The following is a 56880-nucleotide window of genomic DNA, read 5'->3' on the forward strand; positions in this document are numbered from 1 at the left end:
GGAGCAGATCCGCCGTCAGCAACCTGTGCTGGCACAACAGGGGATCGGCTTGCGAGTCGTCGGGCTGGCAAATTCGCGTAAGCTGGCGCTTAGTCGTGATGGTCTTGATCTGGCTAATTGGCAGGCGTTGCTAGCTGAAGCGCAGCAGGGATTCTCGTTACAGGCGGTCAAGAAGCTGGTGGATGATAGCCACCTGATCAATCCGGTGATTGTGGATTGTACCTCGGATGAGAATGTGGCGAGCCAATATGCCGATTTCCTGGCCGCGGGTTTCCACGTCGTCACGCCGAACAAAAAAGCCAATACCAGCTCCATCGCCTACTATCGAGAACTGCGCAAGACCGCATTACTGACTCGCCGCAAGTTCTTGTATGAGACTAACGTTGGCGCGGGTCTACCTGTCATCGAAAATCTGCAGAATTTGATCAAAGCTGGCGACAAGTTGCAGGCGTTTAATGGCATCTTATCCGGCTCGCTCTCCTTTATTTTTGGTAAATTGGACGAAGGCATGTCGTTCTCTGAAGCGACGTTGACGGCCAAGGGCAAGGGATTCACCGAGCCCGATCCCCGCGATGATCTCAGTGGGATGGATGTAGCCCGCAAGCTGCTGATTCTGGCACGCGAGGCTGGTCTGCCGCTCGAGCTCGATGATGTTGAGGTAGAGCAGGCGTTGCCGCCAGGATTTGATTGCAGTGGTGATACCGACACCTTTATTCGGCGTTTGCCAGAAGCGGATGCCTGGTTCGCGGCCGAAGTCAGCAAGGCTAAGGCGGCAGGTCAAGTGCTACGTTATGTTGGCTCCATTGAGCAAGGCAAGTGCAAGGTGGCGATTAAAGCGGTTGATGAGAATGATCCGCTGTTCAAGGTCAAGGATGGCGAAAACGCCTTGGCGTTTTTCTCTACCTATTATCAACCGATTCCTCTGGTACTGCGCGGATATGGTGCGGGTACCGAGGTCACCGCGGCCGGGGTATTCGCCGACCTGCTGCGCACCCTTAACTGGAAGCAGGAGGTTTAACATGGCTGTTGTTGCATATGCGCCAGCTTCAATTGGGAATGTTAGTGTGGGTTTTGATGTACTCGGCGCGGCGTTAGCCCCTATCGATGGGGCTTTGCTGGGGGATCGTGTCGAAGTGCATGAGGCGGAGCAGGCTTTTTCGTTAAGCTGCCGCGGCCGCTTTGCCCACAAGCTTCCGGCAGAGGCTGAGAAGAACATCGTATATGACTGCTATCTGGGATACGCCGCGGCACTCCAGCTGCGCGGTCGTACCGTTCGCCCCCTGCATATGGTCCTGGAAAAGAATCTGCCGATAGGGTCCGGGCTGGGCTCTAGCGCTTCCAGCATTGTTGCTGCGCTTGAAGCGTTGAATGCGTTTCATGATTATGCGCTTAGCAAGGATGAGCAGTTGCTCTTGATGGGGGAGCTGGAAGGGAAAATCTCCGGCTCGGTCCATTATGACAACGTAGCGCCCTGCTATCTTGGTGGCATTCAGCTGATGATCGAAGAAGAGGGGGTCATCAGTCAGGCAGTACCAGACGTGGAGTCTTGGTATTGGGTCTCCTGTTACCCTGGAATCAGTATCAGCACTGCTGAGGCGCGGGCAATTTTACCGGCACAGTACCGGCGTAGTGATTGTTTGACGTACGGGCGCCGTTTGGCGGCATTTATCCATGCCAGCCATACCGGCCAGGCGGAGCTGGCGGCAGCTGTGTTGAAGGATGTGATTGCTGAACCGTATCGACAGGCACTGATTCCCGGCTTTAACGAGGCGCGTCAGCACGCCGCAATTTCCGGTGCATTGGCAACCGGCATTTCCGGCTCCGGCCCCAGCATTTTTGTTGTCATGACGGACAAGCAGCAAGCCTTGCGTATGAAGGAGTGGCTGGAGGCGAACTTTATCCAGAACCAGGACGGGTTCTGTCACGTATGCCGTATTGATCGTCAGGGAACGACGGTTACTTCTATCTGAATTAAGGATGTCAGCATCATGAAGTTGTACAACATCAAGGATCACAGTGAGCAGGTCGACTTTGCGCAAGCGGTCAAGCAAGGTCTGGGTCGTGAACAAGGTCTGTTCTTTCCGGAGCAGATAGCCCCATTGGCAGATGTCGATGGGCTGTTGGCAAAGCCACTGGTGGAGCGTTCGGCTATCATTTTACGTCACTTGCTCGGTGATGAGTTGCCTGAGCTGGCGCAGTTGATTGCCAATGCATTCACTTTCCCGGCACCTTTGGTGCAAGTGGCGGAGAATCAGTATGCGCTGGAGCTGTTTCATGGCCCGACACTGGCCTTCAAAGATTTTGGCGGGCGCTTTATGGCGCAATGCCTGACTGCGGTGTCGGATGGCAAGAAAATCACCATCCTGACCGCCACGTCCGGGGATACCGGTGCCGCTGTGGCGCATGCTTTCTATGGTCTGCCGAATATCGAAGTGGTGATCCTGTACCCCAAAGGCAAGATCAGCCCACTACAAGAAAAACTGTTCTGTACCCTGGGTGGCAACATCCGTACCGTCGCGGTGAATGGCGCGTTCGACGATTGCCAGGCGTTGGTAAAGCAAGCGTTCGATGATGAAGAATTGAAACTGGCGATAGGTCTTAATTCGGCGAACTCTATCAACATCAGCCGCTTGTTGGCTCAGGTCTGCTACTACTTTGAAGCGATAGCGCAACTACCAGTGACGAAGCGGGCTGAAGCGGTTATTGCCGTGCCATCCGGCAACTTCGGTAATTTAACCGCAGGTTTGATCGCCAAGGCACTTGGACTGCCGGTGAAGCGCTTTATCGTGGCTACCAATGCCAATGATACGGTTCCTCGCTATCTGCAAGAGGGCCACTGGGATCCCCAGGCGACAGTGGCCACACTGTCAAATGCGATGGATGTCAGTCGCCCCAACAACTGGCCGCGCGTCGAGGAGCTGTTCCGCGTCAAGGGGTGGTCGTTGAAGGCACTGGGCGCAGCCTCGCGTGATGATGAACAGACTCGTGATGCCTTGCAGCGTCTTTATCAACAGGGCTATCTGTGCGAGCCTCATGGCGCTATTGCCTGGGACGTCATGCAGTCGTCACTGTGCGATCAGGAGTGTGGTGTGTTCCTGTGTACCGCACATCCAGCCAAGTTTAAGGAAAGCGTCGATAGTATTCTTGGCATTGATGTCGAGTTGCCAGCTCCATTGGCAGAGCGTGCCGACCTGGCTCTGCTGTCTGAAGAGATGGATGTCGACTTTTCGGCATTACGGGATTATCTGCTTAGAGCCTGATAACACTCATTTTAAAGAAAGCCGGGCATGCCCCGGCTTTTGTTTTTTAACCGGGAATGATCTGTTAGCCTTGCTCCGTCGATTACAGTTGGAGCTGTTTTTCTATGACCGTATTGAACGATTTACTCTCTTTGCTGGCACTTGAGCGCATAGAGGCTGGCCACTTTCGCGGACAGAGCCAGGATTTAGGCTTTGGTGCCGTATTTGGTGGCCAGGTGATGGGGCAGGCTCTTTCAGCGGCATATCAGACGGTGGCACCCGAGCGCATGGTGCATTCATTACACTGTTACTTTCTGCGGCCCGGGGATGTTAACCATCCGATTTTATATGAGGTTGAGCATATACGAGATGGCAACACCGTCTCGACCCGCAGAGTACAGGCCATTCAGCATGGCAAGAGCATTTTCTACTTGAATGCGTCGTTCCAAATTGAAGAGCCTGGCTGGGAGCATCATGATGTAATGCCTGAGGTCGAAGGACCAGATGGACTGCGTAGCGAGCAGGAGTGGGCGGAGCAACTTAAAGCATTTATCCCGCCATTCTTGCATGACAAACTGCTGAGCGAGAAACCCATCGAGATGCGTCCGGTGACGTTTGTCAATCCACTGCAGGCGGCACCTTGCGACGCCAGGCGTTATGTCTGGTTCAAGGCGAATGGCCAGATGCCCGATGATCCTGCAATTCACCGATACCTGCTGGCCTACGCGTCCGATTTCAATTTCTTGCCGACGGCGCTACAACCGCATGGGATTGCCTTCTTCGATCGAAATTTACAAGTTGCGACCATTGATCACGCCATGTGGTTCCATCGTGATTTTCGATTTGATGACTGGTTGTTGTATGCCGTCGATAGCCCAAGCGCCTCCGGTGGTCGAGGTTTGGTGCGTGGACAGTTTTTCACCCGGGATGGGAAATTGGTTGCCAGCTCGATTCAGGAAGGGGTGATTCGCCGTCGGGTCAAGGAGTAGGCGAGGAAGTGGCTTTGCAGCGCCTCGCGCATAAAAAAGCCAGCCGTGAGGCTGGCTTTTTAGTGACGCAACAGCTTACTTTTTGATGCGCATAACCGGGGTTTCACCCAGAGTTACGGCACCGTTCAGCTTCGTCAGCTCCTTGATGTCATCCATGTTGGAAATGACAACAGGGGTCAGGGTCGACTTTGCCTTAGCCTCAAGAACAGCCAGGTCAAACTCGATGATGGTGTCACCCTTCTTCACCTGCTGACCTTCAGCGGCGATACGGGTAAAGCCTTCACCCTTCAGCTCAACGGTGTCGATACCAAAGTGCACGAACAGCTCGATACCGCTATCGGATTCAATCGAAAATGCATGGTTGGTTTCGAAGATCTTGCCAATGGTGCCGTCACAAGGAGCAACCATCTTGTTACCAGCCGGCTTGATAGCAATGCCATCACCTACGATCTTCTCAGCAAAAACCACATCCGGCACATCTTCGATCGGAATGATTTCACCTGACAAGGGTGCAAAAATCTCGATACCGCTGTTGTCTGAGCTGTCATCGGATACCAGCTTTCTCAGTTTGTCGAACAAACCCATAGTGTAAGCTCCCAAGAGTTGTTGTTATCTTTCTGCTACTGATTTTAACAGACAGCCTTTTGCTTCACAAAGTTATCCAGCACGGCTTCTACTTCAGCAATCGTAGCACATGCCAGCGCTTGATCCGCCATCGCTTTGACCGCAGCGAAGTTCGCGCCACGAATCAGCTGTTTTACGCGTGGAATCGAGATGGCACTCATCGAGAACTCATCCAATCCCATACCCAACAGCAGCAGGGAGGCTCGATCATCACCAGCAAGCTCACCACACATACCGGTCCACTTACCTTCGGCATGCGAGGCATCGATGACTTGCTTGATAAGGTTCAGTACAGAGGGAGAGAGCGGGTTGTACAGACCAGAGATCATTTCATTGCCACGATCCACTGCCAGCGTGTACTGGGTCAGATCGTTGGTACCGATAGAGAAGAAATCCGCTTCTTTAGCCAGATGACGTGCAATGATGGCGGCCGCAGGTGTTTCGATCATGACACCGACTTCGATATTTTCATCGAAAGGTTGGCCTTCAGCGCGCAGTTCTTCTTTCAGCTCAGCGATTTCAGCTTTCAGAGCTCGTAACTCTTCTACTGAAATGATCATCGGGAACATGATGCGCAGTTTGCCATAGGCGGAGGCGCGCAGGATGGCGCGCAACTGGGTGTGCATGATGTCCTTGCGGTCGAAGAAAATGCGAACTGCACGCCAACCGAGGAAGGGGTTCATCTCTTTCGGGAACTTCATGTAAGGAAGTTCTTTATCACCACCGATGTCCATGGTACGGACGATGATGGGGTGATCCGGCATGGATTCCGCGACTTCCTTATAAGCACGATATTGTTCGTCCTCGGAAGGCAGAGCGTCACGATCCATAAACAGGAATTCAGTCCGGTACAGACCGACACCTTCTGCGCCGTTGCGATGCGCGCCGTCCATATCCTTGATGGTACCGATATTGGCGCAGACCTCAACGCGGTGACCATCAACGGTTTCGGCTGGCATTTCGCGAAGTTTGGCCAGTTCAGCCTTTTCGGCCAAGAACTTGTTCTGAGCATCACGCAGCTTGGTGACTTGCTCTTCAGCAGGATTGATCAGCACTTCATTATGCAGTGCATCCAGAACCAGAAAATCGCCAGTCTTGACGCGTTGTGTTATGTCATTGGTACCCACAATCGCCGGCAGCTCCAGAGAGCGGGCCATGATTGAGGTGTGTGAGGTACGGCCACCAATGTCGGTGACAAAACCACGGACAAAGTTCAGGTTGATCTGGGCCGTCTCGGAAGGTGTCAGGTCATGAGCGACCAGAATGACTTCCTCATCAATCGTGCTCAGGTTGACGATTTCCATCCCGAGCGCGTTCTTGACCAGGCGCGTACCGATGTCGCGGAAGTCGGTTGCTCGTTCACGCAAATAGGGGTCATCCAGCTCGGCCATCATGGATGCATATTGCTCGATGGCGTGGTGAATGGCCTTTTCGGCAGCAAAGCGCTCATCACGAATCAGAGCAACAATGTCTGACTCCAGCTCTTCATCTTCCAAGAGCATGATATGCCCTTCGAAGATGGCTTCTTTTTCCTCTCCGAACGTCTTGCCAGCCATTACTTTGATGGCTTCAAGTTGTTGTGAGGATTTGCTACGTGCTTCAAAGAAGCGAGCAACTTCGCGCTCGACGTTTTCTTCGGCAACTTGTTCGTTGTTGATGACGATCGGGTCTTCTTTCAGCAGCAACGCTTTAGCGAAAGCGACGCCCGGTGATGCCAGGATTCCAGAGATCATAGCCGTACCTGTATGCAGAGTGTGGATACCAGAAGTATGGGAAGGGGAGCTGGAATTATTCCAGCTCGGCCATCAGGGCAACCAGCTTCTCAACGGCTTTCTGGGCATCCGGACCATCGGCTTGAATGGTAACGGTGGTACCCTTGGTCAGACCCAGAGTTTGCAGTTTGAACAGGCTCTTGGCACTGGCAGACTTGCCACCGCTGATTACATTGATCTCGCTTTGGAACTCTTTGGCTTCCTTGACGAACTGGGCAGCCGGACGAGTGTGGAGACCGTTTTCAGCGGTAATAACTACAGATTTCTCAAACATTTTTCACCCCAATGTTGTTGAAGTTGGACAGAGTGTGGTTACTGTCCAGATGCAAATTCAGCGTGGCGATCACAACAACGGCACAACTGGTAGTCGTTATATTAGTGCTCGGGTTGTGACCGAGCTCGGATTATGCCCTGCTAATAAGGCCTGCAAAAGGCCATAGGGTTAGGATGCAACAAAAAATATCCATGCGTTACTTTTTGATACGTTACGCGTGAAAACCCTTGCGTCAGGTCAATGACGGCACCAAAAACGTTTCCTGGAAAACAGGTTTTTACATCAGCATCACCCATATTTTTCGTCGAAAAATATGAATTCAATCCAGCCTTGATCGGTATATAGCATGAAAAAAAAGCGCCAGCTAAACTGGCGCTTCGATTTAATCGAAAAATCAGGCGTTGATCAGGCTTGCAACTCCTGGTCCCCAAAGAGTCCCTGAAACAGCACGCTGGAGAGATAACGCTCCCCAGAACTGGGCAGGATCACGACGATGGTCTTATCGGCAAATTCGGGCAACTCAGCAATCCGGTTGGCAGCCACGACGGCAGCGCCGGAGCTGATGCCAGCCAGAATGCCTTCTTCTTGCATCAGGCGACGCGCCATTTCGACCGCTTCATCACTGCTGACCAGTTCAACTCGGTCGATCAGGCTCAGATCCAGGTTGCCTGGTATAAATCCAGCGCCAATTCCTTGAATCTTGTGCGGGCCAGGTTTGATCTCTTCACCAGCTAATTTTTGCGTGATAACCGGCGACTCCTTCGGCTCCACGGCAACACTGGTGATGGCTTTGCCCTGGATTTGTTTGATATAGCGGGAGATCCCCGTGATGGTCCCACCGGTACCGACACCGGCGATCACGACATCAACTTCACCGTCCGTGTCTTCCCAGATCTCGGGGCCGGTTGTCTTGACGTGAATTTCAGGGTTGGCCGGGTTATCAAACTGTTGAAGCAGGACATAACGTTCAGGATCCGAATCACGGATTTCGACAGCCTTGGCGACAGCGCCTTTCATGCCGAGCGGTCCTTCGGTCAATACCAGATTGGCTCCGAGTGCCTTGAGCAATTTCCGGCGCTCGAGACTCATGGTGGCAGGCATGGTCAATGTGATGGCATAACCACGCGAAGCAGCGACGAAAGCTAGTGCTATACCGGTGTTACCGCTGGTTGGCTCAATGATCTCCTTGCCTGGTCCAAGCAGCCCCTTTTTTTCTGCGTCCCAAATCATATTGGCACCAATACGGCATTTGACGCTGAAGCTTGGATTGCGGCTTTCGACCTTCGCCAGCACCTTACCTTTGGCAACCCGGTTCAACTTCACCAAAGGGGTGTGACCTATGGTGAGGGAGTTATCTTCATATACCTTGCTCATGTTGGTGTCCCTATAAGTGCGCAGATGGTGTTGTTTTGTAGATTAATCATAAAAAACATAACGTGAAGTGACATTTAGTTATAAAGATATGTTCCAGCTGGATAAAGAAGCGACATCGCCAGATTGCAGCTTGCGACTTTTTATCCTGAGCATGCCGCAGCAGCGATAGACCCATGTGAGGAAGCTCAAAACGCCGCTTGAAAACCGGTGCGGCCATTGACTCCAGGACGATAAATCGAAACACTGCCTCCAGCCTTGGAAGAGGTGACACAGGACGTGAACAGCGCATTCGTGCAAAGAGCGGTTGGGGAGGCGGGATGTTTAAGGATTTAGTGGCAAAGGCAGGTGTTGTTAGCTTGCTCGGGGTTGGATACCTGTGCGGTATGGGGGCAACAGCATGGGCTGCTGAACCCAATCTGACGCCACCGCCGGAAAGTCAACAAACTCAGATGGCCTGGACGCTACCCGCAACGGCTGTCAGAGAGGAGCTGGCGCAGCAACTGATGGAGCTGGCACTGGCTAATGTGCATCCGCGATTCGCCGAGCTTTGGCTGGCGCTGGTCAACCAGCAAGGCGCTGAACCCAAGCCTGAGCTCTATGCTGACATCTATGCTTCCTTGCATCACTTTCGAAAACAGTGGCATCAATTAGGTTGGGATGCACGTGAGCGGTTGCGGCTTCGTGATGCGGATGTGTTGCCGAACCAGGCGGATTATTTGGCGTACCAACAACTGTTAACCGCAGTTGATCCGGTTGCAAACCTGCAACAACTTCAACCGCAGCAAGCGGATTATCTGGCATTGCGTCAGCAACTGATCCAACTGCTTGAGCTCGCACGCCAGGGCGCTTGGCCAACTCTCCCCGATGTTAAATTGCGTCCGGATGATGAAAGTGACGCCGTGATGGCAATAGCCGATATTTTAAGCCGTTGGGGTTTTCTAACCCAACCGGTAGACGGCAATCGTTATGCCGGTGAGCTGGTGGAGGCCGTCAAACACTTCCAGTTGCAACACGGTTTGCTGGACGATGGCATTATCGGACGTCAGACGCTCAGTTGGCTTCGTGTTTCTCCAGAGCAGAAAGTGGTCATTTTAGCGCGCTCCATGCTGCGCCGAGATACCGCACAACAGTTGAATGTTCCTCGTTATGTGCTGGTCAACCTGCCAGAGTATCAACTCAAGCTGGTTGAAGGCGATAAAGCTGTACTGACCAGTCGTGTCATCGTCGGGCAACTGAAGCGACAGACACCTATGATGGCAAGCGAAATTAGCAGCATAGTATTGAACCCTGCCTGGCATGTCCCCACCAAAATACTCCAGCAGGACATAGTACCCAAGTTGGCCAAGGATCCTGGATTACTGGCCAAGGAAGGGTTTGACATCATCGATAGCGATGGGGGCACCGTCGACCCGGCTTCGATCACCCTTGATGATGCGATTTCATCCGGTTTCCCGTACCGTTTGCGGCAACAGCCGGGAACCCATAATGCTCTTGGCCTTTACAAGTTTTATCTGCCGAACGATGAGTCTATTTACCTGCACTCCACGTCACATCCTAATTTGTTCAACAAGGAGCGCCGGGCAATCAGTTCCGGTTGTGTTCGTGTCGAACAGGCGGCAGACCTGGCGGAACGTTTGCTCGAAGGCTCGTCATGGGGGCCGGATCGAGTGCAAAAGGTGTTGGCCAGCAAGACCACAAAATGGGTACCGTTAAAGCAGCCGGTGCCGGTGTATATGGTTTATTGGCGCAGCTGGCTCGATGACGATGGTCATCTACAGTTCCGTGAAGATATCTACGGGTTTGATCGTGGTCATGATGGGGTAAGCCGTCGCGTGATGGATTCATTATTGCAGCATAACAAGGCTTGATAGGGTGGATGGTGAATTGCGGCGTGAGTCAAACAATGGTGAATTTCAAACCAAGATGGATTCCTTATGAATCTGCTGGTGAAAATGCTGTTTGACTCAATTTCCTGTTTATCGTTATCTTCGCTCAAATAGCGATCACGTACGTGAATGACGGAGTGCTAGGGGAATATATGCTGGACATTGAGATCAGTCGTCGCAACCTGCTGGTTGGTGGAGCCTGCCTGATGGCGACATCACTCTTGCCGAACGTTGCGTTGGCAAGCCAGACAGCTCCTGCTCGCATGCTTAAATTTTATAATCCCAACACAGGTGAACGTGTCTCTGCCTACTATTGGGAGAAAGGGCGCTATCTGGCGGACGGTCTGGACGAGTTTAATTGGCTATTCCGCGATTACCGCGCGGATGATGCCAAAATGGCAATCGATCACCGGTTGTTTGATCAATTGTTCGAACTGCAGCGCAGATTAGGCAATCAGCGTGAGATCCATGTGATCTGCGGTTATCGTTCGGCGCAGACGAACGCACATCTGAGAAACAAGAGCCGCGGTGTGGCCAAGAAGAGCCTGCACATGCAAGGACAGGCGGTAGATATCAATATCCCCGGCGTGCCTTTATCAATGTTGCGCAAGGGAGCCGTCTCGCTGAAAGCGGGTGGCGTTGGTTACTATCCGAGATCCAATTTTGTGCACATCGATACCGGGCCTCGTCGACAATGGTGATCATCACTCAACAGTAATGAACAGGGCGCCCAAGGCGCCCTGTTCATTACAAAGCCTTAGTTCTGTATCGGTCAACCCACATGGCCGTGGCACCGCAGATGGCAATCGGCATGATGAAGAGGTTGATGATGGGGATAGTCGTCAGCACAGTGACGATTAAACCAAACGTTAGATTTGTCGTCTTATGGTTGAGAAGTTGGGCTCGCATCTGGTGGAATGGGATTTTGTGGTTATCAAACGGGTAATCACAATATTGGACTGCCGCCATCCAACCGGAAAACAAAAACCAAAGCAAAGGCGCCACTGTCTGTCCGAGGACCGGAATAAAAAACAGCAACAAACAGATCAAGGCTCGTGGAATAAAATAGACCAACTTTTGCCATTCACGGCGAAAGAGGCGAGGGACGTCTTTAATCAGCGCCCAGATACTGACATCAGGTAATTTTTGCCCCGTAAGTCTTTGCTCTACTTGTTCAGCGAGCAGGCCATTGAACGGTGCCGCAATCCAGTTAGCCACCAAACTGAAAATAAACGAGAAAACCAGCAGTATGGTCACTATCGCGATTGGCCATAGCAAATACTGCAGCCAAGACAACCAGTCTGGAACCGCATTCAGCAACCAGTCAGAAAGCGATTCAAGCTTGGAGAACAACCAATAGAAGCATAACGAAAACAGGATCAGGTTAGTCATCAGAGGCATTATTACGAAGCGACGCAATCCCGGCTGGCGGATTAGCGTTACGCCTTGCAATAAATAGCCAATACCGTTGGGTTTTTGAGCTGTTTCATGAACCATGTTCTGTTCCTGTCATCAAAAGTGTTACAGATATTACAAACAGCGTCTTGATTTGGTAAAGTCATGCACTGCTTTCCCCCTCGAAATTTCGCGGCTCCTTTGGGAAAATATCCGTTAGAATGTGAGGGGAGAAAAAGGAGCGACATGAGATCCTGAACTGGGTTGCATGTTACCGACCGGGACACTCTGGATAAAGAATAAAGAGAAGCAGCAATGCAGGATTTGCGAATTATTCTGGTCATCATAGGTGCGTTGGCGATTGCCGCACTGGTCATTCACGGTTTGTGGACGAACAGAAAAAACAAGCGGGTCCCCATCAAGGAAAAACCGCTTGGGCGAGTAAGTGATAGCCGATATGCCACCACTGCGGAACCGGGTGATGGTTTCGATGCCGACGGGATAGGCAAGGTCCGCGTTGTCTCGCGACGCAATGAATCTTCCAAACCCGCCACCAAAGCGCCCAAGCAATGGAATCAGCAGCAGAAAGTTGAGCCTGAGCTGTTGATGCCGCAAATTTCCGCGACAGATGACGAGCCTGCTGTGGTCGAACCTGCCATGGTTGTCGAGACACCAGTCATCACACCTCCAGCCGTGAAGAGTTGGAGTGACTATTATCAGGTCAACATCATGGCGCGGGATGGTTTGCAACTGGATGGCCAGGACCTGTTGTTTATCTTAAAGAAACTGGGCTTTAAATTTGGCGAGATGGATATATTCCACCGTCATCTGGAGACGGATGGCCAGGGGGAAGTACTGTTCAGCGTAGCCAACATGGTCAAACCAGGCACCTTCGATCCGGCACGCATGTCCCATTTCTATACCCCGGGGGTCAGCCTGTTTATGGAACTGCCCCCTCCAGGGCGCGCCGAAGCGCATTTGCGTCTGATGATGCAGGCGGCAGACAAGATGTCAGCCGAGCTAGATGCGCTGGTCATGGATCGTGAACGCAAGCCATTGACCGAGATGGTGTACAACCAGTATTTGAACGAGGTTCGCGCCTACGATCAGCAATAATGCTGTGATCTTTCTATTGGCAAAGTGCGGCTGAGGCCGCATTTTGCATTTCTGAATCGTTTACAGGATGGGCATGATGGACGAAATTCGGCAAAAAATGGTGCAGTTGACGAATACACTGACACGGTATGCCTATGAGTATTATGTACTTGATCAGCCCTCTGTACCTGATGCCGAGTACGATCGTCAGTTCCGTGAATTGCAGGAGTTAGAGCGACAATACCCTGAATGGGTCATTCCCAGCTCTCCCACGCAAAGGGTGGGGGCAGCGCCATTGACCGGTTTCAGTCAGGTACAACACGAAACGTCAATGTTGTCACTGGATAATGTGTTTTCCCATGAAGACTTACTGGCATTTGGCAAGCGAGTCAGTGAGCGTCTGGACAATGCGCCCTCAGTGTTATTTTGCTGTGAACCCAAATTTGATGGCTTGGCTGTCAGCTTGTTGTATCTCCATGGTCAACTGGTGCGTGCCGCCACACGAGGGGATGGTAGCGTCGGAGAGGATGTCACGCATAACATCAGAACCATACGGGTTATTCCGCTGCAGCTGAATCTGGAAAACCCGCCGGCGAGACTTGAGGTGCGCGGTGAAGTGGTGATGCCAAAAGCCGGCTTTGATGCTTGGAATCGTCAGGCGGAGCAGGCTGGTGAAAAAGTGTTTGCCAATCCACGTAATGCTGCGGCAGGAAGTTTGCGGCAGCTAGATCCGCGGGTTACGGCACAGCGACCATTGGCCTTTTTTGCCTATGGCGTAGGTAGTTATGACGGGCCGCCACTGCCTGATTCGCATCATGCACGCTTGTTGTGGTTAAGGCAGGCCGGTTTTCCGGTGTCGCATGAGGTGAGATCCTGTCTCGGCATTGACGCCTGTCAGGCCTATCACGATGAGATATTGGCGCGCCGCAATAGCTTGCCATATGACATTGACGGTATTGTTCTTAAAGTGGATCAACTCGAGTTGCAGGAGCGGCTGGGTTTCATATCCAGGGCACCACGCTGGGCCACCGCCTACAAGTTTCCGGCACAAGAAGAGATCACGCGTGTCCTGGATGTCGAGTTTCAAGTCGGCAGGACCGGGGCGATTACCCCTGTTGCGCGGTTAGAACCTGTGTTTGTCGGTGGAGTGACGGTCTCTAATGCCACCTTGCACAATGCGGACGAGATTGAACGCTTGGGGCTGATGCGGGGGGATTTTGTCGTGGTGCGGCGCGCCGGTGATGTGATTCCGCAAATCACCATGGTGGTAACCGAACGACGCGACCCTCTCCAGGTGTCACCGGTACAGTTTCCTGAAATATGTCCGGTTTGTCAGTCAAGCGTCGAGCGGTTACCCGGTGAGGCGGTGGCGCGCTGTTCTGGTGGTCTGTATTGCGAGGCGCAGCGTAAAGAGTCCATCAAACACTTTGCCGCGCGTCGTGCGATGGATATCGAAGGACTCGGCGACAAGTTAATCGAGCAACTGGTGGATCGCGGATTAGTCAAAACACCAGCGGATTTGTTCCGCTTGACCTCGGCACAATTGGCGGGACTCGAGCGGATGGGCAGCAAGTCAGCAGAGAAATTGGTCGCCGCTATTGCCAATGCACGTGAAACCACGCTACCCCGTTTTCTGTTTGCGCTGGGAATTCGTGAGGTGGGGGAGTCCACTGCGTTGGCGTTGGCGCAGCATTTCTGTTCGCTTGAAAAATTACTCGCAGCAGATATCGATACCTTACAACAGGTGCCGGATGTCGGTGATGTGGTGGCCAAACACCTCTTTTATTTCTTTCGACAACCACACAACCAGGAGGTCTTGCAACAGTTGCTGCATGCTCCCGGTGAGGGTGGCGCAGGCATTCACTGGCCTGAGATAACCCCTTTGGCCGTCGAAGCCCAACCATTGCAGGGTATGACGTTGGTGCTTACCGGGTCATTGAGCCGCCTCTCTCGAGACGACGCGAAGCAGGCGTTGCAGGCACTTGGCGCCAAGGTGGCAGGGTCTGTCTCGGCCAAGACCTCGGCCGTTTTCGCAGGTGAGGCAGCGGGTTCCAAGCTGGCCAAAGCTCAGGAGTTGGGCATTCCCGTTTTTGATGAAACAGCGCTGGAGCAGTTGCTACAACAGCCGGATGCGTTTGACTGGAAGTAGACATAACAAAAAGCCCGGAACAAGGTCCGGGCTTTTTCTATCGCGTCACTTGCTTCAGGCTCCACTGCGCTTGTCATTAATGACCAGCTTTTGACCCGGCTTCAGACTATGGCGGTTTTCCAAGCTATTCCAGCGCACAAGATCATCAACCGAGACTTCAAATTGCTGAGCGATAGAGGAGAGCGAGTCACCGTGCCGAACCTCATAAGCCCGAGCTTTACGGTTTGATGATGACGTTTGTAATTTAAGCACCTGGCCTGGTTTCAATGCCTTGCTGGCATTACGATTCCAGCTCAGTAACTGCTGTTTCGTGACACCGTGAGCCTTGCTGATGCTCCACAGGCTGTCGCCTGGTTTGACCTTATATTCAATCGTGCGCGCCTGACGTTTGCCGGCAACCTTGGTGCGGCGCGTCTCAGCAAGCATCAAATGATCATCTTCACTGGGCAGCGCAAATTGTTCGCCTGGCTTCAGGCGCTGCTGACGCGGTAACTCCGCCAACGCCAGTTCCAGCTCTCGGGCACCCCGTTTAGGAACCAAAAGATGGTGCGGGCCGGAACTTGACGTACTGTTTCGCAAATACCCCGGATTCAGGCGTTTTAATTCATTCGTCGAGATACCGGCCATATCAGCAACCACCGCCAGCGAGACTTGCCCACCGGCGTCGATCAGCTGCCATTGTTGGCGGTTTGGATGGGGCGGTAGTTTAACACCATAACGATCTGCATTTTTGATAATGTCGGCCAGAGCAAGCAGACGTGGCACATATTCAGTGGTTTGACGCGGCAGGTTCAATGACCAAAAATCGCCTTGCTTACCTTGGCGAATGCTTTGATCTACGGCCTTCTGGATGCGGCCTTCGCCCGCATTGTAAGCGGCGATGGCATTAAACCAGTCACCATTGAAGTCACCATGCAACTTTGCGAGGTAATCCAGTGCCGCAATGGTGGAGGCATGTACATCGCGGCGTCCATCATACCAGGCATCACGCTTTAACCCGTAGCGCACCCCTGTACCAGGGGTAAACTGCCAGAGGCCGACTGCATTGCTGGGGGAGCGCGCCAATGGGTTATAGGCACTCTCAACGATAGGTAACAGTGCCAACTCGGCTGGCATATTGCGCTTGTCGAGCTCCTCCATGACCAGAAACAGATAAGGGGCGGCCCGCTCGGTAACTGTATTGAGGTAGCGTGGGTGTTTGAGGTACCAATTGCGGTAGGTGATGACGTCGGCTTGTTGCGGAATGTCCATCTTCATACTCTGGCTGGCGCGTTGCCAAACAGAGAGGGTGCTTAATTCTTCCGATCGATCCCGTGCCGAACGTGCTACCGGGGCTGTCTGCATCGTCGGTTGATCGTCGGTTGCCACCTCATTCTGCGAGGTCAAAGTCTGGCAACCCGCGAGCAACATAGAGGCTAGTACAGCCAGTTGAAGCTTCTTGTTCATCCAGTTTTCATCCTGTGGTTAGGTGGCCGATGGTAAGGGTGATCGAAAACCAGATCAACCAATGCAAGCTTTATGCGCATTTATTGAACCAAACGGTCAAAGATTATTCTTTTTTTCACGCAGGATGGCAAAGACCTGGATCTCATTTTCACAGATTTGGCCACCGTTCATCTCTGCCCAGGCCTGCACATCTGGTGATGCCGTACGCAGAAACACATTGGTTGCCAATTCATCACTCAGTCGGGAGGGGATGGTCGGCAGCCCCTGTTGTATCAATTTCCCCACCTGCTGCATTCTTGTGCGGATTGCTGGGTTTTGAGGCTCTACCTGATAGCAAAAACGCAGATTGGACTGGGTGTATTCATGTGCACAATATACCTGGGTATCGGGAGGGAGAGCGGCCAGTCGGCGCAAGGATGCATACAGTTGCTCTGCCTTTCCACCCAACAGGCGGCCACATCCAGCGGCGAATAGCGTATCACCGCTAAACAGCATCCCTTGACCATAATAGGCGACGTGTTCGCCGGTATGACCCGGGACATGCAATACCTGCAGCGTCAAACCCAGTGCATCGAGATGTAGTTCATCGCCATCTTCAATCCGTTGAACATACAATTGACCCGCTATGTCGCCTGGTGCGAATAATCGCGCCGAAGGCCAGGCTGCCAGCAAGCGGGGGATCCCATCGATATGATCATGGTGCAAGTGGGTAACTAAAATGGCATCCAGTTGCAAGCCCGCCTGTTCCAGCCGTTGTAAAACAGGCTCGGCCTCGCCCGGATCGACGATAACAGCATGATTATCTTTTTTGATCAGCCAGATATAGTTATCTTGGCGAGCGGGTATCGTCATCACCTGCAGCATGAAATATCCTCTTCACTATCAACACGATTGCTTGCTGAGCACTCTAACAGACTGGAGCCGCTGTGAAACCTGCGTTGACACGCCGAGCCATGTGTCCGCCCCTGCATTGGTCTGAACTGCCGATGGGGGAGTGGATCGCAGCCGAAATTCAGGAACGTTTGAATGCCTGGTGTCCTGAGCTATTTGGTTATCATCTACTGAAGCTGGGGGCTTTGAGCAGCGAGCTCTCTTGCTGCTGTTCAACCATCAGGCACCAGAGCGCGTTGGCGCCCGAAGGCCAGCAGATTGGTCTTCGGGGTGAACTGGAAGATTTACCGATCAGAGATGGTGCCATTGATGCGTGTTTGCTGGCCCATGCGCTTGATTACAGCGCTGATCCGCATCAGTTATTACGCGAGGTCGATCGCGTATTGACCGTCGATGGCTGGGTTCTGATCAGCGGCTTTAATCCACACAGTCTGGTGGGGATCGGGCGCTGGTGGCCATCGCTCCGTCGTCGTCAGCCATGGCATGCGCGGATGTTTGCGCCGGAGCGGATTCGTGACTGGCTGGAGCTGTTGGGATTCGAAATGGTGCATTGTGAGCTGTTTGGTTTCAGCAGCTTTTCCAGCAATAGCCGAATTCACTGGTGGCGAGAAAATCTTGGGCGGGACTACGTCCCTTATCTGGCATCGGTCTATGTGCTGGCGGCAAGAAAGCGGACGATTCCGTTAACGCCAGAGCTCAAGCAGCGCTGGCAGCGTAAGCCAATCATCGTACCTGGTATGGCGCGGGTTTAGGGGCGGTAGCCGGTATCATCCAGCAATTCATTACCACTGGCGGCTTCTCGAGCCAATTGATCGCAGCGCTCGTTTTCCGTATGCCCTGAGTGACCTTTTACCCACAGCCAGGTTACATCATGGCGTTGCACCTGTTCATCGAGTTGTTGCCATAAATCGACATTTTTCACCGGCTCCCGTGCTGCGGTCAACCAACCACGACGTTTCCAGTTTTGTATCCATTCGGTAATGCCTTGCCGGACATATTGGCTATCTGTCGTCAGGCTGACGGCACAGCGTTCATGCAGCGTCTTGAGGCCAGCAATGGCAGCCAGCAACTCCATTCTGTTGTTCGTTGTCAGACGATAACCCTGGGCGAGCTCTTTACGATGCTGGCGATAGATCAGTACCACACCATATCCACCGGGGCCGGGATTGCCGAGGCAGGAGCCATCAGTATAAAGAGAGACCTGTTTTAACATGCTTTGTCGGATAGAATAGGGTTTTGGCCCGCAGTCTGACACAAAAGCATCATGAACCCAAACCTAACAACGTCCGCCAGCCGCCAGGTCATCCTGGATACCGAAACCACGGGGATGAACCAGAGTGGCGGAGCGCATTATCTTGGCCACCGGATCATTGAAATTGGTTGCGTCGAGGTTATCAATCGGCGGCTGACGGGCAGGCATTATCATGCCTATCTCAAGCCTGACCGTCTGGTGGATGAAGAGGCGATCCGGGTACACGGGATTACCGATGCGTTCTTGCGAGACAAACCCAGTTTCGCGCAAAAGGCAGATGAGTTCATTGAGTTTATCCGTGGAGCTGAACTGGTCATTCATAACGCGCCGTTTGACGTCGGCTTCATGGATTATGAATTCGAGCTTCTGGGGCGCCCGCTTAAAACCCGGGATATCTGTTCGGTAACAGATACGCTCGTCATGGCGCGGCGTCTATTCCCGGGCAAGCGTAACAGCTTGGATGCCTTGTGTTCGCGCTACGATATTGATAACAGCCACCGTACGCTGCACGGCGCTTTGTTGGACGCTGAAATCCTGGCGGATGTCTACCTGTTGATGACAGGCGGGCAGACACGCCTGGAGCTGGCAATGACTGAGCAGCAATCTGCCGGTGAGCAAGCGGGCACGGATGTCGCAACCGTAAGAGACAATCGCCCGCTGCGGGTCATTCAGGCTTCGGCATCGGAGTTGGCAGCGCATGAAAAACGCCTCGATCTGGTACAGAAGAAAGGAGGCCGCTGTCTGTGGCGAGAGGGGCTGGCCGTGAGCGATTGAGGCGAACCGGCAGGGAGTGCCGATTCGCAACGTCATCTCAGGTTTTTATTCACCCTGGAACTCGTCGCGATAGGTATCGCGGATTGCCAGGAAGTGCTCGAGATTGGCTAACATCAGATCGACCAGATCGGGATCAAAATGGCGGCCTTTCTCCTCGCGGATCAGGGTCAGGATCTTGTCCAGGGGCCATGCGCGCTTATAGCAACGATCCGAGCCTAGCGCATCAAATACATCAACCAGGGCTGTAATACGACCTTCTAGAGGAATGTTGCGCTCGCGCAGTCCTTGCGGATATCCGCTGCCATCCCACTTTTCATGGTGGTTGAGCGCTATCTGTGACGCGACTTGAAACAGCTCGATATCCGAACCACTGAGCATGTCATAACCGATTTGGGCGTGGGTTTTCATGATTTCCCACTCGTCGGCATCAAGTTTTCCAGGCTTATGCAACACAGCATCGGGTATGCCAATCTTGCCGATATCGTGTAAAGGCGAGGCGCGCTTGAGGAGTTCAGCCTTTTCATCGCTGAGGCCAAGCAACTTGGCAAACAGTTCACAATACAATGCAACCCGCTTAACGTGCAGCCCCGACTCTTTGGAGCGGGTTTCGACGATTTCACCGATGCGATAAATAATTTCCCGCTGATTATCGGCCAGCAACTCGTTGAGTCGGATATTCTCCAACGCGATGATAATGTTCTCGGTAAACAGATTCAGCAGATAGGTATCCATCTGGCTGAGCGGCCGCGTCCCCTCAATATGAAAGATCAGACTGTGTCTGGGGTTATTACAGAAAATGACCAGTTCGTTATCGCGATACAGGTTCTGGCGTTGTCGCATCGCTTCGAGGACCACATCACTAGGATTGGCCTTGTCGTCGCCGACCAGCAACACAGTGTTGCTCAACAGGGTTTCCAGCGTGCTATTGCGTAATTCATAGGCATTGTGACGCAAGGTATAGAGACTGCTCTCTTCAAGCGCAAGCAGCGCCGAAAGCTGCTCAAGTGTGCCTTCAGCAAATTGTTTGAGGGCCTGCTTTTCGAAAATGCCTTTTGACGCGGCAATGACTTTTTCCAGGCCGCGCCTGTGGTGTTCCAGGGTCCGAATATCACGATAGGAGCGCAGACTGGCGCGGATCAGAGTCCTGAGCTTCTGTGATGTCAGCTCAGTTTTGTCCTTGTAGTCGTTGATGTCATAGTTGGCGACGACATCATCTTCAGGTGCTTGTCCGGGCTGGCCTGTGCGTAACACGATCCGGACGTGGGGATTTTGCAGGACATCGCGGACATGTTTGACAACATTCAACCCTGCGTTGTCGGTTTCCATCACTACATCCAGCAGAATCAAGGCAATGTCCGATTCGTTCGCCATGATGGCGATGGCTTCATCCCCGGTATAGGCGTGTAAAAACTCGATGGGCCGAGCGTCAAATATAAATTGCGCCAGCGTCATCTTGGTGATGCGATGAACTTCGGGTTCATCATCAACGATCAGCACTTTCCAGCCTTCACGCACATGACAGGCTGTCTCATGCTCATCATCGACAATCAGTATTTCATCATCCATTTGCACCGTATCACCTGACATCTCGCTGTATGACCTCCTAATCATATAAAAAGATTTTAATAAAAAAAGCGAACAAAACCTGCAAGCGAGCAATCTGTGCGTAAGCGCAATCAAAAGCCTGAATCTGGTGAGGATGACGACATTGCCCCCCTGTGTCAGAATGCGGGCTTAGTCATGCTAGGGGGTTATATGTACCAGGAACTGATTCAATCTGAACTGTCAGATGCCGCGACCGTGTTGAATGCGTTTATGTCGGACCCTGCCAACCTGCAGAAAATTGAACAAGCAGCGACCTTGATGGCTCATACTTTGCGTCAGGACGGCAAGATTCTCTCCTGTGGCAATGGTGGTTCGCATTGTGATGCCATGCACTTTGCCGAGGAGTTAACAGGACGTTACCGTGAGAACCGCCCGGGCTATGCGGGGATTGCTATCTCCGACCCCAGTCATCTCTCCTGCGTCAGTAATGATTTTGGGTATGAATTTGTTTTTTCCCGGTATGTCGAGGCGGTCGGCCGTCGAGGTGATGTGCTGCTCGGAATTTCAACGAGTGGTAATTCGGCGAACGTGCTGCGCGCGATGGAAGCGGCTCGAGGGAAAGGCATCCTCTGTGTCGCCCTGACTGGCAAAGACGGTGGCAAAATGGCGGCCTTGGCGGATGTCGAGATTCGCGTACCGCATTTTGGGTATGCCGATCGCATTCAGGAGGTGCATATCAAAGTGATTCATCTGCTGATTCAGCTCATCGAGCTGGAAATGGTGCGCCAGGCGGACTGAGGCGGAGATCGTCATCATGTGCGAGTTGTTGGGCTTGAGTGCCAATGTACCGACTGACATCTGCTTCAGCTTTACCGGCTTGATGCAGCGTGGCGGAAAAACCGGGCCGCATCGGGATGGTTGGGGTATCACTTTCTACGAGGGCAAAGGCTGTCGTACGTTCAAGGATCCGATGCCCAGTTGTCAGTCACGCATTGCGCAACTGGTCCAGGAGTATCCGATAAAAAGCTGTGCGATTGTCAGCCATATCCGCCAGGCAAACCGTGGCGCTGTTGCCCTGGAAAATACCCACCCGTTTACCCGCGAGCTGTGGGGCCGTTACTGGACCTTTGCGCACAATGGTCAGCTTGCGGGCTATGAAACACTGGATACGGGACGTTTTTGGCCCGTTGGCCAGACGGACAGTGAACGGGCGTTCTGTTGGTTGTTAAACCGCATGGAGTCACGGTTTCCTGTGCCGCCTGAACAGCCTGCCGAGCTATTCGCGGCGGTGGCGGAATGGTGTGGGCAACTCCGGGACATGGGCGTGTTCAACATGCTGTTGACCGATGGTGAATTTGTGATGACATTCTGCTCGACGCACTTGCATTGGCTGACGCGACGGGCGCCGTTCGGCGAGGCTCAACTATTGGACGAAGATGTCACCATCGATTTTCAGAAAGAGACTACGCCGAAGGATGTGGTCACGGTCATTGCGACTCAGCCTCTGACTCAAAATGAAGCCTGGTGTCAGATGAAAAGTGGTGAATTCAATTTGTTTCACTACGGCGAATGTACGTTGTCGGGCGTTGTTCCGGTGTGAAGCGGTCCCCATATCGGTGAGCAAAAGAAAAGGGAGCGATGAGCTCCCTTTTCATGCCGTGCAAGCACTCATTCATCGTCATCGCTGGCATAGCCCGCAGTCGGCAGGCAACGTCCGTCCAGCCAGGCGCGTCCATCCCGCATTTGCAGTCTGCGTTGACAATACCAGTTCACAACCAAAGGATAGATTTGGTGTTCCTGCGTGAGCACACGAGCAGCCAGATCTTCGACACTGTCATCACTGAATATCGGCACCTTGGCTTGTAATACGACAGGGCCGCCATCCAGCTCTTCGGTCACAAAATGCACCGTCGCACCGTGGACATCATCACCGGCGGCCATCGCACGCTGGTGGGTTTTGATGCCTTGATACTTGGGTAGCAATGACGGATGAATATTCAGCATTCGCCCGGCAAAGTGCTGGACGAAGGCGGGCGTCAGAATGCGCATGAAGCCGGCCATGACCAATAAATCCGGTTGCCAGGACTCCAGCGCAGTTATCAGGGCGGCGTCATAATCTTCGCGGGAGGCAAAGTCGGCATTCGCCAGCACCTGTGTCGGGATGCCTGCATCCTGTGCACGTTGCAGGCCGAATGCCTCGGCCTTATTGCTGATAACACCCACTAGCTGGCCCTGGATTCGGCCGTCAGCACAGGCGTCGATCAATGCCTGCAGATTGCTGCCGTTACCGGAGATCAGGACGACGAAACGTGTCATTTGATTTCGACCTGCGCTTCATCATCAGCGGCATCGGCAATGGCCCCGATCAACCACGCTTGCTCGCCTTCGGCTTGCAACAAAGCCAGCGCGGCAGAGACCTGGTCCGCAGGCAGGGCGATAACCATGCCGACGCCACAGTTGAATGTGCGGTACATCTCATAGGTGTCCACATTGCCATTCTGCTGCAGCCAGCTGAAAACGGCAGGCCATTGCCAACTGCTACCGTCGATGACGGCCTTGGTTTTTTCCGGAAGAACACGCGGTATGTTTTCCCAGAAACCGCCACCCGTGATGTGCGACAGCGCATGGATATCACAAGCTTCGATCAACTTCAGTACCGGTTTGACGTAAATCCGCGTCGGTTCCAGCAGGGCATCGGCCAGGCTCTTGTCCCCGACTTGTTGCGACAGGTCTGCCTGGGATACTTCGAGAATCTTGCGGATCAATGAGAAACCATTTGAGTGCGGACCTGAGGATGCCAAAGCAATCAGCGCATCACCGGCCTTGACCTTGCTGCCATCGATGATTTCCGAGGCTTCGACAACACCGACACAAAAACCGGCAATGTCGTAGTCTTCACCTTCGTACATCCCTGGCATTTCCGCTGTTTCACCGCCGATCAGCGAGCAACCCGACATTTCACAACCTGCACCGATGCCAGTGACAACGGCGGCTGCGGTATCAACATCCAGTTTGCCAGTTGCATAGTAGTCGAGGAAAAACAGGGGTTCAGCCCCTTGCACGATCAGGTCGTTGGCACACATGGCCACCAGATCTATACCGACGGTATCGTGCTTCTTCAGGTCGATGGCCAGACGCAGCTTGGTGCCCACGCCATCCGTACCGGAGACCAGCACAGGTTCGCGATAACCTGCCGGGATGCGGCACAGGGCGCCAAAACCACCGAGGCCACCAATTACTTCCGGGCGGCGAGTGCGCTTGGATACACCTTTGATGCGTTCAACGAGGGCATTGCCTGCATCGATGTCTACGCCAGCATCCTTGTAGCTCAGTGAGGTCTTGTCAGTCACGGGAGATCCTTGTCGTATCAGGGGGTGGAAAAAACGCGCACATTCTAGCAATCAACGACGGAAGGACAAAACGAAATCGTTTGTCTGGTCTTCGATTAAACTGCTCCACAGCGCTCGTTACGAATGATAAAATTCTGCAGTTTTGCATGTTGCCGAGGAGCCTGAAATGAAAGTCGTAGAAGTCAAACACCCGCTGGTTAAACACAAGCTGGGTCTGATGCGTGAGTGTGATATCAGCACCAAGCGTTTTCGTGAGCTTGCCAAAGAGGTGGGGAGTTTGCTGACCTATGAGGCAACTGCCGATTTTGAAACCGAAAAAGTGACCATTGAAGGCTGGAATGGCCCGGTTAGCGTCGATCAGATCAAGGGCAAGAAGGTCACAGTGGTACCGATCTTACGTGCTGGACTGGGCATGATGGATGGCGTTCTGGAGCATATGCCGAGCGCTCGGGTCAGCGTCGTGGGCATCTACCGCGATGAAGAGACGCTGAAGCCGGTGCCGTACTTTGAAAAAATTGTCAGCAACATTGAAGAGCGTCTGGCCCTGGTCGTGGATCCTATGTTGGCGACCGGTGGTTCCATGATTGCCACCATCGATCTGTTAAAAAAGAAGGGTTGTAAATCCATCAAAGTGATCGTGCTGGTGGCGGCTCCAGAAGGGATCCAAGCCTTGCAGGAAGCTCACGATGATGTCGAGTTGTACTGTGCCGCCATTGACCAGCGTCTGAACGACAAGGGCTATATAGTGCCCGGGCTCGGCGATGCCGGAGACAAAATTTTCGGCACCAAGTAACAAGACGATAGAGGTTGTTTGACGCCAGCCGCGGAGCGACATGGCTACCATGTCGAAGGGGGAGGAATGCGCAAGCCGGTTTATTATATTGGCTACCTGATTTGGCTGGTATCGACACTGCTGTCGGCAGCGCCGCAACTGGACGTTTATAGCGTTCCAAACTCGTTGTCGCCTGCGGCAGGCATGGCACAGGTACTACAGCGCCTTACGGGGGGACAGCTTGATATGCAGTTGCCGATGGTACAGCAGGCGTTGTCGTCACCGCAGGAGTACCAGCAATCGGCTACGCCAGGGATGCTCTCCTTCAATCAGCAAGCGATGGGGGCGTTACTGTTGCGGGCAGGGGGACTGCGCTGGGAGACGCCGCGCCCGGGATTGCTATTGTGGATCCGGGACATGAGCCATGCCGATATGACGTTGCTGCCGGGTGATAGCTCTACCGCCTGGCCTGCATTGTTTGCTACTCAGGGGGAGTATTGGGCGCTTCCAACCCTGTTTCCGTTGATGGATCTGGATGACATCGCCAAGGTCACGCCGGATTTGGTCAGCCAGGGAATGATCAATCCGATTCTGATTGCTGGTCAACGATATGGGGATTATTGGCCTGTGCTGGCTGAGTTATCTCGCAGCGAGCAAGGCCAATGGCTGTTACGCTGGCAACTCTATGAACCGGATGGCAAAGGTCGTGCGCTGATCAAGGGCCAGGCCAGCGGGGATGAGCAGCAGGTCGTTCAGCAGACCATGGCGGCGTTTGCCGATTATTATGCCAGTCGTTTTGCAAAGCCTGTGGCACCCCAGTCACTGGACTTGGCTGTTGCTGCCGCAGCGGATGAGCCGCTAGGGTGGACTGGCAATCGGCTGCGGTTACGGGTCGATGGACTGCGCAGTCTGGACGATGTGTTGGCGGTGCAGAGCTGCATTGGGCAATGGCCGAGTGTGGCGCACAGCAGTATAGAAAACCTCTCTGGGGATACTGCCGTGATCGTGTTGGAGGCCAAATCTGATCAGGCGGCGGTCATCACGGCGTTGCAAGCTGAAGCGCGCTTGCAAGGTGAAGTCGCGACCCCGTTTATCCGCCATTGGCAGAGCAACTAATTTGAGTGACAGGAAAAAACGAGCCATGCAGGCAGCACAACTTTCGCTGGCGGTACAGCTCCCGGACGATGAGACTTTCGCCAGTTTTTATCCCGGGGATAATGCCCAGCTGATCACCAATCTTAAAAATGCGGCGATTGGCCAGGGGGCGCCGCTGGTGTTCGTGTGGGGTGCCCATGGCTCTGGGCGCAGCCATCTGTTGCACGCCACCTGTGCAGAAGTGAATGCCTGTGGTGAAGCGGCAGCCTATATCCCGTTGGATCAGTATTCGAGTTTCGAGCCCGATGTCCTGGAGCAGATGGAGCAATTACCGTTGGTTTGCCTGGATAACATCGATGCGATTGCTGGCCGAGCCGATTGGGAAGAATCATTGTTTGATTTTTTCAATCGCTGGAAAGAGCACAATCATGGCTCGTTGATCGTCACTGCGGCGACGGCACCTCGCAAGATCGGCTTATGTCTTCCGGATTTGGCTTCGCGACTGGATTGGGGGCTTTCGTATCAGTTGCATGATCTCGATGATGAGGGCAAGTTGAGCGCCTTACAATTGAGAGCTGAGTTGCGAGGCCTAAAACTGCCGGTTGATGTGGGGCGTTTTTTGTTGCACCGACTCTCACGCGACATGCGGACGTTATTGACTACCCTTGATGCGCTCGACAGCGCATCACTGGATGCCAAGCGCAAACTGACCATACCGTTTGTCAAGGACACGCTGGGATTGTAAGCGAGCCGTATTCTGGCTCGCCTGTGTGCAGGGGTGTCAGAGAATCGCCAAGACGTGCTCTGGCGGGCGGCCAATGCGAGCCTGACCATCTTTGACAACGATGGGGCGCTCCAACAACTGTGGATTGTCGACCAACACCTGCAGCAGATCTTCTTCACCGAGTTGCGGATTATCGAGCTTTAATTCGCTGTAGAGGGCGTCCTTACGGCGCATCATGTCCCGAACCGAGCTTAATCCCAGCTGGCTAACCAAAGTGCGTAGCGTCGTGATATCCGGCGGTGTTTCCAGATAGCGAATGATGTTGGGCTGCAGCTGCCGGCTCTCCAGCAGGGCCAGTGTTTCCCGGCTCTTCGAGCAGCGCGGATTGTGATAGATACAAAGGCTCATCGTTCCTCCATTCATTGTCGCAGGCTCTCATCAAGTCGTTTGGCCTCTTCCAGCTGTACCTGCCTGGCATCGATGCGGGCAAGCACTAATTTGTCATTGCTGGTGGCCCGAGCCAGATTCAGCTCATCCATGGCACGCTGGTAATCCCCCATCAAGGCGCGACTTTCAGACAATGCAATGTGCATGTTGGTTTCGTCGCCGCTCTGTTGGTAGGCGTCGACAAGGCTGCGCCAGCCGAGGCTGCTGTCAGGGTGATTGCGTACGTAGAGATCCAGCAGCCGAGCCGCTTTGCTGGCTTGCCCCTGTTGCAGGTAACCACTGGCCAGATTGAATACGACGACACTGTTGTCCGGCTGGCGGCGTTGCCATTGCTCCAGTCGTTGGATTGCTTTGGCGGCCTGGTGATTGGACATATCGATATCAGTCTGGGTATCCAGTACAAACAGATTATCCGGATAACGTTGTGCCAGCTCAGTAATGATGGGGGAGGCGGCAGCCGAATTGTCTTGCGCCAGCAATGCCAGTGCCTTGCCATACAGCATGTCTGCCCGATCAGGCGTGCGTTTGAGCTGACGGTCGAAGTAGCTGAGCATACCGTCGGCCGTTTCACTGCTGAAGCGGACCTGAATGCGCGCCTTGGCGAGATTGAAATTGAGGTTATCGTGCGGGGTAATGACGCGATAACTGGCTGCGCGGTTGCGCGCTTCCGTAATCCGGGTTTCAGGTAGCGGGTGAGTTAGCAACATTTCTGGCGGTTTGCTGGCATAGCGATAGGTTGCGGCCAGCTTCTGGAAGAAGGTCGCCATGCCCATTGGTTCAAAACCGGCATCGTTCAATAACTTCATGCCGATACGGTCGGCTTCGAATTCGTTATCGCGGGTATAGTTAATGGCCGTTTGCGCCTGTATTCCCATGGTGGTTTGCAAGGCGGCGATCCCTGCGGCCGGATTGAGAATGGCTAATGCGACCGAACCAACCAGGCCGGCCATGGTCACGGGGGCCTGGCGCGTCTGTGCCTCCATGTAGCGGGCGATGTGACGCTGGGTGACGTGGCTGATTTCATGCGCCAGCACCGATGCCAGCTCGCTCTCGTTATCCGCATTCAGAAACAGGCCTGTGTGTACCTTGACCTTGCCGCCCAGGAATGCGGCTGCGTTGATGGTGTCGTCCCGGACGAGAAAAAAAGTAAATGGAAAGCGGACATCACTGGCATGGCTGACCAGGCGTTGGCCTAAATCGTCCAGATAATCACTCAGAACCGGATCATCGACTATCGGTAACTGGGCACGAGCCTGGCGAAGGAACGCCTCGCCATACATGACTTCTCTATCTATGGTGAGGGCAGACACACCGGCGGTGCCGATATCGGGTAGTTGACTTTCATTCATGGCCATCACAGATGCACTGAGGCTCGCCAGTAGCAGGCAGCCGGCGATGGATAGTCCGATTCGCGTTTTATTCACAGCACTCTCTCCACAGTTGTGGCGGAAGAATACTCCGCAGTATAGGGGCGGACAAGGGGCAATCCTGCTGGCACATACCGGGTGATCCGAGGATAATGAAGCTTCGCTTTGCCTGTTCAGACACGAGTCTGCTTCTGGCCTGCCGAGAATGGCATCATTGCAGGAAGTCTCATGTTTAATCTGTTTATCAGCTGGTACCGCCGTCGTTTTTCCGATCCCGCTGCCGCTACGCTCTTTTTGATGCTGCTGGGTGGGTTCCTGACCATCTACTTTCTTGGCGATCTGATCGGCCCGATTCTGGTGGCACTGGTACTGGCTTATCTGCTGGAGTGGCCGGTACAGCACCTTACTCGTCTGGGGTGTTCGCGTACCACAGCATGTGTTTTGACGTTGCTGTTCTTTCTGGGCGTCATGCTGTTGTTGATGACCGGCTTGCTGCCGAGCATTGTGCGTCAGGGAATTAATCTGGCACGAGAGGCGCCAGTGATGCTGGCCAAGCTGAAGATTTACCTGCTCCGGCTGCCCGAGTCTTATCCTGATTTGATGGATGTTTCCCTGGCTGAAACCTTGCTCAATACGGCCCAGGCGCGTCTGCTGTCCATTGGTGAGCTGATTGTTTCTGCCTCATTTTCATCCTTGGTGAATCTGGTGCTGGTGCTGGTTTATCTGATACTGGTGCCGTTGATGACGTTCTTCATGCTCAAAGATAAGGCAGTCCTGCTGAAGGCGACCAACCGTTTCCTGCCGAGCAATCGAGACCTGGCGCGTCAGGTATGGGTCGAGATGAATGAGCAGATCGTCAATTACATCCGCGGTAAGGTGATCCATATTCTGGTCGTCAGCCTGGCCAACTACCTGATGTTCTATGTGATGGGGATCAACTATGCCCTGTTATTGGGGGTCGGGGTGGGTCTGTCGGTCTTGATCCCCTATGTTGGCGCTGTGATGATCACGGCACCCGTGATCATAGTGGCGTTGTTTCAATGGGGCATGTCACCGGAGTTTGCTTACCTGCTGATAGCCTATCTGGTTGTGCAGGCTCTGGATGCGAACTTGCTGGTGCCGTTACTGTTTTCCGAAGCGATGAATTTGCATCCGATCGCCATCATCATTGCTGTGTTGATCTTTGGTGGGCTATGGGGTTTTTGGGGCGTCTTCTTTGCCATTCCTTTGGCGACCCTGGTCAAGGCGGTGGTGAATGTCTGGCCAAATAGCAGTCGTGTGCCGACCAGAGCGACCATCACAAATCCAAATTCGTCGACGCAAGCTGATTAGTGACCTGGTAACCAGGCGAACTAAATGCATAACGCCGGCAAAGGCCGGCGTTGTTATACGTGCTTGGCGCACTCAATACATCAGCGTATACAGCTCGCGTCGGAAACGGCTGGCAACAGGGTCTCCTGCCATGGTGGCGAGGATATCCAGGTAGATTTTTTTGGCGTCACCAAAGTTCAAATCCTGTTTCAATACCGGCAACAGCAGCTCGAGTGCAGCCTGCTTCTTTCCCGCCTGACTGTATTGAATCGCCAGTTCCTGCCGCAATAGCCCATTATCCGGCTGCTGCTGCAACTGTTGCTCCAGCGCCACCACCTCTGGGCTTTGCGCGGCTTGTTCTGCCAGTTGCAGACTGGCTAGCAGACGTTGGTAGTCGCCATCTTGATCTACCATCAAGATGCCGTCCAGTATCTGTTTGGCTTCCGACAGGCGATTGAGCTGAATGCAGACATCGGCATACAGCTTATTGATACCAGCATGCTGAGGCTGTAACGCGCGGGCTTTTTGCAACAAAGCCAGGGCGCTATCCAGATCCTGAGCGGCCAAGGCCTGTTGTGCCTGGTTAAATAGCAGTTCTTCTTCTTTAGGCAGGTAGGGTGCTAGCCAGGTGCTCAAGGTAGCAAACTGTTCCGGTCCCATCAGGGCATCAACCGGACGACCCTGTTGAAATAGCACCAATGCTGGCAGGGCTTGCAATCCCAGTTGCATGGCCAACCCTTGCATCTGAGGATCCGCCATATCGGCGAGTAACAGATTAAGTTGCGGGTTATCGGCACCAATCAATGACTCGACCTGAGATCCCACCCCTTGGCATTCAGGCAGGGCATCAGCATAAAAATAGACAGCTACTGTTCGCAGTTGTGATGCTTCGAGTAGCTCGCTGCGAAGATTTTCCGGTGTCAGTTTAATGATCATGCGTTATTTCCAACAGTAAGCGTAATGTCGAAATGGGGGCGCCGCAGCCTGATTTCAAGAGCGGGATACTCAGCGATGACGTTCACCTTCGCTCACAGCCATACCGCGGAAACGGGCCAAGTCGCGCATGACTTTGAGCAGTACTGGCATGTCAGGCCGACTGTCGTCCTGAAGCTGATAGTGGGCGCGATCCCTGACTTCGAAGCGACCTTGTCGGTCAAACAAGGTGACTGTTTCCGGCGCGACAATGACAAAGCGATTGCCGTTTCCGGCCAGCAACCAGTTCCGTGGTGTGACTTGGTAGAGTGATTGGCCGGTACTGTAATCGGCCACGGGATTCGTTACCCCGAGCAGCTCCTGCAGCAGCGTCGGCGCCAAGTCGACGTGTGAGCTCATGGATGACACTGTCGCGGCAGCGCGCCCTGGCCAGCGAATGATCATCGGAACTTCAAGCTGGCTGTTGGTATAGTTTATCCCTGCACCCCAGTTACCGTCATTCTGATCACTGAGACTGAATCCGTGATCCGAGGTGATCACTATGATGGTTTTCTCCATCAGCTTCATGCTGGCGAGGTGGTCGAACAACTCGCCAAGGTGTTTATCAGTCAAGAATGCCGCGTTCTTGTAGCGATTGACTACCAGGTTGCGCTGGCTGTTGTCCGGCATGTTGAACGGATCGATCTGTTGCAATTCAGGTTGGAAGGGGCCCTGTTCTTCGTCGCTGTCGCTCCATAGATTACCCGGAGTTTCAAGTTGCAGGTAGGCAAACCAAGGACGGCTATCTTCAGTCTGCGGGATCCAGGTCAGCAACCGTTTGATGCTCATTTGACCATCATTGTCTTTTTTCTGATTTTGCAACTGACGCACACCGCTAAAGATACCGTTGCGATAGAGCGATTGGCGCATGGACTGACTTGAGAAAGCACGAATCAGGTAATCCTGGCGCTGAAGTTCATCAAGCAACAAGGGCGAGCGGTGATCTGCCAGCATCTCCTCCATATAAGAAGCGGGGAGACCATAAAACAGGCTAAAAAGGCTGCTTTCGCGCTCGTTATCTGCAGATAGATGCTGTACGAAGTTCTGACTCTGACTGGCGAAGCGAGACAGGTTCGGCATGACCACATTGTTGACCATATCACTGCGAAGCCCGTGCAGCGTGATTAGCAGTAAATTGGGGTGGCTATCCTGTGGCGAGACTTGCAATGAGGAGAGGGGATAGGCAATGCGTCTGTGGCCCTGGTGCTCAGGATTGGCTTTTTGCGCTTCAAACGCTTGCAGGTCCAGCCACCCATGACGAGCCAGGAAACTGCGTGCTGTCATCGGATAGGAAAGTGGAAAATTCGATTTTTGAGCGGTAATCGGCGAATAGAGGCTCGCATCAGCCCATATATGGATTAGATGGGTTGCCAAGAAGCAGCAGACAAACAAAATGGTCAGGCTGCGCCCTTGCCAGGGGCGTGCCCGTCGGAACTGGCGTTTCCAGGCAAGTGAAGAAAAAACGATTTCCAGCGCAATGATGAGCGGAATGGCGATGAACAAGAAATTCCAGTTGAGGCTGGATTTTGATTGCGAGTTCTCTACCAGTAGATTCCAGACATATGGGTTGAGGTGAAATTTTAATAATTGATACACCTGTGTATCAATAAGTAACAACACTTGGAGAACTGAAGCCACCAACACAGCGGCACCACGTAATATGCGGTGATTGGTGATCAAAAAAGTCAGAGGGAATATTGTCAGTAAAAACAAAATGAAGCCAATATACCCAAAATGGCCGATCCAGCTAACGAGCAGATACAATTGGCTCAGCCCGGTATCAGGTAACGGCATCGCGAAGATATAGCGTAACGCAATCAGCATGCCTAGCAGTATGTTGCCAAGCAGAAACCAGTGCCCCCAAGTGATATGGCGAGACACTTGTTCGCGATACAAAGTAGAGTTGTACGGGCTGAAAAGCGCATTCATCTGGTGGGTACCGTTCAGTGAGTTTCTGGGCGAACAGATTGTTGCAAGGCTGTGGCGAAGGAGGCGGCGATTTGACTGCGCTGGGCCGGCGGCAGACGATCATTAAGAAGGTGCGTGGCGAGATTACCGATGGCGAGCAGTGACAGTTCGAGACTGGCATCACGTTTTTCGAGGACTAACAGAAGCTCATTAACCAGAGATTCGACTTGTTCATTGGTGAATTTTGAGAGAATTGGCATGCTGTCGATCCTATGAATGACGAAAAACCGGTATGATACTGCACATTGTACCGTAACACTATGACGGCCATGAGCGTAGAAAACGTATCGATTATCTTGCATGAGTTGCAGTATCAGACTGATTCAGGCATGCACGCTGTCCTGAGTCCTTCACTCCTTCCAGTTAATGCCTCGGTGCTGGATTTAGCGAGTTCCCTGCATCAGATTTTTCAGGCAAAAACGAATAAGGCCTACGCCCTTTTTCATAATGAAGAAGGTGAACCGACGGCGGATGGTTTTCCTGATATATTCAAAAAATATTTAAATCAAAGTGAAAGCTTAATTTCGCTCTCTGCCGGCGCATCAGCAAGATTAATTGAAAGTCTCAATAAATATGGATTGCAGTGTGAAGGCTATTTGTATTTTTTGACGTATAGCTTCCTCGGCGCAGATTATTTAATGATTGGCGTGTTTGAAACCGAAGAAACAGTGTTGGTTGGCGATGCGTTGGATATTAAGAAAGTTAAGCATATCGATTTAACCAAAATGGGGTTGGCCGCCAGGATTGATATTACCGAATTTACACGGATTGCAGAATCAAGGAAATATATATCCTTTATTAAAGGACGTGCAGGTCGAAAAGTTGCAGACTTTTTCCTTGAATTTTTATCGGCTGTTGAGGGAATTGACTTGCGTCTGCAGAATCAGACCCTGGTCCGTGCGATAGATTCCTATGCTGAGGAACAGCATATTGATATGCCGCAAATGCAGGAAGCCAGACAGGCTGTCATGCAATATTGCAAAGAGCAAATCAAAACGGGTGAAGAACTCGAAACCCGACGGATCGCCGAGTTGATCCCTGCGGCCGAGGAGACTGATTTTTACACGTTTCTTAGTCAGGAAGTGGGGTTGCCGGAGAGTTTTCCACCGAGCGCCTCAACACTTCGGACTATGACGAAGTTTGTTGGCAGTGGTGGAGGCCTAACTATCAGCTTCGATGAAAAGCTGCTGGGGGAACGTATCCGTTATGACAGTCAGCGCGATGAACTGACAATTGTTGGCTTGCCACCCAACCTAAAAGATCAGTTATTAAGACGTCAGCACTGAGTGTGTAAACGCTTTGATTTTATCTAACGGGGGATTTTATCCCTCGTTTGCTATCTGCAACAAACCGCCACGACATGAGCCTGATAAGCTTTTCGTGATGAATTATTGAACCATCAACATATTCACCGCTTGTTTTCCTGATAATAACCACATTGAAACCGCTACCAGAAAATGGTTTCAGTTTCATCTTACTTTCGAACAGTTCCCTCTTTTCCAAAAATGGGAGATCCGTCATAGGAGCAGAAATGGCCTTGCCTTAATATGCTCACCGCACACAGGCTTATAACAGCGTGTTCAGCGTGGGACTAACAACTAAGTAAGGAACGGCTAATGAAAAAGAAAATTCTCGCGTCTTTTATCGGGCTGGCAACTCTGGGTATGGCCACTGCGGCCACCGCTGCGATTGAAGAAGGTCAACTGACCATCTGGATCAACGGCGACAAGGGTTACAACGGTCTGGCTGAAGTCGGTAAGAAGTTTGAAGCGGCAACCGGTGTTAAAGTAACCGTTGCTCACCCGGATCAGGTCGAAGTTAAGTTCCAGCAAACCGCTGCTACTGGCAACGGCCCGGACATCTTCATGTGGGCTCACGACCGTTTCGGCGAATGGGCTAAGTCAGGTCTGATCGTTCCGGTTACTCCGAATGCAGCTACCAAGGCCAAGTTCGAAGATTTCGCTTGGGACGCCATGCAAGTTGACGGCAAGTTCGTCGGCTACCCGATCGCTGTTGAAGCGGTTGGCCTGATCTGTAACAAGAAGATCGTCGCAGAAGCACCGAAGACCTTCGAAGAAATGATTCAGCTGGACGACAAGCTGAAGGCTGAAGGCAAGCGTGCCATCATGTGGTCCTACACCACTCCGTATTTCAGCTACCCGATCGTTGCTGCCAACGGCGGTTATGCATTCAAGAAGACTGCAACTGGCTATGACGTCAAGGACACCGGTGTGAACAACGCGGGTGCCAAGGCTGGCGTCAAGTTCCTGGTTGACCTGGTCAAGGGTGGTCACATGGAGAAGGGCGTCGACTACGGCGTCATGGAAGCCAAGTTCTCCAAGGGTGAAGTGGCCTGTATCATCAACGGCCCATGGTCATGGTCCAACTATGACACCGCTAAGATCGATTACAGCGTAAATCCGCTGCCGACTCTGAACGGCAAGCCGGCCAAGGCGTTTGTAGGTGTGTTGGGTGCGACCATCAACGCAGCTAGCCCGAACAAGGACCTGGCAATCGAGTTCCTCGAAAACTACCTGCTGACCGATGCTGGTCTGAAGGCTGTTAATGATGACAAGGCTCTGGGCGCGGTTGCTCTGAAGTCTTTCCAAGCCACCCTGTCCAAGGATCCGCGCATCCAGTCCACCATGGCTAACGCCCAAAATGGTGAGCCGATGCCGAGCGTACCGGAAATGGTTCGCTTCTGGTCCTCTTTCGAAACTGCTCTGAAGAATGCAACCACGGGCCGTCAATCTCTTGACGAAGCTCTGGATACTGCAGCACGTCGTATCGTGCAATAAATGATTGGGAGGCCCCGCAAGGGGCCTCCACTATATTTTTTTGGCGTTATGAAGGTTTTTGGGCATGGAACAAATCCAGTCTGTTGATACTACTGTAGCTACCGGATCCAAAACCGCCTGGTTCAAATGGTTGATGGCGGGGCTGGTAGTTCTGCTGAACGGTTACGCTGTCGTCATGATGTATGCCGGTGGTGAAATCGCATTCGCACTGTTGGACCTGGTGCTCGTTGCATCCGGTGTTTATGTTTTCCTGAACAAAAAGACCTATGCTCACCGCTACATCTTCCCGGGTGTGGCTGGCATGGTGGCTTTTATCATTTTCCCGCTGGCCTATACGATCAGCATCGCCTTTACCAACTACTCAGGTGCTAACTTGCTCTCTCTTGAGCATGCGATGGCGTATCACCTGAAGAAGACGTACAAGGTGAAAGGCGGCGAGTTCGATTTCTCGTTGTTAGATCGTGGTGAACACCGCTATCAGCTGTTGCTGACGCAAGAGGGTGTTTCCTATATCAGCAACCCGATGCAACTGTGGACCAATAACGAGCTTAAAAGTGGCACGTCCAAGCTGGCTGGCCAGCTGGATGTAAAACTGGTGCCGTTTGAAGGTGCCGCTCCTGCACCGGAGGCTGCGGTTCGCGACATCATTGCGCGCAAGTCACATCTGTCACAGATGTCACTCGTTCTGCCGGATGGTACTCAACTGAGCATGACCAGTCTTCGCAAATTTGCAGCGCAAAAGCCGCTGTTTGCTCATTTGCGTGATGGGTTCAATCTCAAGTCCGGTATTCACCTGAGCGATGCTCACATTCTGCGTAATAACGAAACTGGCCAAATCATGTTGCCAAACATGGAAACTGGCTACTACCAGTATGTGAACGACGAGGGTGTGTTTGTCGGTGATGGCCTGGCGCCGGGTTTTGTTGTCAACGTTGGGTGGAAGAATTTCCTCCGCGTATTGACTGATCCGGGCATCCAGGGACCTTTCCTGCAAATCTTTGTCTGGACAGTGATTTTTGCAGCATGTTCAGTGGGCTTCACTCTGGCGATTGGTATGGTTCTGGCATGCCTTGCTCAGTGGGAAGAACTCAAGGGCCGTGGTTTCTACCGTGTCATGCTGATCCTGCCGTACGCAGTGCCTGCATTTATCTCAATTCTGGTGTTCAAGGGCTTGTTCAACCAGAGCTACGGTGAAATCAACATGTTCCTGGCGCTGCTCGGATTTGATAAACCGGAATGGTATATGAATCCGACCTTGGCCAAGACAATGATTCTGATCGTCAATACCTGGCTGGGTTATCCGTACATGATGATTCTGTGCATGGGCTTGCTGAAGTCTATTCCGGAAGATCTGTATGAAGCGTCGGCTATGGATGGTGCAGGTCCGATTCAGAACTTCTTCAAGATCACGGTTCCATTGCTGATGAAGCCGCTGACACCGTTGTTGATTGCATCGTTCGCGTTCAACTTCAACAACTTCGTTCTGATTCAACTGTTGACCAATGGTTCACCGGATATTATCGGCGCAACCACACCGGCTGGTACGACTGACTTGTTGGTTAGCTATACCTTCCGTATCGCCTTCCAGGGCGGTGGCGGTCAGGATTATGGTCTGGCAGGCGCAATTGCGACTGTGATCTTCCTGATTGTTGGTGCCTTGGCTCTGCTGAACATGAAGCTGTCCAAAGTAGAGAATATTTGAGGAATCCGACATGGCGATTGTTCAACCTAAATCAATTAAATATCGGCTGTTTGGTACCCACATCCTGATGTGGGCCTTCATAGCCATGATCGCTTTCCCTCTGGTGATGGTTATCGCGATCTCTTTCCGGGCAGGTAATTTCTCTGTCGGTGAGATTATTCCGACCAACCCCACCTTGGATCACTGGAAGCTGGCGCTGGGTTTCCCGGTCACTGATGTTAGCGGTAAGCTGATTCAGCCTCCGTTCCCGGTGACGACTTGGTTGTGGAACTCTATCAAGGTAGCCGGGATTTCATCTCTGCTTATCGTGGTATTGTCGACCACTTCGGCCTATGCGTTTGCGCGTCTGCGCTTCCGTGGCAAGGACACCATCCTGAAGGGCATGCTGATTTTCCAGATGTTCCCGGCAGTGTTGGCTCTGGTCGCGATTTACGCCTTGTTTGACAAGATTGGCGACTACATTCCGTGGTTGGGCCTGAATACTCATGGTGGTCTGATTCTGGGCTACATGGGGGGGATTGCCCTGCACGTCTGGACGATCAAAGGCTACTTTGAAACTATCGATCCATCGCTCGAAGAAGCGGCAGCGATCGATGGTGCCACGCCTTGGCAGGCATTCCGTCTGATTCTGCTGCCGTTGTCGGTGCCGATTCTCGCGGTTGTCTTCATTCTGTCGTTCATCAGTGCGATCACTGAAGTACCGATGGCATCTATCTTGTTGTCCGATGTCGACAACCTGACGCTGGCCGTTGGTGCTCAACAGTACCTGTATCCGCAGAATTATCTGTGGGGTGACTTTGCTGCTGCGGCTGTAATGTCCGGTCTGCCTATCACTATCGTGTTCCTGCTGGCTCAACGCTGGTTGGTCGGCGGCCTGACCGCTGGCGGTGTGAAGGGTTAAAAAAATAGTACTGAGGGGAGCCTGTTCACTCCCCTCTGTTTGGTTTCCATATAATTATCGATTTTTACAGCGGAGCGACTCATGGCTGAAGTAGTTCTGAACAATGTGCGCAAGAATTATGATCCTTCAAATCTGAAAGACACCTTGCGCAGCATAGATCTCAATATCAAGGAAGGCGAGTTTGTCGTCTTCGTAGGTCCGTCCGGTTGTGGTAAGTCTACGCTGCTGCGTATGATTGCCGGTCTGGAAGACATTACGTCAGGCGAGCTGACCATCGGCGGCAAGTACATGAATGATGTCCCGCCGGTTGAACGTAACGTCGGTATGGTGTTCCAATCTTACGCTCTGTACCCGCATATGAATGTCTATGAAAACATGGCATTCGGTCTGAAGCTGAAGAAGATGGACAAGGATACTATCCACAAGCGTGTATCCCGTGCCGCCGACATCCTTGGTCTGGTTCCATTGCTGGAGCGCAAGCCGAAGGCGCTGTCAGGTGGTCAACGTCAACGTGTTGCTATCGGTCGTTCTATCGTGCAACAACCGTCGGTGTTCTTGTTTGACGAACCGTTGTCAAACTTGGATGCTGCACTGCGTGTTAAGATGCGTATTGAAATTGCCAAGCTTCATAAAGAGCTGAACTCTACGATCATCTATGTTACGCACGACCAGGTTGAAGCAATGACCCTGGCTGACAAGATTGTCGTTCTGAGCCCGCTGAAGGACAGTGCTGAGTCAAATCTCGAACAGTACGGTACCCCATTGGAGCTGTATCACAACCCGGCTAACAAGTTTGTGGCTGGCTTTATCGGCTCACCGAAGATGAACTTCCTCGGAGGCGAGCTGATCGAGATCGGTGAAGACAAGTGCAAGATCAAGCTGACCACTGGCGACATCGTGACCGCCTGTGTTGATGCTCGCCGTGCCAGCATTGGTGATAAGGTTGAACTCGGTATTCGTCCTGAGCACTTGGTTCCGGTCGATCATCCGGATGCGGCTGGCCGTTTGTCTGGTTTGGTTCAGGTGGCTGAACACCTCGGCGCTGAGTCTTTCGTATATATGGAAGTGGATGGTAAGGACTTTACCGTCAAGGCGGCGAGTGAAATCCCGGTGGACACCGGTGATACCTTGGAGGTGGGGGTTCCTGCCCAGGCGTGCTACCTGTTTGATACCAAAGAACAGGCTTTCCCGCGTACCACCAAGTACAATCGTACCTGATACCTATCAGGAACAGAGGCGCCGCGAATGCGGCGCTTTTTTTTTGCCCGCGAAAATGTCATCTGCTTGTGCCTTTCGTTACCGGGATATTCCAACTCAGGTTAGCGCTCGCAGTGAAGAGTGGTCAGGGTGACATTTCCATCTCCTAATTGTCTGTGGCTTCTATCAGCGGAACCCCGCTGCAGTGTGATAAATTGAGTCATCTCCAATCCGATGGTGAGAATCCTGATGAGTAGATGGCCCAGTCTTAAACAACTGCACTACCTTGTTGCCCTGGCGGAATATCAGAATTTTAATCGTGCAGCCCGCGCGTGTTTTGTCAGTCAATCCACGCTTAGTACCGGTATCCAGACGCTTGAAGATCTTCTGGGCATTCAATTGATCGAACGGGATCACAAGTCATTCATCATGACGACAGCCGGGCGCGATATTGTCCTTCGCGCACGCAAGATGCTGGCCGAAGCCAGAGACATGATGGAACTGGCTGCGGCACAGGGCGGAGTCATGACGGGTGGTTTGAGGCTCGGCTGTATTCCGACTATTGCCCCCTTTCTGTTAACGGATTTGGTCAACCGTTGTGCCAGTCAGGCGCCTCAACTTGAATTGCTATTACGCGAGGATACATCCGCAAACTTGCTCAATCAGTTGGAAGAGGGGGAGCTCGATTTGCTGGTATTGGCTCTGCCATATGAACTACGTGGTTTTCATAGCCGCGTCGTCGGGACTGATCCTTTCCGCCTGGTTGTGCACAGGCAATTGCGCAAAAGTCTACCTCCTGCTGTCACCATCGATAGCTTGCCGTCACATTCAGTTTTTTTGTTGGAGCAAGAACACTGTCTGACAGGACATGCCCTGGCGGCCTGCCATATGACGGATAGAAACAAGATCAATCCATTTGCGGCTTCTAGTCTCTATACGCTGGTCCAGATGGTCGCAGCGCAGGAAGGCGCGACTTTTTTACCGCAGATGGCCATTTGCGGCGGGATACTGCAGCACACTGGTCTGGAAGCATTACCGGTAGAGCAGGAAGGCGCGGCCAGAGAAATTGGTCTGGTTTGGCGGCCGAGTACGACGCGGGTCGCGACATTCTATGCATTTGGTGAGCTGGTCGCGGCTAGCTTGCGTGATATTTGCCAAGCATAAAAAAAGAAACCCGACATAAGTCGGGCGCTATAGCAAAGCTATGGATATAACAGTAAGACTAACTAAGGGGTGTTACAAACTCTCAGGCACCCTGCATCAGGACGCATCAGATTGAATACATCATAACCGAGTGTAGTTTTATTTCAATAGGCCCTGTAATGAAATTACTGAACGGGCATGAATGAAACCATTTTCAGTGCACAATGATCGAGTTTTATGACAAATGCCCGCGAGGTTCAGTTTTGCATTTTTTCAGTCGCGCATTTCTTGATCCAGCATCCTGCTGTGAATAGACTGTCCCGTCGTTTTTTGGGAGGTCATCATGCAGGTATCCGATTTTCACTTTTCTCTTCCGGAAGAACTGATCGCCCGTTATCCGATGCCGGAGCGTACTGCAAGCCGTTTATTGCAACTGAACGGTGCGACTGGCCAGATTCGGCATGGTCAGTTTCGTGATGTTCTGGAACTCCTGGTACCAGGGGATCTGCTGGTGTTCAACAATACCCGCGTGATCCCCGCGCGCTTGTTTGGGCAAAAAGAGAGCGGCGGTAAAATTGAAATTTTGGTAGAGCGGCTGCTGGATCAGCATACGGTTCTAGCCCATGTGAGAGCCTCTAAATCGCCGAAAGCGGGGACTAGACTCCTGTTTGAACAGGGAGTGAGTGCTAGCATGCTCGCCCGCCACGATGCATTGTTTGAACTGCGTTTCGATGCTGAGGAAGGCGTCCTGTCAATTCTGGAGCGTATCGGCCACATGCCGTTACCACCTTACATCGACAGGCCTGATGAACAGGCAGATAAAGAGCGCTACCAGACCGTTTATAATGCAAAGCCAGGCGCTGTCGCTGCTCCAACGGCGGGCCTGCATTTCGATGACGCCTTATTGCAGGCACTAAAAGACAAGGGTGTAGAGCTGGCGTTTGTTACCTTGCATGTCGGGGCGGGGACCTTCCAACCGGTACGTGTCGAGCGCATTGAAGATCACCACATGCATCAAGAGTATGTTGAAGTTCCGCAGCAAGTTGTTGATCAAATCGCGGCCACGCGCGCGCGCGGTGGACGCGTTGTCGCTGTGGGGACCACTTCGGTTCGCTCGTTGGAAAGTGCCGCCCGAGCCAGTGCAGCAGTGGATGGTCAACCGCTAAAACCGTTTTATGGTGATACCGATATCTTTATTTATCCGGGTTACCGTTTTGCAGTGGTGGATGCATTAATCACCAATTTCCATCTTCCGGAGTCAACGCTGATCATGCTGGTTTCGGCCTTCGCAGGATATCAGCACGTCATGGATGCTTATAACGATGCGATAGCCGAAGGCTATCGTTTCTTCAGTTATGGGGATGCCATGTTTGTTACTCGTCAGCCAATCGGCTGATGTTTCACTAAGTCAGACTGTTTCTCTGACATTGAGGATGTTATGAAGTTCGAATTGAAAAAAGTTGTCGGCCGCGCACGGCGTGGTCAGCTGGTCTTTGAGCGCGGCACGGTTGAAACGCCAGCCTTCATGCCGGTCGGAACCTACGGTACCGTTAAGGGCATGACCCCTGAGGAAGTCCGGGCGACGGGAGCCCAGATCCTGTTAGGCAACACCTTCCATCTGTGGATACGCCCTGGGCAAGAGGTCATGAAAAAGCATGGTGACTTGCATGATTTCATGAACTGGCATGGTCCGATTCTGACTGACTCAGGCGGATTTCAGGTGTTCAGCCTTGGCGACATTCGCAAGATTACCGAAGAGGGTGTGCATTTTCGTAACCCGGTGAATGGCGAACGTATTTTTCTGTCTCCCGAGAAATCGATGGAAATCCAGTATGATCTGGGTTCCGACATCGTCATGATCTTTGATGAGTGCACGCCCTATCCGGCAACGTGGGAAGTGGCCAAAAAATCGATGGAAATGTCACTACGCTGGGCTCAGCGTTCACGTGACCACTTTAACGAGCTGAAAAATCCCAATGCCTTGTTTGGAATCATACAAGGCAGCGTGTATGAAGATTTACGCGATATTTCGCTTAACGGCTTGCTGGATATTGGCTTTGATGGCTACGCCGTCGGAGGGCTGGCAGTTGGTGAGCCGAAGGCGGATATGCACCGTATTCTGGAACATGTCTGCCCGCTGATTCCAGCGGACAAACCGCGGTATCTGATGGGGGTTGGTAAACCTGAAGATTTAGTAGAAGGGGTGCGTCGTGGAATCGATATGTTCGACTGCGTGATGCCAACGCGCAACGCGCGCAATGGCCACTTGTTCACGACCGATGGCGTGGTCAAAATCCGCAATGCACAACATAAAGACGACACCTCACCGCTTGATGCCGACTGTGATTGCTACACCTGTCAAAATTATTCGCGTGCTTACTTGCACCACCTCGACCGCTGTAATGAAATCCTCGGCGCTCGTCTCAATACCATCCATAACTTGCGCTATTACCAGCGTCTGATGCAAGGTTTGCGGGACGCGATCGATGCGGGTACATTAGATGCCTTCGTGGAGGAGTTCTATCGTCGGCAGGGTAAGCCCGTTCCTCCCGTGGTGGATTGATTAAGCTTTTTTAACGATAACGAGGAAATCCCATGAATATTATCTCCAACGCTTACGCCGAGGGTGCGGCTCCTTCACCTGCGGGTGGCGGCCTGGAAATGTTGATCATGCTGGCCGTCTTTGGCCTGATTTTTTACTTCATGATCTATCGTCCGCAAGCCAAGCGCGCCAAAGAGCATCGTAGCTTGATGTCTGCGCTGTCAAAAGGAGATGAGGTTCTGACCTCTGGCGGTCTGGTTGGCAAGATCAGCAAGGTCTCTGCTGACAATGATTTCTTGGTCCTGGCTCTGAATGATCAGAATCAGATCACTATCAAGAAAGACTACATCACTGCGGTATTGCCGAAGGGCACTATCCAGTCTCTGTAATTTCCGCTGAGGAGTAAGCCGTGTTGAATCGGTTTCCGCTGTGGAAGAACCTGATGGTGGCCCTGGTGGTCATCATCGGTTTTCTTTATTCAGCTCCCAACCTTTATGGTGAAGACCCCGCCCTGCAGGTCACTGCGGCGCGTGGCGTAGAAGTACAAGTCGATACCCTCGACAAAATAAAGTCTGTGCTTGAGCAACATCAGCTGCCTGTGAAGTCGGCCGTGTTGGAAAAAGGGCAGATCCTGGTGCGTTTCAATAACACCGAAGATCAACTCAAGTCCAAGGAGTGGGTTTCCCAGGCGCTGGGTGAGCAGTTTATTGTCGCCCTGAACCTGGCGCCAGCCACGCCGGATTGGCTCACTGCTATCGGTGCCGGCCCTCTTAAACTGGGTCTGGATTTGCGTGGCGGCGTTCACTTCCTGATGGAAGTCGACATGGTTGAGGCCATTGCCAAATCACAGGATCAACTGGTGCAAGATTTCCGCACCGAACTGCGCGAGCAAAATCTGCGTTACTCCGGCGTGCGTCGTGAAAGCGACAGCGTTGTCATCTCATTCCGTGACAGCGATGTACAGCAGAAGGCGTTGGCAGAGCTGCGCAATAAGCATAGGGATCTGGAGCTGACCGATCGCGAAGTGAATGGCCAGTATCAACTTGTGGCCAAGCTGACCGAACAGCGCATTAAAGAGATCAAGAACTACGCGCTTGAGCAGAACATCACCATCATCCGCAACCGCGTCAACGAATTGGGTGTTGCCGAGCCACTGGTGCAGCGTCAGGGTTCGGAACGTATCGTGATTGAGTTGCCAGGGATCCAGGATACCGCTCGTGCCAAGGAGATCCTCGGCGCGACCGCAACGTTGGAATTCCGCATGGTCGATGACACCGCCGACCTGCAAAGCGCAGCGGCTGGCCGGGTTCCGGCTAACGCGCAGTTGTACACCACTCGCGAAGGCCGGCCTGTCGTGCTGCAAAAGCGGGTTATCCTGACCGGTAACCACATCGTGGACGCCAAATCTGGTTCCGATGAGTACGGCCGTCCGCAAGTGAGTATCAGCCTGGATTCGCAGGGCGGGAACAAGATGTCGACCTTTACCAAAGATGCCGTTGGTAAATCGATGGCGACGGTTTTCATCGAGTTCAAGCCGGAGGGCGAGCCCGGCCCGGATGGTAAACGCAAGTTCCGCAAGCACGAGGAGGTGGTCAATGTTGCGACCATTCAGTCTCGTTTAGGCAACAACTTCCGAATTACCGGCATCGACAATGTGCAAGAAGCACATAATCTGGCGCTGGTATTGCGTGCGGGTGCGCTGATTGCTCCGATCCAGATCGTTGAAGAGCGGACCATAGGCCCGAGCATGGGTCAGCAGAACATCGACAGCGGCCTGCGAGCCATGGCGCTGGGGATGGGTGTTCTGGTGCTGTTCATGGCGCTCTACTATCGTAAGTTTGGTCTGGTTGCCAATCTGGCGCTGTGCTTTAACGTCGTGCTGTTGGTTGGCATCATGTCAATGATTCCAGGTGCCACGATGACGTTGCCGGGTATCGCAGGGATTGTGCTGACACTGGGTATGGCTGTGGATGCCAACGTACTGATTTACGAGCGTATTCGTGAAGAGCTACGCAATGGTCGCAGTCCGCAACAGGCCATCCATCTTGGTTATGAACGCGCCTTTGGCACCATTGCCGACTCCAACATCACGACTCTGATCACGGCGTTTATCCTGTTCTCTGTCGGTTCAGGTCCGGTCAAGGGCTTTGCGCTGGTACTGATGATTGGTATCGCCAGTTCGATGTTTACCGCCATCACAGGAAGTCGAGCCATCGTCAACCTGTTGTGGGGCGGCAAGCGTCTCAACGACTTGTCCATCTGAGGGTGATGAAATGTTCCAATTGTTAAAACCGGGTCATGTCATTCCCTTCATGCGACTGGCATTTCCGGCAACGCTATTTTCTTGTGTCATCATCTTGCTGTGTGTTTTCAGTCTGGCCACGCGCGGCCTGAACTGGGGGCTGGACTTCACTGGCGGTACCATCGTCGAGGTGAATTTCACGCAGGCCGCTGATCTTGACGACATGCGAACCGCCTTGAAGCAGCAGCAGATAGAAGGTGCCATTGTCCAGCATTTTGGCAGCACCCGTGATGTACTGATTCGTCTGCCACCGAAAGGTGAGACCAATCAGCAGCAGTTGGCCACCAAGGTGACTGTGGCGGCCAAGCAGCTTGCTGCGGATGCCAAGCTGACGCGGATCGAGTTTGTCGGACCTGCGGTGGGTGCCGAGCTGGCACAGAGTGGCTTTATGGCCATTGTCGCCTCCTTGCTATGCATACTGGCGTACGTTGGTTTTCGCTTCGAGTGGCGGATGGCGACCGGTGCTGTACTATCGCTGGCGCACGACGTGCTGGTCACGCTGGGCGTCTTCTCCTGGTTGCAGCTGGAGTTTGACCTGACGGTACTGGCAGCGGTGCTGACCGTAGTCGGCTATTCACTGAATGACACCATAGTGGTCTTTGACCGGGTCCGGGAGAATGCGCGCCGTTTGCGCAAGGGCGAGATGAGTGAAATTCTCGATATCTCGATGACCGAGACACTGAGCCGGACCCTGATCACATCCGGTACCACGCTGTTTACCGTGGTGGCACTGTTTGTGATGGGTGGCGCCTTGATTCATGGTTTTGCCACGGCACTGCTGATCGGGATTGGCTTTGGTACCTACTCCTCTATCTATGTTGCCAGTGCCTGGGCCATGTACCTGAAGGTCAAGCGCGAGCACCTGCTACCAGTGGAAGTCGAAAAGGACGACAGTGGTGTCGAATCACTGTGATATTAAAACCCCGCCTTGGCGGGGTTTTTTCATTCTGGTGGTCAATTAACCAGTGATGAACGTCAACGCCGGCTCTATAGCCCGCATCACTGCGCTGGGTTGCGTGATTGTCACCATAAAGAGGCATCCGTCCGCTGATAACGCGTATCTTCGCATGACAAACCGCGTGCCGCCTCGTAACATTAAGGACATCAAACCTGCTCAGGTTTTGGAGTCGATATTGAATCGCAGGAAACAGATGGCCTGGCTCGGCTGGGTCTCGGTGTTGCTGGTATTGTCCGGTTGCAGCAGCACACAAGGAAGTAAACAGGTTTCGGGCGGCGAAGATGTTCCCCTGGCAACATTGGCCGTACCGCAGCAGATTAGTTATCAAAGCGAACTGGCGCTGGCCAAGCTGGGGCAGATGCTTTCCTCGCCCGATCTGAATCCGGATCAGCGGGCGGAGCTGTTTTATGAGCGTGGCGTCATGTTCGACCGCGTTGGTCTCCGCACTATGGCCCGGATTGATTTCAGCCGAGCGCTGCGCGAGCGGCCGGATTTCGCTGAGGCCTACAATTTTATCGGTGTCTATCTGACGCAGCAGCAGAGCTTTGATGAGGCATATGAGGCGTTTGATTCAGCGTTGGAGTTGGCACCAGATTATGATTATGCCTATCTAAACCGAGGTATAGCCCTTTACTACGGGAAGCGGCCGGCCATGGCCGTTCAGGATTTGTCGGAGTTTTACCGTCGTCGCCCGGAAGATCCATATCGGGTGCTCTGGTTGTACATGGCTGAACGAAATGTCAATGCTGACCGAGCTCTGCAGGATCTGCAGCGTCGTTACAAGCAGCATGCGGGCAATGAGTGGGGCTGGAATATCGTTGGCGTGGTGGCTGGCGAGCAAGCGGAAAGTGATTTTTTCCAGATGGTTGCCCAACAGAGCGAGTCGAATAAAGAGTTGGCGGAGCGGCTATGCGAGGCCTATTTCTATCTGGGCAAGGTGTATCTAGCTCAAGGACAGGTCAAGCGCGCGGCCAGTTATTTTAAGTTATCGATGGCCAGCAATATCTATGATTTCATCGAGTACCGATATGCCATGCTGGAGTTGGGATTGCTCGATCCGTCTTTGGAAAAAGCGGATGACGATGAGGTGATGTAAGCCGGTATCGGTTTACAAGCAAGGCCCGATAATGTCGGGCCTTTGTCTTTTATTCTGCCTGCAGCATGCCGGCAATGCGGTGCCAATAGCCGTTACACTCCCTGGAAGCTGCTGCATAACGCGGGGCCTGACCTGTGGTCGCCGCCTGATGAAAACGCTGAATCCAAGCAGGGAAATCCGCTCCTTGTGGGCTCAGACGGATGATGTCGACCAGGCCGTGCATGCTGTCGATATCGTTCAGCAGGTTATAACAGTAGCCGGACTGGGTTTGTATACCATTGAGTACGAATACGGCTTGACCTTCCTGGCTCTCGGCTACGCGGCCTGATGGGTAAGCAAGGCATGCCAGCTCACACTGATCTTTCGGCCGATTCTCGGCTCTGGCGGTGAAGCAACGAGCCGAGTAAGCCAGCGGGAGCTGGCCGTAGGCGAACAACTCCACCTCAAAGCGATCCCGCAAACCGCGTGCGGCACACTCCTGCAGTACCTTCTGCAGCCAGTCGCGCGATAACTCGACAGGCATGACCCAGCGCGTCATGCCACGCTGAAGCAATAACGCTATGACATCGGCGTTATAGCAGTTGATGGCCGGGCCACAGATAAATGGCAAACCGGCTTCATGGGCTAATTGTATGGCGCCCATGTCGTTAGCCTCTATCTGCAATTCACCATTATCCAGCCACCGCTTCACCTCGTTCAGTTCGGAGGGTGCCTGGATGAGTGCCAACGTCGACAGTACGACTTCTTTGCCATGCTGGCGAAGTGCTGTGGCAATCTCCAGCCAGTCACCGAGCTTAAGTTCACGCCGTTTGCTGCATACGGTTTCGCCAAGGTAGATGATGTTAGCGTCTGATTCGGCCACCTGTTGATACAGTGTTTCGACATCGCCCTTGGGCCAAAAATAGAGTAGGGGACCCAATGATATTTTCATCTCGCTATTCCTGTTACTGCCACTGTTTGTGGTAAGCGCCCAAGGTGGTTTGACTGCCTTCGGATACGGAGGCCAGTTGTTGGTCCCAAGCCGTTGCGACCTGATAACGTTGTGGATCTTCCAGATAGCAATCGATGGCGGCACGCCAAACACGTGTTACCTGTTCCACATAGGCCGGGCTGCGTTGTCGGCCTTCAATCTTGACCGACTTGACACCACAGGCAAACAGCTCTGGCAGCAATGAGAGCGTATTCAGGCTGGTTGGCTCTTCCAGGGTATGAAACAGGTGGCCATCCACCCGGTAACGCCCCTTGCACAACGTGGGGTAACCCGCGTTCTCCCCGGCGGCGTAGCGATCGATCAGTACTTCGTTGAGCCGTGACTCAAGTCCGGAGGCTGTTTCTTGCCAGCGGACAAAACGGGCCGGAGAACAGGCACCGACGGTGTTAGGACTCTCGCCGGTCAGATAGGACGAGAGGTAGCAGCGACCTTCGGCCATGATGCACAGACTGCCAAAAGCAAAGACTTCGAGCTCGGCGCTGGTTTCTCGTGACAGCTGTTTGACCTGGTGGATCGACAGCACACGCGGCAACACAACCCGTTTAATATTGAAGGCTTGCTGATAGAAACGGATCGCGGCGGCATTGGTTGCCGAGGCCTGGACTGAGAGATGCAGTTCGACATGGGGGTAGTGGCGATAGGCATAGTCGAGAACTGCAATGTCGGCAATGATCAACGCATCTGCACCCAGCTGGACGGCTTTATCGACCGCCTTTTGCCAGCGTTCTGTCGCCCCGGGATGAGCAAAGGTGTTAATGGCAACATGCAGCTTGCGGCCGTGCTGGTGTACATAGTCGACTGCACGTTGCAACTTTTTGTCATCAAAGTTGAGGCCAGCGAAATGCCGCGCGTTGGTATCATCCTTAAAGCCGATGAAAACCGCGTCGGCGCCACCATCGATAGCGGCCTTCAAGGCCGGCAGGTTTCCGGCAGGACAGAGTAATTCCATACAGGTGCTCCACAATTTCGTGATGGCGATTTTAATCAGCCTGGTGGAGCTATGTTTTGACTTGAGGCAGTTTTCATCCCGCGAGCCGAATAAAGTTGATTTTCAACAGAATTTACCCGCTTGAAATATGATTAGATGCGCAACAAATGACAGGAGACAACTCACGTGTTTAATCAACTGCATAGTCACTTGGTCCGCAAGGCGCCTTCTTTGCTGCGCGCCCCCGCGCGCTGGCTACCGTTCGCGCTACAACAAAAGATGATGGGTTCCTTGCTGACGACCATATTCAGCGAAGCGCTGGCAGACGGCGATTTCGAATTTCTGACCGGCCGCTGGTTGCAAATCGAGGTAAGAGATTTGCAACTGGTCTGGTTTATTTCTTATGCCGACTCGCGGCTGGTGATTGCGGAAAAGACGCCGCACGTTGATGTGACCTTTTCCGCTGAACTCAACGATTTGGTGTTGATTGCCGGGCGTAAAGAGGATCCGGATAGCCTGTTTTTCCAGCGGCGTTTGCGTATCGAAGGTGACACCGAGCTCGGGTTGGAGGTCAAGAACTTGATGGACAGTATTGATTTAACAATATTGCCGTCAGTCTTAAGGTATGGATTGCAGGACTTTGCCAGTTTTGTGCAACGAGGTCTGGCCGTTCCTCAGCCCTGAGGGGGCGATAAACGGTGACGGGAAACGGCACGTTTTGCACAGCGCTTTCCCATATCCCTTTTGGGCAACAGGTGAGACAACCCAGTTGTGGCGTGGTACCATCGTGCGCCCTGTTTAGTCATCAGCTGTCATCATGTTGGACAATATTCGCATCGTTCTGGTTAATACCTCTCACTCTGGCAATATCGGCTCCGCCGCCCGGGCCATGAAGACGATGGGGATCCATGATCTGGTGCTTGTCGACCCCGCAGAGTTGCCCGATGGGCGCGCGACCGCGATGGCGGCTGGCGCTGTGGATGTGCTGGCCAATTTGCGGATCGTGCCCACATTGAGTGAGGCGGTTGCCGACTGTGGTCTGGTTATCGGTAGCAGTGCACGTAGCCGTACGCTGGAGTGGCCATTGCTCGATCCGCGTCAGGCTGGGGCACAGGCGATCCAGGAGGCGCGTCAGCACAAAGTGGCATTCGTCTTTGGCCGTGAACGTACCGGTTTGACGAATGATGAGTTGCAGCAGTGTCACTACCATGTTTGCATCCCCGCCAATCCGCAATACAGCTCATTAAATCTGGCCATGGCTGTGCAGACCCTGTGTTACGAGATCCGCATGCACGCTCTGGCGGCAGAGGCGAACGTCGCTGAGATTGATGAGGAACAAGTCTATCCGCAACAGTTAGAATTGGATCGCTTCTATATCCATCTGGAGCAGACGCTTCGCGATATCACTTTCCTGCGACCAGATCATCCTGGTCAGGTGATGGGCAAGTTGCGACGTTTGTTCAATCGCTGCCGGCCGGATAGCCAAGAACTGAACATACTGCGGGGTATTTTAACCGCGGTACAGAAGGGGCGACGTAATACCTGAGTTCAATTGAGGGTTATATACTTGACCAAAAAAGTCAGGTATGGAAAGATGTACCCAGAGTGAACAATGAGGGTTGCCAAGCCATGAGACTGACATCGAAAGGACGTTATGCCGTAACTGCCATGCTGGATGTGGCCTTGCATGCTGAGCAGGGGCCGGTTCCGCTGGCCGATATCTCCGAGCGGCAGGGTATTTCGCTCTCATACCTGGAACAGCTGTTTTCAAAGTTGCGCAAGCAAGGTCTGGTGGCCAGTGTGCGGGGACCAGGCGGTGGGTATCGTCTCGGCTTGTCGGCTGATGACATATCCATCAGCAAGGTCATCGCAGCGGTGAATGAGTCTGTTGAAGCCACCCGCTGTCATGGCGAGCAGGGCTGTCAGGGTGGAACCCGTTGTCTGACCCATTCCTTATGGCGTGATTTGAGTGACCGAATCAGTCATTTTCTCGACGAGATCACGCTCGGCGAACTGGTGCGTCAAGCCGAAGTGAAACAGATTGCCGAACGTCAGGACAAGCAAAAACAGGTGGCACATGTGGTAGCCCATAAGCTAGACGTGGACGCCATGAGCGTTTCTGTTCAGCTGGGCTGATGTGACCACTTTACGAAATCGAGGTAATTGAGTAATGAAGCTGCCGATTTATCTGGACTATTCAGCAACGACGCCGGTGGATCCCCGCGTTGCCGAGAAGATGATGCAATGCCTGACTCTGGATGGCACCTTTGGCAACCCGGCCTCTCGCTCGCACCGTTTTGGCTGGCAGGCAGAAGAGGCTGTGGACGAGGCGCGTAATCATATTGCCGATTTAATCGGCGCCGATCCCCGGGAGATTGTTTTTACCTCCGGTGCTACCGAGTCCAACAATCTGGCCATCAAAGGCATTGCGCATTTTTACCAGAAGCAGGGCAAACACATCATTACCTGCAAGACGGAACACAAGGCGGTGCTTGACCCTTGCCGTTATCTTGAGGGTGAGGGATTTGAGGTGACCTACCTGGATCCGCAACCGAATGGTCTGGTCTCGTTGCAGCAAATCGAGTCAGCGATGCGTGACGACACCATCCTGGTCAGCTTGATGCACGTCAACAACGAAATCGGTGTTATCCAGGATGTGGCCGCCATCGGTGAGCTGTGCCGTGCGCGCAAGATATTTTTCCATGTTGATGCCGCCCAGAGTTGCGGCAAGATCCCCGTCGATGTCGAGGCGATGAAAATTGACCTGTTGTCGATGTCTGCACACAAAATTTACGGACCTAAAGGCATTGGTGCTCTGTTCGTTCGCCGCAAGCCGCGTGTGCGCCTCGAAGCACAAATGCATGGTGGCGGACATGAACGGGGTATGCGTTCCGGCACCTTGCCAACGCATCAGATCGTCGGCATGGGCGAGGCATTCCGCATTGCCAAGCTGGAGATGGTCGCCGAAGACGCGCGCATTTGCGCCCTCCGGGATCGGCTATGGAACGGCATCAAGGGTATTGAAGAGGTCTATGTCAATGGTGACCTGGAGCACAGGGTACCTGGCAACCTCAACGTCAGCTTTGCCTATGTCGAAGGTGAGTCCCTGATCATGGCATTGAAGGATCTTGCGGTCTCTTCTGGTTCTGCGTGTACTTCGGCCAGCCTTGAGCCTTCTTATGTGCTGCGCGCGCTAGGGCTGAACGACGAGCTGGCACACAGCTCCATTCGCTTCTCTATCGGTCGTTTTACTACCGAAGAGGAGATCGATTATGCCGTGTCGTTGATCAACGATGCGATCGGACGCCTGCGGGAGCTTTCACCCCTGTGGGATATGTTCAAGGAAGGCGTCGATCTGACCAAGGTCGAGTGGGTTCATCACTAATCCGGAAGGATGCAGTTAGTTGGAGGTGAGTCATGGCGTACAGTGAAAAAGTCATTGATCATTATGAAAACCCGCGTAACGTGGGCTCGTTTGACAAAAATGATCCGGATGTTGCAACCGGCATGGTGGGTGCTCCCGCCTGCGGCGATGTGATGAAATTGCAGCTTAAAATCAGCGCGGATGGCGTGATTGAAGATGCCAAGTTCAAAACCTATGGTTGTGGCTCTGCGATCGCATCCAGCTCATTAGTGACTGAGTGGGTCAAGGGCAAGACGCTGGACGAGGCCCAGGCCATCAAGAATACCGATATCGCCGAAGAGCTGGCGTTGCCGCCGGTTAAAATCCACTGTTCGATCCTGGCGGAGGATGCCATCAAGGCCGCCATCGCGGATTATCGTAAGAAGAAAGGCCTCGAATAAGTGGTAAGCAAGAAGGATAGATGAGTAATGGCAGTCAGCATGACGCACGCCGCCGCCGAGCGGGTCAAGAAGTTCCTGCAGAGCCGGGGCAAAGGCATTGGATTACGGCTGGGAGTCAAGACTTCTGGCTGCTCCGGTATGGCTTACGTGCTGGAATTTGTCGATGAGTTACAGGCTGAGGACGAAGTTTTCAGTGTCGAAGGCGTCAACATCATTGTCGATGGCAAAAGCCTCATCTATCTGGACGGCACCGAGTTGGATTTTGTCAAAGAAGGCCTGAATGAAGGCTTTAAATTTAACAACCCGAATACCAAAGGGGAGTGCGGCTGCGGCGAAAGCTTCACGGTCTGAACTCTCCATGAGTGTGAGTGCATGGTGAACTATTTCGAGCTGTTTCAGCTTCCTCCGCAATTGATGCTGGATACCGCGCTGTTGGCAGAGCGGTATCGGGCATTACAGCAACAATATCATCCCGACCGCTTTGCCGCCGCGCCGGAGTCAGAACGCCTGCAGGCGCTGCAGCACGCGGCCGAAATCAATAGCGCTTACCAGACATTGAAGGATGCGTTAAGCCGCGCAGAGTACCTGCTGTCGTTGCAGGGGCTGGATATCCGTGGTGAGCAGCAGACACTGCAAGACACTACGTTTTTGCTTCAGCAACTGGAGTGGCGTGAAGAGCTGGAGGCGTTGCGTGAACACGCCGATCCTGATGCCGCGATTCCGGTATTTGAACAGCGAATTAGCAGTGAATATAAACGTCTGAGTCAACAGTTGGAAACAGCGTTCAACGCAGCGCAGTGGATGGATGCGGCCGACCTGATTCGCAAGTTGAAATTTGTACGCAAGCTGCGTGATGAACTCAGTCGCCTCGAAGACTCATTAATGGATTTGTAACCTGATGGCATTACTGCATATTGCCGAACCGGGGCTCAGTGCAGCTCCACATCAACATAAATGGGCTGTGGGCATCGATTTGGGGACAACCAACTCGCTGGTTGCAGTCGTGCGCAGTGGTGTCGCCGAGACGCTGGCGGATGCCAGCGGCGAACATTTGCTGCCATCGGTCGTACATTACCAGCAAGACGGCGTGCGCGTCGGCCTGCTGGCCCGGAATGAAGCGGCGCTCGACCCGCGAAATACCCTGTCATCGATCAAGCGTCTGATGGGTAAGGCCATGCAGGATGTGTCTGCCGTCGGCCTGCCTTATCAGTTCAGTGCCAGCGATAGCGGCATGGTACAAGTCGAAACCATTCAGGGTGCGGTCAACCCGGTGCAAGTTTCGGCCGAGATCTTGCGTGCCCTGGCGCAGCGTGCCAGCACGACACTTGAAGCAGAACTCGATGGCGTCGTTATCACTGTGCCAGCCTATTTCAACGATGCTCAACGCCAAGCCACCAAGGATGCAGCCAGATTAGCCGGTTTGCATGTGTTGCGTCTGTTGAATGAGCCGACCGCGGCAGCCGTGGCCTACGGGCTGGATTCTGGCCAAGAAGGTGTCATTGCCGTTTACGATTTGGGCGGCGGTACCTTCGATATCTCGATCCTGCGTTTGCATCGCGGTGTATTTGAAGTGTTGGCCACCGGTGGCGATTCGGCACTGGGTGGCGACGATTTCGACCATCTGCTGGCGGACTGGATCCGCGAACAGGCTGGCGTCAGCGATGCCAACTTGTCTCCGGAGCAGCAACGCATGCTGCTCGACCTGGCCTGCGTGAGCAAGGTCGCGCTGAGTGATGCCGATTCTACCCTGGTCAGCTTCGCCGGCTGGCAGGGGCAGCTGACTCGCCAGCAATTTGAATCCTTGATTGAACCGCTGGTGCGCAAGACATTGCAAGCCTGCCGGCGAGTCATCAAGGATGCCGGCATCGAGTCCGACGAGGTTCGTGAAGTGGTGATGGTCGGTGGCTCGACGCGAGTACCGTTGGTGCGTCAACGAGTGGGCGAGTTTTTTAATCGGCCGCCATTGACCAGCCTGGATCCGGATCGGGTCGTGGCCATCGGTGCGGCGATCCAGGCGGATGTGCTGGTTGGCAACAAGCCGGACAGCGAGATGTTGTTGCTGGACGTGATTCCACTGTCGCTGGGCCTGGAGACCATGGGTGGCTTGGTCGAGAAGATTATCCCGCGTAACACCACCATTCCTGTGGCTCGTGCTCAGGAGTTCACCACGTTCAAGGATGGTCAGACCGCGATGGCCATTCATGTGGTGCAGGGGGAACGCGAGCTGGTAGCCGATTGCCGCTCTCTGGCGCGTTTTACCCTGCGTGGCATTCCGCCACTGGCTGCGGGTGCAGCCCATATTCGGGTCACCTTCCAGGTGGATGCCGACGGTTTGTTGTCGGTCAGCGCACTGGAGAAGAGCTCTGGGGTGCAGGCGGCAATCGAGGTTAAGCCCTCCTACGGCCTGAGTGAGCTGGAGATCGCCACTATGTTGCGCGATTCGTTACGCTATGCTCAGCAGGACGTCGCGGCCCGCATGCTGGCCGAGCAGCAGGTTGAGGCCGATCGTGTTCTGGAGAGCGTGCAACAAGCGCTGCAAGCAGATGGTGCGGCACTGTTGGAACGGGGCGATCGCATTGTAATTGAGACTGCATTGGCTAACTTGCTGGCCAGCCGCAATGGCGCCGATCCGGAGGCGATCCAAGCCGCGATTTCCGCGGTCGATCATGCTACCGCGGATTTTGCTGCGCGCCGAATGGACGCTTCAATTCGTCAGGCCCTGCAAGGGCAACAGATAGATAAGGTGTGATATGCCAAAGGTCATTTTTCTGCCTCATGAAACCCTCTGTCCTGATGGACTGGCCGTTGAGGCACAACCCGGTGAGACCATCCTGGATGTCGCGCTGCGCCATCATATCGAGATTGAGCATGCCTGCGAGAAGTCGTGTGCCTGCACCACCTGTCACTGTGTTGTGCGTGAGGGGTTCGATTCGCTGGAGCCCAGTGATGAGCTGGAAGACGATATGCTAGACAAGGCATGGGGGCTGGAGCCTGAGTCGCGCCTCAGTTGTCAGGCCAGAGTCAGTGATGAAGATCTGGTGGTCGAAATCCCCCGCTACACGATTAATCTGGCTTCCGAACGTCACTGATAGGGTGATGATGGTGGCAAGCACGCAGCAAGCAGAATAGAGTAAGGCCATCCCCGCAAGGGATGGCCTTCATTGTTTTTCACCGCCTAGAACAGGAATTATCAAAGATTATGTCCGCCATCATGAAAGTCATGCTTACTGACCATGCCGCCGACGCCCAGTGGGGTGATAAGGCCCTGACCAGTTTTAATCAAAATGGGGTTGCCATTCACCTCAATGGAGACGAAGCAGAGCGCTTGCGCCAAATCCAGCGTGCGGGCCGCCGTCTGGATGCCCAGGGGATCAAACAGCTGGCGCTGACCGGCACCGAGTGGGATCTGGAACGTCGTTATGCCTTCTATCAGGGGTTCTACAACCCGCGTGCCGGTCAGAGTCTCTATCTGGGAGACATGCCCGCCGAGGAGCAGAAACAGTTGGACTCTTTGCTGGAGGCAACGCGCTGGGTACGCCAGATCACCAATGGCACACCAGAGGAGATCTATCCGCAGTCCCTGGCCGAGCAGGCCGCCGATTTTATCGCGCGTCAGGCATGGGAGAAGGTCAGTTTCGAGATCATCAGTGGTGATGCCCTGCTTGAACAGGGCCATGTCGGCATCTACCAGGTTGGTCGTGGCAGTGTGAGAGCCCCTGTGCTGCTGAAGCTGGATTTCAATCCTAGTGGTGATGCGCAGGCACCGGTGGCGGCCTGTCTGGTCGGTAAGGGGATTACCTTCGACTC

The 56880-nt window shown here is 53.3% G+C and carries 56 protein-coding genes (2 of these 56 cut by a window edge); 38 read left to right on the top strand and 18 right to left on the bottom strand.

Going from position 1 to position 56880, the window contains the following annotated elements; translation table 11 throughout:
- The 4 genes from thrA to tesB all read left to right on the top strand — a co-directional run.
- Positions 1 to 1018 carry the end of a bifunctional aspartate kinase/homoserine dehydrogenase I gene (gene thrA, locus ACFOSS_RS16215; protein ID WP_377154554.1) on the top strand. It extends 1439 nt beyond the left edge of the window, so the window shows 1018 of its 2457 coding nt (coding positions 1440–2457); the start codon falls outside the window, past its left edge; the stop codon is at positions 1016 to 1018.
- 1 nt (position 1019) lies between these two features.
- Positions 1020 to 1970, top strand: a complete 951-nt coding sequence (thrB, locus tag ACFOSS_RS16220; RefSeq protein ID WP_377154556.1) for a homoserine kinase — start codon at positions 1020 to 1022, stop codon at positions 1968 to 1970.
- Positions 1971 to 1988: 18 nt separating this feature from the next.
- Positions 1989 to 3260 carry a threonine synthase gene (thrC, locus tag ACFOSS_RS16225; RefSeq protein WP_377154558.1) on the top strand — a complete coding sequence of 424 codons (1272 nt, stop codon included), beginning with the start codon at positions 1989 to 1991 and terminating at the stop codon, positions 3258 to 3260.
- A 104-nt stretch (positions 3261 to 3364) separates the two neighbouring features.
- A complete protein-coding gene (gene tesB / locus ACFOSS_RS16230; RefSeq protein ID WP_377154560.1) occupies positions 3365 to 4228 on the top strand; it encodes an acyl-CoA thioesterase II in 864 nt (287 codons plus the stop codon).
- A gap of 75 nt (positions 4229 to 4303) precedes the next feature.
- Here the strand turns inward: tesB and crr are convergent, their stop codons facing one another.
- The 4 genes from crr to cysK form a co-directional block, all read right to left on the bottom strand.
- A complete protein-coding gene (gene crr / locus ACFOSS_RS16235; RefSeq protein ID WP_377154562.1) occupies positions 4304 to 4813 on the bottom strand; it encodes a PTS glucose transporter subunit IIA in 510 nt (169 codons plus the stop codon).
- Between the two features lie 44 nt (positions 4814 to 4857).
- Positions 4858 to 6585, bottom strand: coding sequence for a phosphoenolpyruvate-protein phosphotransferase PtsI (gene ptsI, locus ACFOSS_RS16240; RefSeq protein WP_377154564.1), 1728 nt, complete (start codon positions 6583 to 6585; stop codon positions 4858 to 4860).
- 55 nt (positions 6586 to 6640) lie between these two features.
- Positions 6641 to 6898, bottom strand: coding sequence for an HPr family phosphocarrier protein (locus ACFOSS_RS16245; RefSeq protein ID WP_377154566.1), 258 nt, complete (start codon positions 6896 to 6898; stop codon positions 6641 to 6643).
- A gap of 405 nt (positions 6899 to 7303) precedes the next feature.
- Positions 7304 to 8272, bottom strand: a complete 969-nt coding sequence (gene cysK, locus ACFOSS_RS16250) for a cysteine synthase A (protein ID WP_377154568.1) — start codon at positions 8270 to 8272, stop codon at positions 7304 to 7306.
- A 317-nt stretch (positions 8273 to 8589) separates the two neighbouring features.
- Here cysK and ACFOSS_RS16255 point away from each other — a divergent pair, with 317 nt between their 5' ends.
- On the top strand, positions 8590 to 10140 hold the full coding sequence (locus tag ACFOSS_RS16255; RefSeq protein WP_377154570.1) for a L,D-transpeptidase family protein: 1551 nt from the start codon (positions 8590 to 8592) through the stop codon (positions 10138 to 10140).
- 170 nt (positions 10141 to 10310) lie between these two features.
- Positions 10311 to 10859: a DUF882 domain-containing protein gene (locus ACFOSS_RS16260; RefSeq protein WP_377154572.1), complete on the top strand. Its 549-nt coding sequence runs from the start codon at positions 10311 to 10313 to the stop codon at positions 10857 to 10859.
- A gap of 46 nt (positions 10860 to 10905) precedes the next feature.
- Here ACFOSS_RS16260 and cysZ read toward each other — a convergent pair whose 3' ends face one another.
- On the bottom strand, positions 10906 to 11655 hold the full coding sequence (gene cysZ / locus ACFOSS_RS16265; RefSeq protein WP_377154574.1) for a sulfate transporter CysZ: 750 nt from the start codon (positions 11653 to 11655) through the stop codon (positions 10906 to 10908).
- Between the two features lie 213 nt (positions 11656 to 11868).
- On the opposite strand from cysZ, the gene zipA reads away from it, so the two are divergent.
- Both zipA and ligA read left to right on the top strand, forming a co-directional pair.
- Positions 11869 to 12669: a cell division protein ZipA gene (zipA, locus tag ACFOSS_RS16270; RefSeq protein WP_377154576.1), complete on the top strand. Its 801-nt coding sequence runs from the start codon at positions 11869 to 11871 to the stop codon at positions 12667 to 12669.
- A gap of 76 nt (positions 12670 to 12745) precedes the next feature.
- Positions 12746 to 14797 carry an NAD-dependent DNA ligase LigA gene (gene ligA / locus ACFOSS_RS16275; RefSeq protein ID WP_377154578.1) on the top strand — a complete coding sequence of 684 codons (2052 nt, stop codon included), beginning with the start codon at positions 12746 to 12748 and terminating at the stop codon, positions 14795 to 14797.
- Between the two features lie 54 nt (positions 14798 to 14851).
- On the opposite strand, the gene ACFOSS_RS16280 is transcribed toward ligA, so the two are convergent.
- Both ACFOSS_RS16280 and gloB read right to left on the bottom strand, forming a co-directional pair.
- A complete protein-coding gene (locus ACFOSS_RS16280; RefSeq protein WP_377154580.1) occupies positions 14852 to 16243 on the bottom strand; it encodes a LysM peptidoglycan-binding domain-containing protein in 1392 nt (463 codons plus the stop codon).
- 96 nt (positions 16244 to 16339) lie between these two features.
- On the bottom strand, positions 16340 to 17107 hold the full coding sequence (gloB, locus tag ACFOSS_RS16285; protein WP_377154582.1) for a hydroxyacylglutathione hydrolase: 768 nt from the start codon (positions 17105 to 17107) through the stop codon (positions 16340 to 16342).
- Positions 17108 to 17169: 62 nt separating this feature from the next.
- Here gloB and ACFOSS_RS16290 point away from each other — a divergent pair, with 62 nt between their 5' ends.
- Positions 17170 to 17886, top strand: coding sequence for a class I SAM-dependent methyltransferase (locus tag ACFOSS_RS16290; protein WP_377154584.1), 717 nt, complete (start codon positions 17170 to 17172; stop codon positions 17884 to 17886).
- Here ACFOSS_RS16290 and rnhA read toward each other — a convergent pair.
- The gene (gene rnhA / locus ACFOSS_RS16295) at positions 17883 to 18347 is read right to left on the bottom strand and encodes a ribonuclease HI (protein ID WP_377154586.1); all 465 of its coding nucleotides are present in this window, start codon (positions 18345 to 18347) and stop codon (positions 17883 to 17885) included. The genes ACFOSS_RS16290 and rnhA overlap by 4 nt on opposite strands.
- A 51-nt stretch (positions 18348 to 18398) precedes the next feature.
- Here rnhA and dnaQ point away from each other — a divergent pair, with 51 nt between their 5' ends.
- Complete coding sequence (gene dnaQ, locus ACFOSS_RS16300) at positions 18399 to 19160, top strand: DNA polymerase III subunit epsilon (protein ID WP_377154588.1); 762 nt, start codon at positions 18399 to 18401, stop codon at positions 19158 to 19160.
- 45 nt (positions 19161 to 19205) lie between these two features.
- Here the strand turns inward: dnaQ and ACFOSS_RS16305 are convergent, their stop codons facing one another.
- Entirely contained in the window at positions 19206 to 20726 is a 1521-nt protein-coding gene (locus ACFOSS_RS16305; protein ID WP_377154590.1) for a DUF3369 domain-containing protein, read from the bottom strand.
- A gap of 189 nt (positions 20727 to 20915) precedes the next feature.
- On the opposite strand from ACFOSS_RS16305, the gene lpcA reads away from it, so the two are divergent.
- Complete coding sequence (gene lpcA / locus ACFOSS_RS16310) at positions 20916 to 21503, top strand: D-sedoheptulose 7-phosphate isomerase (protein WP_377154592.1); 588 nt, start codon at positions 20916 to 20918, stop codon at positions 21501 to 21503.
- A 16-nt stretch (positions 21504 to 21519) separates the two neighbouring features.
- Positions 21520 to 22305 (top strand): class II glutamine amidotransferase, encoded by a 786-nt coding sequence (locus ACFOSS_RS16315; RefSeq protein ID WP_377154594.1) that lies wholly within the window; start codon positions 21520 to 21522, stop codon positions 22303 to 22305.
- 68 nt (positions 22306 to 22373) lie between these two features.
- Here ACFOSS_RS16315 and purN read toward each other — a convergent pair whose 3' ends face one another.
- Together purN and purM are read right to left on the bottom strand one after the other, a co-directional pair.
- Complete coding sequence (gene purN / locus ACFOSS_RS16320) at positions 22374 to 23021, bottom strand: phosphoribosylglycinamide formyltransferase (RefSeq protein WP_377154596.1); 648 nt, start codon at positions 23019 to 23021, stop codon at positions 22374 to 22376.
- On the bottom strand, positions 23018 to 24055 hold the full coding sequence (purM, locus tag ACFOSS_RS16325; RefSeq protein WP_377154598.1) for a phosphoribosylformylglycinamidine cyclo-ligase: 1038 nt from the start codon (positions 24053 to 24055) through the stop codon (positions 23018 to 23020). Before purM ends, purN begins: the two co-directional genes overlap by 4 nt.
- Positions 24056 to 24221: 166 nt before the next feature.
- On the opposite strand from purM, the gene upp reads away from it, so the two are divergent.
- The 3 genes from upp (at position 24222) to hda (ending at position 26667) form a co-directional block, all read left to right on the top strand.
- Positions 24222 to 24848: a uracil phosphoribosyltransferase gene (upp, locus tag ACFOSS_RS16330; protein WP_377154600.1), complete on the top strand. Its 627-nt coding sequence runs from the start codon at positions 24222 to 24224 to the stop codon at positions 24846 to 24848.
- 66 nt (positions 24849 to 24914) lie between these two features.
- A complete protein-coding gene (locus ACFOSS_RS16335; RefSeq protein ID WP_377154602.1) occupies positions 24915 to 25943 on the top strand; it encodes a DUF2066 domain-containing protein in 1029 nt (342 codons plus the stop codon).
- A gap of 25 nt (positions 25944 to 25968) precedes the next feature.
- Positions 25969 to 26667, top strand: a complete 699-nt coding sequence (gene hda, locus ACFOSS_RS16340; protein ID WP_377154604.1) for a DnaA inactivator Hda — start codon at positions 25969 to 25971, stop codon at positions 26665 to 26667.
- A gap of 36 nt (positions 26668 to 26703) precedes the next feature.
- Here the strand turns inward: hda and arsC are convergent, their stop codons facing one another.
- Both arsC and bepA read right to left on the bottom strand, forming a co-directional pair.
- Positions 26704 to 27054, bottom strand: a complete 351-nt coding sequence (gene arsC, locus ACFOSS_RS16345) for an arsenate reductase (glutaredoxin) (RefSeq protein ID WP_377154606.1) — start codon at positions 27052 to 27054, stop codon at positions 26704 to 26706.
- Between the two features lie 11 nt (positions 27055 to 27065).
- Positions 27066 to 28517 carry a beta-barrel assembly-enhancing protease gene (gene bepA, locus ACFOSS_RS16350; protein ID WP_377154608.1) on the bottom strand — a complete coding sequence of 484 codons (1452 nt, stop codon included), beginning with the start codon at positions 28515 to 28517 and terminating at the stop codon, positions 27066 to 27068.
- A 171-nt stretch (positions 28518 to 28688) separates the two neighbouring features.
- On the opposite strand from bepA, the gene ACFOSS_RS16355 reads away from it, so the two are divergent.
- Positions 28689 to 29792 (top strand): AI-2E family transporter, encoded by a 1104-nt coding sequence (locus ACFOSS_RS16355; RefSeq protein WP_377154610.1) that lies wholly within the window; start codon positions 28689 to 28691, stop codon positions 29790 to 29792.
- 72 nt (positions 29793 to 29864) lie between these two features.
- Here the strand turns inward: ACFOSS_RS16355 and ACFOSS_RS16360 are convergent, their stop codons facing one another.
- From ACFOSS_RS16360 to ACFOSS_RS16370, 3 genes are all read right to left on the bottom strand, one after another.
- Positions 29865 to 30707, bottom strand: coding sequence for a tetratricopeptide repeat protein (locus tag ACFOSS_RS16360; protein ID WP_377154612.1), 843 nt, complete (start codon positions 30705 to 30707; stop codon positions 29865 to 29867).
- A 69-nt stretch (positions 30708 to 30776) separates the two neighbouring features.
- Complete coding sequence (locus ACFOSS_RS16365) at positions 30777 to 32672, bottom strand: DUF3413 domain-containing protein (protein ID WP_377154614.1); 1896 nt, start codon at positions 32670 to 32672, stop codon at positions 30777 to 30779.
- A gap of 14 nt (positions 32673 to 32686) precedes the next feature.
- The gene (locus ACFOSS_RS16370) at positions 32687 to 32911 is read right to left on the bottom strand and encodes a YejL family protein (RefSeq protein ID WP_377154616.1); all 225 of its coding nucleotides are present in this window, start codon (positions 32909 to 32911) and stop codon (positions 32687 to 32689) included.
- Between the two features lie 69 nt (positions 32912 to 32980).
- Here ACFOSS_RS16370 and yejK point away from each other — a divergent pair, with 69 nt between their 5' ends.
- The 12 genes from yejK (at position 32981) to nlpI (ending at position 47350) form a co-directional block, all read left to right on the top strand.
- Entirely contained in the window at positions 32981 to 33997 is a 1017-nt protein-coding gene (gene yejK, locus ACFOSS_RS16375) for a nucleoid-associated protein YejK (RefSeq protein ID WP_377154618.1), read from the top strand.
- Positions 33998 to 34327: 330 nt separating this feature from the next.
- Positions 34328 to 35509 carry a maltose/maltodextrin ABC transporter substrate-binding protein MalE gene (malE, locus tag ACFOSS_RS16380; RefSeq protein WP_377154620.1) on the top strand — a complete coding sequence of 394 codons (1182 nt, stop codon included), beginning with the start codon at positions 34328 to 34330 and terminating at the stop codon, positions 35507 to 35509.
- Positions 35510 to 35573: 64 nt separating this feature from the next.
- The gene (gene malF, locus ACFOSS_RS16385; RefSeq protein WP_377154622.1) at positions 35574 to 37211 is read left to right on the top strand and encodes a maltose ABC transporter permease MalF; all 1638 of its coding nucleotides are present in this window, start codon (positions 35574 to 35576) and stop codon (positions 37209 to 37211) included.
- A gap of 10 nt (positions 37212 to 37221) precedes the next feature.
- Positions 37222 to 38112, top strand: a complete 891-nt coding sequence (gene malG, locus ACFOSS_RS16390) for a maltose ABC transporter permease MalG (protein ID WP_377154624.1) — start codon at positions 37222 to 37224, stop codon at positions 38110 to 38112.
- 81 nt (positions 38113 to 38193) lie between these two features.
- On the top strand, positions 38194 to 39330 hold the full coding sequence (locus tag ACFOSS_RS16395; RefSeq protein WP_377154626.1) for an ABC transporter ATP-binding protein: 1137 nt from the start codon (positions 38194 to 38196) through the stop codon (positions 39328 to 39330).
- Between the two features lie 228 nt (positions 39331 to 39558).
- Positions 39559 to 40473: a LysR substrate-binding domain-containing protein gene (locus ACFOSS_RS16400; protein WP_377154790.1), complete on the top strand. Its 915-nt coding sequence runs from the start codon at positions 39559 to 39561 to the stop codon at positions 40471 to 40473.
- Between the two features lie 322 nt (positions 40474 to 40795).
- The gene (gene queA / locus ACFOSS_RS16405; RefSeq protein ID WP_377154628.1) at positions 40796 to 41848 is read left to right on the top strand and encodes a tRNA preQ1(34) S-adenosylmethionine ribosyltransferase-isomerase QueA; all 1053 of its coding nucleotides are present in this window, start codon (positions 40796 to 40798) and stop codon (positions 41846 to 41848) included.
- Between the two features lie 42 nt (positions 41849 to 41890).
- Positions 41891 to 43015, top strand: a complete 1125-nt coding sequence (tgt, locus tag ACFOSS_RS16410) for a tRNA guanosine(34) transglycosylase Tgt (RefSeq protein ID WP_377154630.1) — start codon at positions 41891 to 41893, stop codon at positions 43013 to 43015.
- 32 nt (positions 43016 to 43047) lie between these two features.
- On the top strand, positions 43048 to 43383 hold the full coding sequence (gene yajC, locus ACFOSS_RS16415; protein WP_377154632.1) for a preprotein translocase subunit YajC: 336 nt from the start codon (positions 43048 to 43050) through the stop codon (positions 43381 to 43383).
- A 20-nt stretch (positions 43384 to 43403) separates the two neighbouring features.
- The gene (secD, locus tag ACFOSS_RS16420) at positions 43404 to 45257 is read left to right on the top strand and encodes a protein translocase subunit SecD (protein ID WP_377154634.1); all 1854 of its coding nucleotides are present in this window, start codon (positions 43404 to 43406) and stop codon (positions 45255 to 45257) included.
- A gap of 10 nt (positions 45258 to 45267) precedes the next feature.
- Positions 45268 to 46209, top strand: coding sequence for a protein translocase subunit SecF (gene secF / locus ACFOSS_RS16425; protein WP_377154636.1), 942 nt, complete (start codon positions 45268 to 45270; stop codon positions 46207 to 46209).
- Positions 46210 to 46429: 220 nt separating this feature from the next.
- On the top strand, positions 46430 to 47350 hold the full coding sequence (nlpI, locus tag ACFOSS_RS16430; protein WP_377154638.1) for a lipoprotein NlpI: 921 nt from the start codon (positions 46430 to 46432) through the stop codon (positions 47348 to 47350).
- A gap of 49 nt (positions 47351 to 47399) precedes the next feature.
- On the opposite strand, the gene ACFOSS_RS16435 is transcribed toward nlpI, so the two are convergent.
- Positions 47400 to 48281, bottom strand: coding sequence for a U32 family peptidase (locus tag ACFOSS_RS16435; protein ID WP_377154640.1), 882 nt, complete (start codon positions 48279 to 48281; stop codon positions 47400 to 47402).
- Between the two features lie 13 nt (positions 48282 to 48294).
- The gene (gene ubiU, locus ACFOSS_RS16440) at positions 48295 to 49290 is read right to left on the bottom strand and encodes a ubiquinone anaerobic biosynthesis protein UbiU (protein WP_377154642.1); all 996 of its coding nucleotides are present in this window, start codon (positions 49288 to 49290) and stop codon (positions 48295 to 48297) included.
- Between the two features lie 165 nt (positions 49291 to 49455).
- On the opposite strand from ubiU, the gene ubiT reads away from it, so the two are divergent.
- The 10 genes from ubiT to pepB all read left to right on the top strand — a co-directional run.
- A complete protein-coding gene (gene ubiT / locus ACFOSS_RS16445; protein ID WP_377154644.1) occupies positions 49456 to 49953 on the top strand; it encodes a ubiquinone anaerobic biosynthesis accessory factor UbiT in 498 nt (165 codons plus the stop codon).
- 133 nt (positions 49954 to 50086) lie between these two features.
- Complete coding sequence (gene trmJ / locus ACFOSS_RS16450) at positions 50087 to 50815, top strand: tRNA (cytosine(32)/uridine(32)-2'-O)-methyltransferase TrmJ (RefSeq protein WP_377154646.1); 729 nt, start codon at positions 50087 to 50089, stop codon at positions 50813 to 50815.
- 83 nt (positions 50816 to 50898) lie between these two features.
- Positions 50899 to 51405 (top strand): Fe-S cluster assembly transcriptional regulator IscR, encoded by a 507-nt coding sequence (gene iscR / locus ACFOSS_RS16455; protein WP_377154648.1) that lies wholly within the window; start codon positions 50899 to 50901, stop codon positions 51403 to 51405.
- Positions 51406 to 51439: 34 nt separating this feature from the next.
- Positions 51440 to 52654, top strand: a complete 1215-nt coding sequence (locus ACFOSS_RS16460) for an IscS subfamily cysteine desulfurase (RefSeq protein WP_377154650.1) — start codon at positions 51440 to 51442, stop codon at positions 52652 to 52654.
- A 32-nt stretch (positions 52655 to 52686) separates the two neighbouring features.
- The gene (gene iscU / locus ACFOSS_RS16465; protein ID WP_377154652.1) at positions 52687 to 53073 is read left to right on the top strand and encodes a Fe-S cluster assembly scaffold IscU; all 387 of its coding nucleotides are present in this window, start codon (positions 52687 to 52689) and stop codon (positions 53071 to 53073) included.
- Between the two features lie 27 nt (positions 53074 to 53100).
- Positions 53101 to 53424: an iron-sulfur cluster assembly protein IscA gene (gene iscA / locus ACFOSS_RS16470; RefSeq protein WP_377154654.1), complete on the top strand. Its 324-nt coding sequence runs from the start codon at positions 53101 to 53103 to the stop codon at positions 53422 to 53424.
- A 24-nt stretch (positions 53425 to 53448) separates the two neighbouring features.
- Complete coding sequence (gene hscB, locus ACFOSS_RS16475) at positions 53449 to 53967, top strand: co-chaperone HscB (protein ID WP_377154792.1); 519 nt, start codon at positions 53449 to 53451, stop codon at positions 53965 to 53967.
- 4 nt (positions 53968 to 53971) lie between these two features.
- On the top strand, positions 53972 to 55822 hold the full coding sequence (gene hscA / locus ACFOSS_RS16480) for a Fe-S protein assembly chaperone HscA (protein ID WP_377154656.1): 1851 nt from the start codon (positions 53972 to 53974) through the stop codon (positions 55820 to 55822).
- Between the two features lies 1 nt (position 55823).
- Complete coding sequence (gene fdx, locus ACFOSS_RS16485; RefSeq protein WP_377154658.1) at positions 55824 to 56162, top strand: ISC system 2Fe-2S type ferredoxin; 339 nt, start codon at positions 55824 to 55826, stop codon at positions 56160 to 56162.
- A 110-nt stretch (positions 56163 to 56272) separates the two neighbouring features.
- Positions 56273 to 56880: the beginning of an aminopeptidase PepB gene (pepB, locus tag ACFOSS_RS16490; protein WP_377154660.1), read on the top strand. The gene runs 691 nt beyond the window's last position; only the first 608 of its 1299 coding nucleotides appear in the window; its start codon is at positions 56273 to 56275; its stop codon lies beyond the right edge, outside the window.

The organism is Pseudaeromonas sharmana (genome assembly GCF_042649925.1).
GTDB classification, from domain to species: domain Bacteria; phylum Pseudomonadota; class Gammaproteobacteria; order Enterobacterales; family Aeromonadaceae; genus Pseudaeromonas; species Pseudaeromonas sharmana.

Bases quoted from the DNA above. Each gene is read 5' to 3' on its own strand.
- ACFOSS_RS16315 (WP_377154594.1), top strand. From the start codon at position 21,520: ATGTGCGAGTTGTTGGGCTTGAGTGCCAATGTACCGACTGACATCTGC.
- ACFOSS_RS16400 (WP_377154790.1), top strand. From the start codon at position 39,559: ATGAGTAGATGGCCCAGTCTTAAACAACTGCACTACCTTGTTGCCCTG.
- iscR (WP_377154648.1), top strand. From the start codon at position 50,899: ATGAGACTGACATCGAAAGGACGTTATGCCGTAACTGCCATGCTGGAT.
- upp (WP_377154600.1), top strand. From the start codon at position 24,222: ATGAAAGTCGTAGAAGTCAAACACCCGCTGGTTAAACACAAGCTGGGT.
- ACFOSS_RS16335 (WP_377154602.1), top strand. From the start codon at position 24,915: ATGCGCAAGCCGGTTTATTATATTGGCTACCTGATTTGGCTGGTATCG.
- thrC (WP_377154558.1), top strand. From the start codon at position 1,989: ATGAAGTTGTACAACATCAAGGATCACAGTGAGCAGGTCGACTTTGCG.
- trmJ (WP_377154646.1), top strand. From the start codon at position 50,087: ATGTTGGACAATATTCGCATCGTTCTGGTTAATACCTCTCACTCTGGC.
- dnaQ (WP_377154588.1), top strand. From the start codon at position 18,399: ATGAACCCAAACCTAACAACGTCCGCCAGCCGCCAGGTCATCCTGGAT.
- hscA (WP_377154656.1), top strand. From the start codon at position 53,972: ATGGCATTACTGCATATTGCCGAACCGGGGCTCAGTGCAGCTCCACAT.
- gloB (WP_377154582.1), bottom strand. From the start codon at position 17,107: ATGCTGCAGGTGATGACGATACCCGCTCGCCAAGATAACTATATCTGG.
- ACFOSS_RS16435 (WP_377154640.1), bottom strand. From the start codon at position 48,281: ATGAAAATATCATTGGGTCCCCTACTCTATTTTTGGCCCAAGGGCGAT.
- lpcA (WP_377154592.1), top strand. From the start codon at position 20,916: ATGTACCAGGAACTGATTCAATCTGAACTGTCAGATGCCGCGACCGTG.
- tgt (WP_377154630.1), top strand. From the start codon at position 41,891: ATGAAGTTCGAATTGAAAAAAGTTGTCGGCCGCGCACGGCGTGGTCAG.
- ACFOSS_RS16260 (WP_377154572.1), top strand. From the start codon at position 10,311: ATGCTGGACATTGAGATCAGTCGTCGCAACCTGCTGGTTGGTGGAGCC.
- iscA (WP_377154654.1), top strand. From the start codon at position 53,101: ATGGCAGTCAGCATGACGCACGCCGCCGCCGAGCGGGTCAAGAAGTTC.
- queA (WP_377154628.1), top strand. From the start codon at position 40,796: ATGCAGGTATCCGATTTTCACTTTTCTCTTCCGGAAGAACTGATCGCC.
- ACFOSS_RS16305 (WP_377154590.1), bottom strand. From the start codon at position 20,726: ATGGATGATGAAATACTGATTGTCGATGATGAGCATGAGACAGCCTGT.
- ubiU (WP_377154642.1), bottom strand. From the start codon at position 49,290: ATGGAATTACTCTGTCCTGCCGGAAACCTGCCGGCCTTGAAGGCCGCT.
- secF (WP_377154636.1), top strand. From the start codon at position 45,268: ATGTTCCAATTGTTAAAACCGGGTCATGTCATTCCCTTCATGCGACTG.
- tesB (WP_377154560.1), top strand. From the start codon at position 3,365: ATGACCGTATTGAACGATTTACTCTCTTTGCTGGCACTTGAGCGCATA.
- ligA (WP_377154578.1), top strand. From the start codon at position 12,746: ATGGACGAAATTCGGCAAAAAATGGTGCAGTTGACGAATACACTGACA.
- arsC (WP_377154606.1), bottom strand. From the start codon at position 27,054: ATGAGCCTTTGTATCTATCACAATCCGCGCTGCTCGAAGAGCCGGGAA.
- ACFOSS_RS16395 (WP_377154626.1), top strand. From the start codon at position 38,194: ATGGCTGAAGTAGTTCTGAACAATGTGCGCAAGAATTATGATCCTTCA.
- zipA (WP_377154576.1), top strand. From the start codon at position 11,869: ATGCAGGATTTGCGAATTATTCTGGTCATCATAGGTGCGTTGGCGATT.
- rnhA (WP_377154586.1), bottom strand. From the start codon at position 18,347: ATGTTAAAACAGGTCTCTCTTTATACTGATGGCTCCTGCCTCGGCAAT.
- hda (WP_377154604.1), top strand. From the start codon at position 25,969: ATGCAGGCAGCACAACTTTCGCTGGCGGTACAGCTCCCGGACGATGAG.
- cysK (WP_377154568.1), bottom strand. From the start codon at position 8,272: ATGAGCAAGGTATATGAAGATAACTCCCTCACCATAGGTCACACCCCT.
- ACFOSS_RS16355 (WP_377154610.1), top strand. From the start codon at position 28,689: ATGTTTAATCTGTTTATCAGCTGGTACCGCCGTCGTTTTTCCGATCCC.
- ACFOSS_RS16245 (WP_377154566.1), bottom strand. From the start codon at position 6,898: ATGTTTGAGAAATCTGTAGTTATTACCGCTGAAAACGGTCTCCACACT.
- ACFOSS_RS16460 (WP_377154650.1), top strand. From the start codon at position 51,440: ATGAAGCTGCCGATTTATCTGGACTATTCAGCAACGACGCCGGTGGAT.
- fdx (WP_377154658.1), top strand. From the start codon at position 55,824: ATGCCAAAGGTCATTTTTCTGCCTCATGAAACCCTCTGTCCTGATGGA.
- ACFOSS_RS16280 (WP_377154580.1), bottom strand. From the start codon at position 16,243: ATGAACAAGAAGCTTCAACTGGCTGTACTAGCCTCTATGTTGCTCGCG.
- purN (WP_377154596.1), bottom strand. From the start codon at position 23,021: ATGACACGTTTCGTCGTCCTGATCTCCGGTAACGGCAGCAATCTGCAG.
- crr (WP_377154562.1), bottom strand. From the start codon at position 4,813: ATGGGTTTGTTCGACAAACTGAGAAAGCTGGTATCCGATGACAGCTCA.
- ACFOSS_RS16255 (WP_377154570.1), top strand. From the start codon at position 8,590: ATGTTTAAGGATTTAGTGGCAAAGGCAGGTGTTGTTAGCTTGCTCGGG.
- cysZ (WP_377154574.1), bottom strand. From the start codon at position 11,655: ATGGTTCATGAAACAGCTCAAAAACCCAACGGTATTGGCTATTTATTG.
- malG (WP_377154624.1), top strand. From the start codon at position 37,222: ATGGCGATTGTTCAACCTAAATCAATTAAATATCGGCTGTTTGGTACC.
- yajC (WP_377154632.1), top strand. From the start codon at position 43,048: ATGAATATTATCTCCAACGCTTACGCCGAGGGTGCGGCTCCTTCACCT.
- malF (WP_377154622.1), top strand. From the start codon at position 35,574: ATGGAACAAATCCAGTCTGTTGATACTACTGTAGCTACCGGATCCAAA.
- ACFOSS_RS16360 (WP_377154612.1), bottom strand. From the start codon at position 30,707: ATGATCATTAAACTGACACCGGAAAATCTTCGCAGCGAGCTACTCGAA.
- ptsI (WP_377154564.1), bottom strand. From the start codon at position 6,585: ATGATCTCTGGAATCCTGGCATCACCGGGCGTCGCTTTCGCTAAAGCG.
- iscU (WP_377154652.1), top strand. From the start codon at position 52,687: ATGGCGTACAGTGAAAAAGTCATTGATCATTATGAAAACCCGCGTAAC.
- yejK (WP_377154618.1), top strand. From the start codon at position 32,981: ATGAGCGTAGAAAACGTATCGATTATCTTGCATGAGTTGCAGTATCAG.
- ACFOSS_RS16370 (WP_377154616.1), bottom strand. From the start codon at position 32,911: ATGCCAATTCTCTCAAAATTCACCAATGAACAAGTCGAATCTCTGGTT.
- thrB (WP_377154556.1), top strand. From the start codon at position 1,020: ATGGCTGTTGTTGCATATGCGCCAGCTTCAATTGGGAATGTTAGTGTG.
- malE (WP_377154620.1), top strand. From the start codon at position 34,328: ATGAAAAAGAAAATTCTCGCGTCTTTTATCGGGCTGGCAACTCTGGGT.
- ACFOSS_RS16365 (WP_377154614.1), bottom strand. From the start codon at position 32,672: ATGAATGCGCTTTTCAGCCCGTACAACTCTACTTTGTATCGCGAACAA.